The organism is Streptosporangium pseudovulgare (genome assembly GCF_014648055.1).
In the GTDB taxonomy this organism is placed as follows: Bacteria; Actinomycetota; Actinomycetes; order Streptosporangiales; family Streptosporangiaceae; genus Streptosporangium; species Streptosporangium pseudovulgare.
On record NZ_BMQJ01000008.1, the window covers coordinates 170639 to 216750 of the forward strand.

Below are 46112 nucleotides of genomic sequence, written 5' to 3' on the forward strand. Positions count from 1 at the left end.
GCGGCAGCGCGGCCGACCCGCTGCTGGCGGTGCTGGGCACGCCGTGGGCGCTGGTCAAGGCGGCGCTCGCCACCGTGATCACCGCCCCGCTGGCCGCGATGTTCGGCATGTGCGTGTGGGGCGCGCTGCGGTTCGGCGCGCATCTGGGACCCAACACGGCCGCCGCCTACGCGGCCGGCGGGTTCGTGGCCGGGCTGTTCGTGCTGCCCGGCGGGGGCAAGCCGCGCCGGGCCGTCGCCCGCACGCTCACCGCCTCCATCCGCAGCCCCGGGGCGGCGATGGTGACCACGATCATCCTGGGCACGCTGGCGTTCTTCGCGGTGATGGCCGTGTTCACCGTGCACCCGTCCTTCGCGCCCTGGAAGCCGCCGACCCAGGTCATCGACCAGCTCACCCTGGAATGGCAGAACCAGGTGAACCGCGGGAAGATGGGCGTGCTCGACCTGGTCGGCGGTCTCGTCGACGACCTGCTGAACAGTCTGGGGCTGGGTTTCGTCACCTTCTGGAAGTGATCGTCCCCCTGCGGCACGATGGGGGGACGCAGGGCCGGAGGGAGTTCGCATGGGAGCACCGGACGGCGAGAGCCTAGGCCCCTACCGCCTGCTGTCCACGCTCGGGGCGGGCGGCTTCGGGGAGGTCCACCTCGCGCTGGACCCCGAGGGGCGCACGGTCGCGGTCAAGATCCTGCACCCGCACGTCGCGGCCGACACGACGGCCCTGGCCCGGCTGGCCCGCGAGGTCGAGACCATGCGGCGCGTCCAGGGGCCGCACGTCGCCGAGGTGCTCGACGCCTCCATGACGGGCCCCCGCCCCTACCTCGTCACCCGTTACGTGCAGGGCCGCCCGCTCAGCGCGGTCATCGCGGACGGAGCCGTCGAGGGGGACGGCCTGGCGCGTCTGGCGTACGGCCTGGCCGAGGCGCTGGTGGCGATCCACGCCGCCGAGGTCGTCCACCGCGACCTCAAGCCCGCCAACGTGATCCTGACCGACGGCGAGCCGGTGGTGATCGACTTCGGTATCGCCTGCGCGCTCGACTCCGTCTCGGTCACGGCGTCCGGCGCGGTCCTGGGCACGCCCGGCTACCTCGCGCCCGAGGTGCTGGAGGGCGCCGACGCCGGTCCCGCGGCCGACCTGTTCTCGCTCGGCGCGACGCTGGCCCACGCCGCCACCGGCCGCCCGCCGTACGGCGTCGGCCCGCCCTCGGCGGTCGGCTACCGCGTCGTCCACCACGATCCCGACCTGGAGGGCGTGCCCGGCTGGCTCGCGCCGCTGCTCGCCGGGTGCCTGCGGCGCGACCCGTCCGCCCGGCCCTCGGCGTCCGAGCTGCTGGCCGTGCTGGAGGCCGAGCCGCGGGTGGCCGCACTGCCCGCACCGCCCGCCCGGCGGGTCCGCCCCGCGCTCGCCGCCGGGGTCGCCGAGGCGCGGGCGGCGGAGGCGCAGGCCACTGGGCTGCGGGGGGCGGAGGCGCAGGCCGCCGGGATGCGGGCGGCGGAGACCGGCGTCGCCGACGCCGCCTTCCGTGAGCCGGGGGGCGGCGCGGCCGGGGGCGGGCTGCACGGCCTGGTCACCCGCGAATGGCGTCCCGGGCGGAGACGGCCGCCCGGCCGGCCCTCGCCGGAGGAGCTGCGCGAGCGCCGCCGCGCCGTACTGCACCGCCGCTGGGTGATCGGCACCGGGCTGCTGGCCGCGCTGGCCGCGGCGACGGCGCGGAACCCGCTGCCCGAGGTGTCACTGCTGCTGCTGTCGGCGTACACGCTGGCGGTGACCGTCGACGCGGGGGTCGCGATGTTCGCCCGGAAGAACCGCGGGCGCGCGTTCCTCGACCTGGGCGGCATCGCCGGGACCCTCGCGCTGTGGGCCGCGCTCGGCGCGTTCTTCAGCACCCTGACCCTCGCGCTGGCCCTGGGAACCGTCGTCCTCGTCGTGGGGGCGATCCTCCTGGGCTCCTGACACCCCGGAGCCCGGGGAGCTTTTCGCCGCGGGCGAATCCCGGGTGAGGCTCCCGCGTCGGCGGAACATAGTTCGGTTAGGGTGGTGGGACACCGGTCGGAACGAAGGTCGATCGTCGGGTGAACAGCACACTGCCTGGCGGTTTGCACCTAAGCTACCGATGGGTAACATGATGTCGGGAGCCGGCGGGCGCGCGCCGGACCGGACATCCCACTGTCACGCCGCCCTCGGGCACCTGGCAGTCTTGGCATCACGTGCACGTGCCCCGCGTGTGCGTACCGCACATCCGGCGCCAACCGCAAGGACGCGGTGGCGTACGCGAACACGGGAGGTCGGCCACCGGCCATGAACATCGTCGTCTGCGTGAAGCAGGTCCCCGACACGGCGACCGAGCGCAAGCTGAGGTCCGATGACAAGACGCTCGACCGCGACGCCGCCGACGGCGTCATCAACGAGCTGTGTGAATACGCGGTCGAGGAGGCGCTGCGCCTGAAGGAGGCCCACGGCGGTGAGGTGACGGTCCTCACCATGGGTCCCGGCAAGGCCACCGACACCATCCGCAAGGCCCTGGCCATGGGCGCCGACAAGGCGGTCCACCTGGTGGACGACGCGCTGCACGGCTCCGACGCGCTGGGCACCTCCTACGCCCTGGCGCAGACCCTCAAGAAGATCGGCTTCGACCTGGTCGTGCTCGGCTCGGAGTCGACCGACGCCCGCACCGGCGTCCTCGCCGCCATGCTGGCCGAGCGCCTCGGCGTGCCGCAGCTCACCTTCTCCAACAAGGTCGAGGTGAACGGCGAGACCATCACCGCCCAGCGCGTCACCGACTACGGCTACGACCGGGTCGAGGCCTCGCTGCCCGCCGTCGTCTCCGTGGTCGAGAAGATCAACGAGCCGCGCTACCCCTCTTTCAAGGGCATCATGGCCGCCAAGAAGAAGCCGGTCACCACGCTCGGCATCGCCGACGCGGAGATCGACGCCTCCCAGGTGGGCCTGGCCAACTCCTGGAGCGAGGTCGTCGACTTCGCCGCCGCCCCGCCCCGCGCGGCCGGCACCATCGTCAAGGACGAGGGCGACGGCGGCGTGAAGACCGCCGACTTCCTCGCGTCGAAGAAGTTCGTCTGAGGACGGGGGTCAACCGAAATGTCTGAGATTCTCGTTCTCGTCGAGCACGTCGAGGGCCAGGTCAAGAAGGTCACGCTCGAACTGCTGACGCTCGCCCGCAAGCTGGGCGCGCCGTCGGCCGTCTGGGCCGGTCCCGGATACACCGCCGAGGCCCAGGCCCGGCTGGCCGAGCACGGCGCCGAGAAGGTCTACGTCGCCGACTCGGCCGACATCGCCGACCACGTCGTCGCGCCCAAGGCCGAGCTGCTGGCCCAGCTCGCCACGGAGAAGTCCGCCGCCGCGGTGCTCGTCGCCGCCACGGCCGAGGCCAAGGAGATCGCGGCCCGCCTGGCGATCAAGCTCGACGCCGGCATCCTCACCGACGTCGTCGGGATCCAGGACGGCATGGTCGCCGAGCACTCGATCTTCGGCGGTGGCGTCAACGTCCGGGCCCGGGTGACCAAGGGCCTCCCGATCATCGCCGTCCGTCCCAACTCCACGCCGGTCGAGCCCGCCGCGGGCGCGGGCGCCGAGGAGCGGGTCTCGGTGGCCGTCTCCGACGCCGCCAGGGCCGTCCGGGTCGTCGAGCGCGTCAAGGAGGAGAAGGGGGCCCGTCCGGAGCTCACCGAGGCCGCGATCGTGGTCTCCGGCGGGCGCGGCGTGGGCTCGGCCGAGAACTTCTCGATCATCGAGAAGCTCGCCGACTCCCTCGGCGCGGCGGTCGGCGCCTCCCGCGCCGCCACCGACGCCGGCTGGTACCCCCACCAGTTCCAGGTCGGCCAGACCGGCAAGACCGTCTCGCCGCAGCTCTACATCGCCGCGGGCATCTCCGGTGCCATCCAGCACCGGGCCGGCATGCAGACCGCCAAGACGATCGTCGCGATCAACAAGGACCCCGAGGCGCCGATCTTCGAGCTGGCCGACTTCGGTGTCGTGGGCGACCTGCACCAGGTCGTCCCGCAGCTGACCGAGGAGATCGCCAAGCGCAAGTGACGCGCGGCCCGCGAGGCGGGCACGGAACCCGGGAAGGCGCCGCACACGCGTGCGGCGCCTTCTCGCGTCCCCGGGGCCGCCACGTCCTCAGGCGACTCTGACGGAGTGCGGGCCGACGCTGATCGTCACGTCGACATGCCCGCCCAGCGCGGCCGCGTAGGCCCGGAGGGTCTCCAGCTCCATGGTGTCGATGTCGCCGTTCTCGATCTGGGATACCCGCGACTGGGAGATGCCGAGTGCGGCGGCGACCTCGGCCTGAGTCTTGCCCAGCGCTTTGCGCAGTTCCTTCAGGTGATGACCGGCCACGTACGCGTTCAGTGCGGCTTCGGCGGTCGCCTGCCGTTCCGGATCGGCCAGCTCGGGGTGCAGCCGGTGAGCCTCGGCCTTGACCTCCTGCCAGCGGCGTGCGGGGCTCATGGCGTCTCCTCCCTCTTCTCCGCGCGGTACTCCACATACCGGGACTTGGCCAGGGGGATCGCTTCGTCGTACCACCGCGACCACCTGCCCGCCTTGTCCCCGGCGACAAGGAAGATCGCCTCCCTGTCGGGATCGAAGACGAAGATGATTCTAATCTCCGACCGCCCTCGTGAGCCTGGGCGAAGCTCCTTGAGGTTGCTCAGATCGTCATCCACCAACGTGTCCACCAAAGGCCGCCCGAGGGTGGGGCCGATCTCCGCCAACCGGTCGATCGCCTTCTCGACGAGGGCTGCCGAGTCTGGATCGCTCTCACACAACTTGAGGAACCACGAATCCACCGGTTCCAGTAGGACGATCTCCCAGGTCATGCCAGGAATATAACTCTGAGCTCATATCTTGTCCGGAGCTTCGGCGATATGGAAGGGCCCTACCTGACTTTCCTGGGTTCCGGGGGCGCCGTCCCGTACGGCGAGGCGTGCGGGACGGCGGCCGGCGCGGTGGCCGGGTCAGGCGGCCATGGAGAGTTCGCGGTCGGGGGTGTCGGCCGGGGTGGCGGGGACCCGCGTGCCGGCGCGCGGCAGGAACCGCGCGGCCGCGGCGATCAGCAGGCCCAGCACCACGGCGATGCCGAGCGCGGTCCGCAGCGTGGCGACGTCGGAGATGAAGCCGATGACGACCGGGCCGAGCAGCAGCCCCGCGTACCCCATCGCGCCGGTCTGGGCGATGGCCGGGCCGGGGTTGGCGACGGCGCCGCCCGCCAGGGACAGGGCCATCGGGGAGATCGTCGCCACTCCGATGCCCACGAGGAACATGGTGGCGATGGCGACCATGGCCGTCGAGGCGGTGAGGACGACGGCGAACATCGCGGCGGTCACCAGCCCGGAGACCATGAGCATGCCGCGGGCGCCGAAGCGGGCCCGGACCCGGTCGCCGCCCAGGCGGCCGAACAGCATGCCGGCCTCCAGCACCGGGTAGCCCAGTGCGGCCAGCGCCTCGGGGGCGCCGACCACGTCGCGCAGGTACAGGCCGTTCCAGTCGGCGACCGTGCCCTCCACCATGAAGGCGCAGAACGCGATCGCGCCGAGCAGGTAGACCACCGGCGGCATCCGGTGACGCGTCCCGGCCTGGCCGTCCTCGACGACGACCGGGTCGGGCAGGTAGGTGCGGCTGATGACGACCAGCAGGGGCAGCGAGACCAGGGCGATGAGGGCCAGGTGCGCCGTGGACGACAGCCCCGCGGCGATGGCCGCGGTGCCGAGCAGGCCCGCGGAGATCGCCCCCACGCACCAGCCGGCGTGCATGCCGTTCATCAGCGGGCGGCCGTAGGCGCGCTCGACGGCCGAGCCCTGCGCGTTCATCGCGACGTCCACGGAGCCGAACGCCATGCCGAAGAGCCCGGCGGTCACCAGCAGCAGGGGGTACGTCGGCGCGAACGCCAGCAGGGCGAGGGTCGCCGCACAGAGGGGAGCGCCGATCCGCAGCACGCTCCGGCTGCCGAAGCGCGTCATCACCCGGCGCATGGACTGCATGGTGACGAGGGCGCCCAGCCCCCACACCAGCAGCGTCACGCCGACCGACGCCTCGGACAGGCCGAGTTTGTCGGACAGCGCGGGGATGCGCACGGTCATCGATCCGCACATCAGTCCGGCGAGCACGAAGGTGAGAACGGCACCGGTACGGGCCGTCCTCAGGGCGCGGGTCATCACGGGCTCCTTACATGAATGTCGTTGAACGTCGTCGTCGATCGGCACGCACGAGCGGGCCGCCTCCGCGCGGGCGGAGACGACCGCGGGCGCGATCGGTGGTGTGGGGGGTGTGCGCAGGGGCCGCGGGAGCGGGTCGCTCAGGCGGGCAGCAGCGCCAGCAGGCGCCGTTTCAGCTCGTCGTAGCGCTCGTCGTCGTACAGGGCCGGGTCGTGGCTGACCACGTCCCACAGCCCCTCGCAGGCGAGCCGTACGATCTGCGCGGCGACCGGGTCGGGCTCGTCGTCCAGCCCTTCGCGGTGCCATCTGGCCATCGCCTCGCGCAACGGGGCGAGGAGGAGGAGGTTGCCGGACGCGCCGGTGACCACGGCCCAGCGCCGCAGCCTGCCGGTCCGCACGGCCTCGAACGTGGCGGCCAGGTAGTTCTTGGTGTAGGTGTCGTGGCCCTGGGCGGCGACGAGCTGGTCGAAGTCCTCGATGAGGCGCTCGACCATGCCTTTGATCAGGGCTTCTTTGGAGTTGAAGTGGTAGAGCAGGCCGCCCTTGCTGCATCCGGCCCGCTCCGCGACGGCGGCCAGGGTCAGTGCCCCGGCGCCCTGGTCGCCGAGGAGGTCCTCCGCCGCGTCCAGTAGCTCTTCCCGTCGCATGACATCTACTGTACCGTCCGGACGGTTCAGCAAGCAAACGTGGCGGTTGTGACGCGCGTGACACTCGTGGCGGCCGTGGTGACCGCGATGGACACCGGGGGCCGCCGGCGGCCCCCGGGGAGCGGCGGGGACCGCCGAGACGGCGCTCGTCCGGGCGCGGATACGCTTGGGAGGGCCGGAGAACAGGGGCCGGGGAAGGGAGCGCGGTCGTGGAGTCTGCCTATCTCGATCACGCGGCGACCACGCCGATGCTGCCCGAGGCGATCGAGGCGATGACCGCCCAGCTCGGTGTGGTCGGCAACGCCTCGTCACTGCACGCCGCGGGCCGCCGGGCCCGCCGGGTCGTGGAGGAGGCGCGGGAGAACATCGCGGACGCGCTGGACGCCCGGCCGAGCGAGGTGGTCTTCACCTCCGGCGGCACCGAGGCCGACAACCTGGCCGTCAAGGGCCTGTACTGGGCCCGCCGCGCCAGGGGCGCGACCCGGATCCTGATGAGCGCGGCCGAGCACCACGCCGCCCTCGACCCCGCGCACTGGCTGGGCGACCACCAGGACGCGAAGGTGGAGCTGCTGGAGGTGGACGAGCTCGGCCGGGTGCACCCGCAGACCCTCCGCGACGCCGTCGAGCGCGACCCGGAGAGCGTCGCCCTGGTGAGCGTGATGTGGGCCAACAACGAGGTCGGCACCGTCCAGCCGGTCCGCGTGCTCGCCGCCATCGCCCACAACCACGGCATCCCCTTCCACACCGACGCGGTGCAGGCCGTCGGCCAGCTCCCGGTCGCGTTCGCCGCCTCCGGCGTGGACGCCATGGCTGTCTCCGGCCACAAGGTCGGCGGCCCGATCGGCGCCGGCGCGCTGCTGCTGGCCCGCGGCGTCGATCCGGTGCCGGTGCTGCACGGCGGCGGCCAGGAGCGCGACGTGCGCTCCGGCACGCTCGACGCCCCGGCGATCGCCGGGTTCGCCGCGGCCGTGCGGACCGCGGTGGACCGTCAGGCCGAGACCGCGGCCCGGCTGACCGCGCTCCGCGACGACCTGATCAGCCGGGTCCGCGAGGCCGTCCCCGACGTGATCCTCAACGGCGACCCGGTGAACCGGCTGCCCGGCAACGCGCACTTCTCCTTCCCCGGGTGCGAGGGCGACGCGCTGCTGATGCTCCTGGACGCCAAGGGCGTGGAGTGCTCGACCGGCTCGGCGTGCTCGGCCGGGGTGGCGCAGCCCTCCCACGTCCTGCTCGCCATGGGCGCCGACGCGGTCCGGGCGCGCGGCTCGCTCCGTTTCTCCCTGGGCCACACCTCGACCCGGGACGACGTGGACCGGGTGGCGGCCGTCATCGGCACGGTCGTCGAACGCGCCCGCCGGGCCGGTCTGAGCTGACCCGCGCCGCCTGCCGTACGGGGGGCGGAGCGCCGCGCGGCCGTACGGCGACCGCCCGAGCGCCGGGGAAGGGCACGGCCGGGCTGACGGCGTGCCCCGCCGCGCGGGTACGCTCAAGGGGTTATGACACTTCGCGTGCTTGCCGCCATGTCCGGCGGCGTCGACTCCGCCGTGGCCGCCGCCCGCATCGCCGAGGCCGGCCATGACGTCACCGGCGTGCATCTGGCGCTCTCGGCCAACCCGCAGTCCTACCGGACCGGCGCCCGCGGCTGCTGCACGATCGAGGACTCCCGTGACGCCCGCCGGGCCGCCGACGTCATCGGCATCCCGTTCTACGTCTGGGACATGGCCGAACGCTTCCACCGTGACGTGGTGGAGGACTTCGTCAGCGAGTACGCCGCCGGCCGCACGCCCAACCCGTGCCTGCGGTGCAACGAGAAGATCAAGTTCGAGGCGGTCCTCACCCGGGCCCTCGCCCTCGGCTTCGACGCGGTGGCCACCGGCCACCACGCCCGGCTCGTCGACGGCGTGCTGAGCCGCAGCCCCGACGCGGCCAAGGACCAGTCCTACGTCCTCGGGGTGCTCACCAGGGAGCAGCTCGGGCACGCGATCTTCCCGCTGGGCGACTCCACCAAGGCGCAGGTCCGCGAGGAGGCCGCCCGGCGCGGGCTCACCGTGGCCGACAAGCCCGACAGCCACGACATCTGCTTCATCGCCGACGGCGACACCCGGCGTTTCCTCGCCGACCGCCTCGGCGCGGCCCCCGGCCCGATCGTCGACGTCTCCGGCGAGGTCGTCGGCACCCACGAGGGGGCGTACGGCTTCACCGTCGGCCAGCGCAAGGGCCTGCGCGTCGACCGTCCGGCTCCCGACGGCCGACCGCGCTACGTGCTGTCCATCGAGCCGGTCTCCAACACCGTCACGGTCGGCCCCCGCTCCGCCCTGGAGGTCACCACCATCGTGGCCGCCCGGCCGGTGTGGAACGGCCCGGTGGCCGAGCCGCGCGAGCCGCTGGCCTGCACCGTCCAGCTCCGCGCGCACGGCGAGGTGTACGGCTGCCGCGCCCAGCTCTCCGGCGACGAGGTGCACATCACGCTCGACGCCCCGGCCACCGGGGTCGCGGCGGGCCAGGCCGCGGTGCTCTACCTGGACGACACCGTGATCGGCTCGGCCACCATCGTCACCGCCGCCTAGCCGTACGGCCGGTCGGCCGGTCGGCCGCCTGGGCGGTCAGCTATGCCCGGTCGGCCGGCCGGTCCCTCCCGCCCGGGGCGGGAGGGACCGGCGGCGCGACGGACCCATGTCTACGGCAGATCGACGGACTCGCCCGGCTTGAGACGGCGGATGTCGGCCTTCTGCTGCTCGCCCTCCCGCTCAAGCCAGCCGTCGATCAGGCCGAGCCCGGCGTCGTTGAGCAGGCCGTCGTGGGTGGAGAAGGCGCGGGCCGGGCGGACCCGGCGCAGATACTCCACCATCTCCGCCATCTTCATCCAAGGCGCGTTGGTCGGCACCAGGAGGGTGGGGACCTCCGTGCCGGGCGGGGTGAACGCGTCACCCGGGTAGAAGACCTCCTCGTCCACCAGGAACCCGGTGTTCCGCACGGCCGGGATGTCAGGGTGGTTGGGAGCGTGCCACTCGCCGACCACCTTCACCCCGAAACCGGCCGTGTCGAACGTGTCGCCGTGCCGTACGGTCCGGATCTCGGCGGGGAGGCCGGTCAGCGTGGCGGCCACCGCCTCGTTCGTCCAGATCTCCAGCGACGGGTCGGCCTCGACGGCCCGGCGCAGCCGTTCGACGTCGACGTGGTCGAAGTGCTCGTGGGTGATGAGCACGGTGCGCGCCCCCTCCAGTGCGGACTCCTCGCTGAAGGCGCCCGGGTCGATCACCAGGGCCGAGCCGTCCTTCTCCAGGCGGACGCACGCGTGCCCGAACTTCGTCAGCTTCATCGTCACAGCCTAGCCACGGGGGTCGGGACACGACCGGCCCGCCCGGCGGCCACCGGCTCCCGGACCCGCGCCGGGTGCCGGTGGCCGGGCGGAGCACCGGTCCGGGCGCGCCGGAGGCGGCGGGGTCAGTAGCCGACGTAGCCGCTGCCGGTCTTGCTGCCGACCACGCCGGGCACGTTGGAGACCGAACCGTACCGGCTGATGGCGTAGCGGACCCCGGCGATGATGTTGTCCACCGGGTTGTAGATGTCGCCGTGGCCCGGCAGCTTGTAAGAGTTGAAGGTCGGGTCGATGGTCTGCATCAGGCCCTTGGAGGGATGCCCCGCGGCCGCGTTGGAGTCCCAGTTGTTGATCGCGTGCGGGTTCCCGCCCGACTCGTGCTGGATGATCATCCAGATGTCGTTGGGGTTCATCTTCCCGACCGGGACACCCTGCTCCTTGAGAATCTCGATCGCCTGCTCGATCCACTCCTTGACCTTGCCGCTGGGGGCGGGGCCGCCGCCGGGCGGGGGCGGGCCGCTGGGCCCGTAACCGCCGAAACCGCCCCCCGATCCGTTGCCGCCGGGTGCGCCGCCTCCGGGGCCGCCGCCTCCGTTCGGCCCTCCCGCGGGGTGGTAGCCGATGGTCCGCTGCCAGTCCACGGTGTGGCCGGTCCCGGGCACGAACGGCTCGTCCCCGGGGTCGGCGATCCCGGTGAAGGTGAGATCCCGTTCACCGAGATACTTACCGATCTCCTTCATGGCCTTGGTCACGGCGGCGTCGGCCGCGTCGAAGTGGGGCTTCGCAGCGGTGGCGGCCGAGGAGGCCAGCTGCGAGATGCCCGCCGAGGTGTCCTGGGAGGTGTCCCCGCGGTTGGTCCTGCGGTAGGTGGCCACGTCGTTCAGGAGCGTGTCGGCGATTCTGCCGATCTTCGCCTTCGCGTCCTCCAGCGCCTTGGCGGCGGCGTCCAGGGAGTTCGCGCAGTTCGAGACGGCGAGCTCCAGCTCCTCACCCGCCCTGCCGTACTTGCTCATGTAGGTGGCGAAGTCGTCGGCGGAGTCGCCCTGCCAGGCGTCGTCCACGTTCTTCACGGCGGTGCCGAGGCCGCCGAAGTGCTCGTTCATCTTCCCGGCGGTACCGCGCCAGTGCTTGGCGACCGCGCGGATCGCCTCGGGGTTGCCGCTGACCTTGTCCAGGTAGTCGGCCAGCGGGCCGCCGCCGGGGAGCTGGCGGATCTGCTCGGAGCTCATCAGCTCCCACCCCCGGCCCGGTTCGCGCCGCGCACGTTGTCCTGCACCTGGTCGAGGGCCCGCTCCACGAGCCGGAGCTTCTTGCCGACGCGGCCGAGCTGGTCGTCGAGCGTCTTCTCGACCGTGTCGAGGGCCGCGGCGAGCCCGGAGGAGTCGGTCAGCCTGCCGAAGACGGAGGAGTCGGCCGTCTTGGCCGGGTACTGGCCGCCGAGCTCCTCGAACTTCCCGGCCAGTGTTTTCGCGGTCGTACGGCACTGATCGAGCATTTGGAAATGGATGTCGACACCCGCCACCGAGCCCGGCCTCCTCCCGTGTAGGCGCAAAGCCATCGAAGGCCGATCATAAGGGACATGGATCTTCGCGGGGCGGTGTCCCGGGAGGCACTGCCCGGCCGGACACCGCCGCCCGTGTTCCGGCAGGATGGATCCCGTCACGGTTTCGTTCCCGGTTCGTTGATGAGGACCCCGTATGAGTGAGAACGCGATCTCGATCGCGCGAGTGTTCGACGGTGTCGAGCCCGGCAGTGGGCGGCCGTTCTTCGACTCCGGTCACCCCCGGGCGGAGGATCCCGCCGAGCGGGAGCGGCTGGCGGCCTACCTCGACGGGGGCCGGGTGATCGCACACGAGCCGGGCCGCGACCCCGACCGGGTGGATTCCTCGCGCGGGGAGACGGTGCCGCGCGACGTCCGCACGGACGGGCGCTGGGTCTGGACGGACGCGGTCACCTACTACCTGCGGGAACACGGCCTGCTGCCCGACCCCGGGCTGTGCGGGCACGCCGCCGCCCACGGGTACCGCTGCCCCGAGGTCGGCGACGCCGAGGCGGACCGCGCGCTGCGTGCCCTGGGGCCTTCCTCGGTGCCCCTGCTCACGGTCGTCCCGGACGACACCGGGGCCGGCGCGCCCGAGCCCATCGTGCTGGAGACGTCCGCGGGGAGCCTGAGCGTCTCGCCCGACCTCACCCCCGAGGAGTTCGCCATCCTCGACGAGATGCGGCGGGCCACCGCCGAGCGGGACGGGGGCTCCTGACCGCTCTGCGGCCCCTCCGGCCCTGCCGGCGGTGTGTGCTCCGGCCCGGTCCCGCCCCGCGGTCCTGCTCCCCGGCCCCGTCCCGGTCCCGGCCGGCGTCCCCACCGTCCATGCGGCGGGCCGGGCCAGGGGTATGCCGGATTTATTGGATCTTGCCGGACTGTGAATAGTGTGTCTAGTTCTGTTGGGGTTCTTGTGGCGTATGGTTTTCCTGACTCCGGGAGGTGAAGACGGTGAGCGACGAGTTCCGCAGGACCATGGAAGAGCTGGCCGAGGAGTACAACCGGCAGGCGGCGCAGCTCCGCGAGACGTACGGCAGGCTCAACGAGCTGAACGTGACCGCGCAGTCCGACGACGGAATGGTGTCGGTGACGGTCGGACCGCGGGGCCAGGTCCAGGACCTCACGCTCGACCCCCGCGTCTACCGCAAGCTGTCCCCCTCCGAGCTGGCTCGGGCGATCATGGAGCAGATCGGCGCGGCGACGGGTGAGGTGGCCGATCAGACGAAGGAGCTGATGGCTCCGTTCCTGCCGGAGGGCCTGCCGTACGAGGAGGTCTTCGGCGAGGGCGCGAGCTTCGAGTCGTTCCTTCCCCAGCCGGTGGCGTTGCCGCCGATGGAGCCGGAGGGCCGTGAATGACGGCGTCCGGTGACGGCTACTACGCCGAGTGGGCGGACCTGCGCCGCAGATCGCTGCAGTACGGCGAGGAGCGCGACTTCCTGCGCGAGCGGCGCGACGAGCTGTGGCAGGCGTTCCTGCGGGAGAGCCCCCCGCTGGGTGACGACCAGTACGGCGCGGAGCTGGAGAAGCGGCTGCCCGGCATCAGGGACGCGCTCTTCGCGACGTTCGACGCGTACATCGACGAGGTCGGAGGCGTCCAGGAGCGGCTGAGGGTGAACGCCGCGACGTACGAGGGGGCCGAAGGAGCGGGAGTCATCCCCTCCTCGCGCAGCGTGTGATCCTCCGTGGGGTTCGACGGTTTCCTCGTGCCCGACTGGGCCAAGCCGTACGTCGGCTGGGCCGTCGGGATGGACTGGCCGGAGGGGGACGAGTCACGGTGCTTCCGGCTCGCCGACGCCTGCGCGGCCACCGCCCGGAGCGTCGCCGGGGAGGGGCCGCTGTCCTCCCAGGGCTCGCTGGGGGCCGCGGGTGGCGTGAAATGGGACGGCGAGGCCCTGAAACTCTTCGCCGAGCACGTAAAGCAGGTCTCCGGAGGTAAGCAGGCCGAGCTGGTCGACCGCCTGGTGTCGGCGGCGCTGGAGCTCAACCAGGCCGGGGTGCAGGTCGAGTACACCAAGAAGATGATCGAGGTGTCGGTCTGGTTCCTGATCTTCCAGATCGGCTGGCTGCTGGCGGCCTCGGCAGGCCCGTGGGGCGCGCTGTCACTGGCGCTGATCGGCCCGCGCGTGCAGCTCGCCCGGATGACGATCCGGCAGATCGCCCAACGGCTGCTGATCAACCTCGCCCTGTTCGGCGGGCTGGGCATCGCCATGGACGTGGGGGTGCAGCTGTCCCAGTCGCGGCGCGACGGCATCGACTGGGAGTCGGTCAAGGCGTCGGGAATGATGGGCGCGCTGAGCGGCGTGTTCCTCACCGCCCTGCCGGCCGGGCTGTCCGGGCTGTCGACCGCGGGGCTGCGGGCGGGGCTGAGCCGGGCCGAGATGACGGCCTTCGAGAAGTTCCTGGCGGCCTCCACCAGCTCCATGTGGGGCATGATGGCCCAGTCCGGGCTGGCCAACGGCGCGGCCACCGCGATCAGCCTGGGGATGAGCGGCCAGTTCGACTGGGAGATGGTGCTCAAGGGCACCACGGCCGGCGTGATCGGCGGCGCGGACGCGCACTGGGCTGGGCAGCCGACGGTGCGCGGCGCGGGCGGCGACGGAGGAGGGCCCGCCCACGGCGGTGACGGCGGCGGGCCCGCCGGCGGCCCGGCGGGCGGACACTCCGCCGGGGGTACGGTCCCGCACGACCCGGGAGGCCCGTCCGGTCCCGCCGGCGCGGTCACGCACGACCCGGGCGGTCCGTCCGGCCCCGGGGGGACTCCGCCCGATCCCGGTGGGCCGCCCGGACCCGGCGGCGCGGTCACGCACGACCCCGGCAGGCCGTCCGGCCCCGGCGCCGCGGGCGCTCACCAGGCCGGTTCCGGCCGTCCCGCCGACCCGGTCACCGCCTCCGGCGGCACCGGTCACGCCCCCGCGGACCCGGCCACCGTCCTGGCGCAGGCCGTTCCCCCGGCTGCCCTCGGACCGGACGGCACGGCCTCGCCGCACACCGCGCCGCAGGCCGTTTCCCCGGTCGCCCTCCGGCCGGACGGCACGGCCTCGCCGCACACCGCGCCCCTCGTGGACGCGGCGGCCCCGGCGCGCGTGCCGGCCCACGCCGAGACGACCGCCCCGGCCTTCACCTCCAGGAACGGGGGCGGGCCCGCCGGGTCCGCCGTACGGACGGAGAACCCCGGTCCGGGGACCGCGGCCGGGCGGGTGGAGAGCACCGGTCCGGCGTCCGCCGTCACACGGACGGAAGGCGGGAGCCAGACACATCCGGCCGCCGGGCCGGGCCGGGCGCACGTGACGGCGGACGGCACGGCACGTCCGGGTCCGGGCGGCACCGCGCACTCCGGGCCCGGTACGGCCGCGCATCCCGCGCCCGACACCGCGCGGCCCGGTTCCGGCGATGCCGCGCACTCCGGCACCGCGCGGCCTGGTTCCGGTGATGCCGCGCACTCCGGCGCCGGGGGCGCCGCGCGTCCCGGGCCCGAGGCCGCCGTTCCCACCGTGCCCGCCCCGCGGGACCCGGTCACCACCGGGGAGAGCGCCCCGGCCGCGCGGCCGGGGGCGGGGAGCATCGACTCGCTGATCAACCACGGGGACGGGCGGGGAACCGCCACCGTCCTCACCGAGCAGCCGGGCGCGCTCGCGCCACAGCCGTTCCCGGCCGCCGACCCGGACGCGGTGCGGCCGCCGCGCCCCATCACCCTGCGCGACCACGAGAGCTTCGCCCAGAGCGTGGCCACGGGGATCACCGGCCCCCGGGAGCCGCTCAGGACCGGCGCGGAGAGCATGCGGGCCGACCGGGTCACCCTGGGCGACGGAACGCGGGCGGTGGACAAGGAACTGGCCGGCCGGGACGCCCGGGACCGCGAGTACCTCACCTCACGCCTGGGGCAGGCCGTCGGGGCCGACGTGGCCGCCGTGCACATCACCGGCGAGCGGCGCGTCCTCGTCGACTGGGTCGGCGGGGAGCGGGCGGAGGTCCGCCTGAACCCCGACGGGAGCTGGGAGGCGCCGGGCCACCACGGCACGGCGGACGGCGTCCTGCTGGGCCTCCTCGACACGCTCACCAGCCACTACGACCGCTTCCGGTTCCCCGACGCCGACCTCGATCTACGGGCGGCGGACATCGACCTGCGGGTCGGGGAGAACGGCTCGCTGAGGGCGTTCGACCACGAGAAGGCGTTCCAGGGCATCCTCCCCGACACCCGCAACCCCTTCGTCCGGCACTTCTTCCGGGAGACGGCCCCGATGAGGGTCGAGTGGGCGGGGAACCCGCTCAGCCGGAGCGACATCGAGGTCCTCCGCGCGCGGATCGACGCGCTGGAGGGCGAGTTCCGGGTGCTGGGCCGGGACGACTGGTACGCCAACGCCAAATTCGCCTTCGACCGGATCGCCGAGCACGCCGAGGGCACGACGTCGCTCCTCGACGCCGCCCGGGAGCCCGCCGATCCCCGTCCCGGCCGGGCACCGAGCCGCGCGAACGGCCCGGACGCCCTACCGGGAAGCGAGGAACCGGCGTCCTCCGGCGGGACGCGGGACGGGACGTCCGAGGGCGAGATGCGGGACGGGACGTCCGAGGGCGAGTCGCGGGACAGGGCGTCCGAGGGTGGGACGCGGGACGCGGCGTCCGCGGACGGGGCGCGCGGCGTGCCGCCCCGGAACGAGGCGCCGTCGCCGGGCGAGGTCGCGGCGCGGTTGATGGACCCCGGTGGGGAACTGGGCCGGAGTGCGGCGGGCGGGGTGCGCCACTCCCGGCTTCTGGACGTCGGTGGTGTGCGGGCGGAGATCGTCACGTTCGGTGACGGGCGTACGGCGATGCGGCTGACCGGGCGGGACGCGGAGGCGGCGGAGGCGGCGGCGCTGACCCGGGTCGCGCTGGGGCTGGACGGTCCGGCGGTGCACCGTTCCGGTGACGTCGTCTACCGGGAGTACGGCGATGACGCGTTGCGCAGGAGCATCAAGACGGGCGTCCGCGAAACCCGGCTCATCCCCGACGGGAACAAGTTCCGGGAGCTCGTCACCTTCAACGACGGGAGACAGGCGTTCCGCGTAGAGCGCAGGACGATCGACGCCGCGGACGCCATCGAGAGGGCGGCGCTGCCCCCCCTGTCCACGGCGGACGCGAGCGGGGGGATCCACCGCGCGAGTGAGACGGTCGTCTACGAGACCCGTGTCAGGGCGGCCGACGATCCGGACGTGAAGCCACTGGTGTGGAGCGAGTCACCGGGCCACGAGGCCAAGCGGGGCCTGTACGACGTCCTGACGCTGGGCGAGACCTTCAACATGCACACGATGGAGACGAACGCGCACGGCGAGTCCTTGCTGCGCATCGAGCGGGGCTTCGCCGACATATGGGACAAGAAGCTCCTCGACGGCCTCCTCGACGAGGGCGTCGTCTCCCGGCTCGGCGCCGTCGATTTCAGGTTCCGCCGCAACGGTCTCACCGGGGAGGACGCCGCGGCCGTCGCGGCGCGGCTGGAGGCGCTGCGGCCGGAGTTCGAGCGGCGCGGGTGGCATCGCTGGCACGAAGAGATGACGGAGCGGTTCGAGTACCTCGGGCGACAGGCCCGGGGGGATCAGCCGTTGCTGACCGGCCCGGACGCCGTCCCGCACGGCCCGCTCCTGCCGGACGCGACGCCGCACGACGGCGCCGTGTCCCCGGTCGCCCGCTCGGCGGACGCGGAGTGGCCGCACGACCCCGCGACCACGCGGCCCGACGAGGCGCTTGAGCGGGTGCTGCGGGACGGTGACCTCGGACGGCTGAACGAGGCGCTGGCCGATCCCGCGGCCCACCCCGACGACGCGGCCCGGGCGCGGGCGTACGCGGAGCTGGTCGACGCGGGGCTGGCCGAGCTGCCGCGCAGCCGGGGGACCGTGCAGGTGCGGGTGCCCGTCGACCGGCTTCCCGAGGGGTTGGCGGCCGGTCAGGAGTTCACCGCGCGAGGGTTCCTGGAGGGGGTGGACGACCCCAGGTTCCTGCCGGACATGGATCGCAGCGCGCGGCTGATCGTCTACGGCGAGCACACGCGGGTGGGGGACCTGTCGGGCCGGCCGCACCAGGTGGTGTTCGAGGGGAACAGCCGGTTCAAGGTGCTGGGGGTCCACGAGACCTCCTACGGCGTCAAGGAGTACTTCGTGGCCCGCGTCTCCGACGTGGAGGGGGTTCTTCCCGACACCCGGACAGGCGGACTTCCGAAGGCCCCGCCCGAGCTGTCCCCACTGCTCCAGCGGCATTTCGACGAGCACCGCGAGACGACCGAAGCCGGCGTGTGGTACCGCGACCTGAGCGACCCCGAGGACCGGGACCTGGCGGAGAGCGCGCGCGCCGTACGGAAGATGGACGGCCTGTTCTACGTGGACGCCCACGGCGACTCGGACGGGATCTACATCGGCGAGGACGGGCTGAGTGCCCAGGAACTCGCGATGTTGCTGCTCAACGAGCCCGGCCTGCGGCCGGACGACGTCATCTACCTCGGCAACTGTGAGGTCGGCCAGAGGGCCTTCGCCCAGGAGCTGGCCAGGGAGACCGGCCATGTGGTGATCGCCGCCGACTCGATGATGTCCGTCAACCGGTTCGGCGACATGAACCCCGTGACCGATGGGAAGGCCCGCACGACCATGACCGCCCGCGGGCGGCTGATGATCTTCCTGCCCGACGTTCCGGTCCCCCCGGTGGCATGGGAGCGGGTCCGGTCCGGTCTCACCGACCTGCCGTTCTTCTCCGACGGTCCCGGAGCGTATGGGGGCCCGCAGCCCGGGATCAGGGCGGCGGAACCCGCGACCCGCGCGGAGTCCGTGACCCGTGTGGACTCCGTGACCTCTGCGGAGCTCACGACCCGCGTGGAGCCCGTGCCTCGTGCGGAGCCCGCGCCTCGTGCGGAGCCCGTGACCCGCGTGGAGCCCGTCGGTCGGGCGGAACCGTCGCGTCCGGCGTCTTCGGACGTGCCGCCGCCGGCCCGGACGGAGCCGTCTTCCGGCCGCCCGGACCCCGTGGACACGGCGCGGCCGGTCCGGGACGCAGGGGAGGACGCGACGTCCTCCGGCGAAGCGCGGGACAGGGCGTCCGAGGGCGAGATGCGCAACAGGGCGTCCGAGGACGAGGCGCGGGACGCGGCGTCCGCGGACGAGGCGGACGGCGCGCCGTTCCGGAGCGGTGCGCCGTCGCCGGACGAGGTCGCGGCGCGGTTGATGGATCCCGGTGGAAAGCTCGGCGGGAGCGTGGCGAGCGGGGTGCGCCATTCCCGTTTCCTGGACGCCGGTGATGCGCGGGCGGAGATCGTCACGTTCGGTGACGGGCGTACGGCGATGCGGCTGACCGGCAGGGACGCGGAGGCCGCCGAGGCCGCGGCGCTGACCCGGGTCGCGCTGGGGCTGGACGGTCCGGCGGTGCACCGCTCCGGTGACGTCGTCTACCGGGAGCACGGTGACGACGCGCTGCGCAGGAGCATCGAGACGGGCATCCGCGAAACCCGGCTCATACCCGTGGGGGACGACTTCCGGGAGCTCGTCACCTTCAACGACGGGAAACAGGCGTTCCGCGTGGACCACAAAACGATCGCCGCCGCGGACGACGCGGAGGTGGCGGCGCTGCCGCACCGGTCCGCCGCGGAGGTGAACGGAGGGCTCCACCGCGCGAGCGAGACGGTCGTCTACCGGACCCGGGTCAGGACGACCGACCCTCCGGTCGTGACAGGGGATCCGGGGGTGAAGCCGCTGGTGTGGAGCGAGTCGTACGGCCACGCGGTCAAGCGGGCCGTGTACGACGTCCTGACGCTGGGCGAGAGCTTCACCGCGCACGTGACGGACACGAACGCGCGCGGCGACACCGTTCTCGGCATCGAGCAGGGCTTCGCCGACATGTGGGACAAGACGCTCCTCGACAACCTCGTCGTATGGGACGACCACTACCAGTCCAACATCGAGTACTACAGGTTCCGCCGCAACGGTCTCGCCGATGAGGACGCCGCGGCCATGGCGGCGCGGCTGGAGGCGCTGTGGCCGGAGTTCGAGCGCCGCGGATGGCAGCGCTGGCACGACGGCATGGTGGAGCGGCTGGAGCTCATCGGGTGGCACACCGGGGGAGAGAAGGCGGTGCTGACCGGCCCGGACGCGGTTCCGCACGGCCCGGTCCTGCCGGACGTGGTGCCGCACGACGGGGCCGGTGCCTCGGCCGCGCATGACGGGGTGACCGCTCCGGCTTCTGTCGTGCGTCCGGCCGATGCGGCATGGCCGAATGATGCGGCCGGTGTGCGGCCGGATGAGGCGCTGGCCCGGGTGCTGCGGGACGGCGACCTGGGACGGTTGAACGAGGCGCTGGCCGATCCCGCGGCCCACCCCGGCGGCGCGGCGCGGGCTCGGGCGTACGCGGAGCTGGTCGGTGCGGGGCTGGCGGAGTTGCCGCGTGAGCGGGGGACCGTGCAGGCGCGGATTCCCGTAGACCGGTTGCCGGAGGGGTTGGCGGCCGGCCAGGAGTTCACCGCCAAGGGGTTCCTGGAGGGGGTGGATGACCCCCGGTTCCTGCCGGACATGGACCACAGCGCGCGGCTGGTCGTCTACGGCGAGCACACGCGGGTGGGGGATCTGTCCGGCAGGCCGCACCAGGTGGTGTTCGAGGAGGGCGCCCGGTTCAAGGTGCTGGGGGTCCACGAGACCTCCTACGGGGTCAAGGAGTACTTCGTGGCCCGCGTCTCCGACGTGGAGGGGGTCCTTCCCGACACCCGGACGGACGGCGGGCTTCGGGAGGCCCCGCCCAAGCTGACCGGAAGGCTCCGGAAGCACTTCGACGAGCACCGCGAGACGACCGACGCCGGAGTGTGGTACCGCGACCTGAACAATTCCAATGATCTGCGCATAGCGGAGAGCGCGCGCGCCGTACGGAAGATGGACGGCCTGTTTTACGTGGACGCGCACGGGAACTCGGACGGGTTCTACATCGGCTACGACAAGTTGAGCCCTCGGGAACTCGCGACGTTGCTGCTCAACGAGCCCGGCCTGCGTCCGGACGACGTCATCTACCTCGGCAACTGCGATATCGGCCAGAAGTCCTACGCCCAGGAGCTGGCCAGGGAGACCGGTCACGTGGTGGTCGCCGCCGACTCGACGATGACCGTCAGCCATCGTGGCGACATGGTCCCCGTGATCGGTGGCCAGCCTTCCTACTCCATGACCGGCCGCGGGCGACTGCTGATCTTCCTGCCCGACGCTCCCATCCCCCCTTCGGCATGGCAGCGGATCCGGTCCTGGATCACCGGCTTGCCGTTCCTGTCCCACGACTCCGGAGAGCATGGGAGCCCGCAGCCCGGGGCCAGGATGGCGGAGCCCGCCGGCCGGGTGGACCTGGCTCGTTCGACGCCTTCGGACACGACACCGCCTGCCCGGACGGAGCCGTCTTCCGGCCGTCCGGATTCGGCGGGCGCGGCGCCGCAGGCCCGGGACGCCGTACCCGCGGGGGAGGACATGCCCCCCTCCGGCGGTACGCGGGACAGGGGATCCGAAGCGCGGGACGCGGCGCCCGCGGGTAGGGCGCCGGAGGGGGCGCCCGCCGGGGAAGGCGCGGCGCCGCGGGACGGAGCGCCGCCGGCCGGACCGCGGACGCCGGACGAGGCCGTGGCGCGGCTGATGGACCCCGGTGGGGAGCTCGGCGGGAGCGCGGCGAGCGGGGTGCGCCATTCCCGTTTCCTGGGCGTCGGTGATGCGCGGGCGGAGATCGTCACGTTCGGTGACGGGCGTACGGCGATGCGGCTGACCGGCAGGGACGCGGAGGCCGCCGAGGCCGCGGCGCTGACCCGGGCCGTGCTGGGCCTGGACGGCCCGGCGGTGCACCGCTCCGGTGACGTCGTCTACCGGGAGTACGGCGACGACGCGCTGCGCAGGAGCATCGAGACCGGAGTCCGCGACACCCGGATGGTACACACCGGTTCCGGCCGGTCCGTGGAGCTCGTCACCTTCAACGACGGGGTGCAGGCGAGACGGGTGGACTGCGGAAGCATCGCCCAGGCGGACCGGGTGGAGGCGGGTGTCCTGCCGCCCCGGACGGTGGCCGACCCGAACGGGGGCCTCCACCGCGCGAGCGAGACCGTCATCTACCGGAGCCACCTTTCGCAGACCAACGTCCCGGAGCTGCGGCCGCTGGTGCGGGACGAGTCGCCCGGCCACGCGGCCAAGCGGGGCCTGTACGACGTCCTGACGCTGGGCGAGACCTTCGACCTGCACCGGACGGGAACGAACGCGTCGGGGGAGCACCTGATCGGCGTCGATCGGGACTTCGCCGGCAGGTGGGGCAAGCCCGTCCTCGACGGCTTCCTCCGCCGGCCCACTTCCGCGGGACCCGGAGACTTCGTGTTCCGTCACAACGGCCTGTACTGGACGGACGTCGTGGCCGCCCACGCCCGGTTGGAGGAGCTGCGGCCGGAGTTCGAGCGTCGCGGGTGGGGCGCCTGGCACGACGGCATGGTGGAGCGGCTGGAGCTTCTCGGGCGGCACGCCGGGGGAGAGAAGGCGTTGCTGACCGGTCCGGACGCGGTTCCGCACGGTCCGGTCCTGCCGGACGCGGTGCCGCGTGACGGGGCCGTCACCCCGGCCGCGCGGCCGGCGGATGCGGCGTGGCCGCGTGATCCGGCCGGTATGCGACCCCGTCAGGCACTGGTCGAGCTGCTGTGGGAGGGTGATCTTGGACGGCTGAACGAGGCGCTGGCCGATCCGGCGGCGCGTCCCGACGACGTGGCTCGGGCGCGGGCGTACGCGGAACTGGTCGGCGAGGCGCTGGTGGAGCTGCCGCGCAGCCAGGGGACCGTGCAGATGCGGGTGCCCGCCGACCGGCTTCCCGAAGGACTGGCCGCCGGTCGGGAGTTCACCGCCAGGGGGATCCTGGAGGGGGTCGACGACCCCCGATTCCTGCCGGACATGCCGCACAGCGCGCGGCTGATCATTCACGGTGAACACACGCGGGTGGCGGAGATGTCCGGCAGGCCCGGTCACGTGATGATCGAGGGGGACGCCCGGTTCAAGGTGCTGGGGGTCCACGAGACCTCCTACGGCGTCAAGGAATACTTCGTGATGCGGGTCACGGAGGGCACGGAGGGCGGCACGGCCGTCCCACACCGGGACGTCCGGCCCAAGGAGCGTCCCGAGCTGCCGGACAGGCTCCGGCGGCACACCACGATGAACCGTGAGGTGACCGATGCCGGCGTGTGGTACCGCACGCCCGCGGAGGTCCTGAAGACGGACTTCGCCGCCAGCGTGCGCGCCGTGCGCAAGATGGACGGCGTGTTCTACGTGGACGGTCACGGGAACTCCAGGGGGCTTTTCATCGGCGGTGAGCACATCCCCGCCGCGGATCTCGCGGCCATGCTGCTCAACGAGCCCGGCCTGCGTCCGGACGACGTCATCTATCTCGGCAACTGCAAGGTCGGCGCGGAGCGGTACGCCCAGGAGGTAGCCAACAGGACCGGCCATGTGGTGGTCGCATCCGAAACGCTGATGCACGTCGACGACAAGTCGGGTGACATGGTCGCCCTCCGTCCGGATCACCGGCCCGGCACCATGGCGGGCCGCGGACGGCTGCTGATCTTCCTGCCCGAAGGCCCGGTTCCCCCGGCGGCGTGGGAGCGGGTCCGGTCCATGGTCGAGGCCCCGCCGCCGCTCTCCCCCGACGGCCCCGGCGACCTCGGCGGCCCAGGTGGTCCAGGAGGGCTCGACGGCACACGACCCGGACCCGGCGGTGAGCACGGCGACCCGCTGAGCCGATCCGCCGACGAGCACGGCGCCCTGCGGCACCGGCCGGACGAAGCGCGGGAAACGCCGGGCACGGATTCATCGGGCACACCGGATCCGTCCCACTCGCCGGACGCGCCGGGCCCGTCCCGCGTGCCCGATGAGCCCGCGCCCGGCACGCCGGACCCGTCCCGCTCGCCGGACGCGCCCGCCGTACCGGTCCGGGACGACGGGCTGGCCGCGAGTGCGGCGGGCGGCGTCCGTGAGACCCGCGTCGTCGAGCGCGGCGGCACCCGCGTGGAGGTCGTCACCTTCGAGGACGGCAGGCAGGCGATCCGCCTCACCGGCCGGGACGCGGACGCGGCGGAGATGGCGGCCATGGTCCGCGGGGCCATGGGGATGGACGGTCCCGCGACGCACCGCGCCGGTGACGTCGTGTACCGGGACTACGGCAACGAGGCGCTGCGCAGGAGCCTCGCGACCGGGATCCGCCGCTCGGAGCTGTTCGAGAACGCCCAGGGCCGGATGGAGGAGCTGGTCACCTTCAACGACGGCCGGCAGGCCGTCCGCACCGAGTACATCCGCGCCATCGACGCGGACGCGGACGAGCTGACCGGCCTGCCTCCCCGGTTCGTCGGCGCCGCCGACAGCGGGATCCTCCGCGCGGGTGAGACGGTCGTCTACTCCGAGCACCGCGTCTCCCGGGGGGACCCGAGACCGGAGGGGGCCGCCTGGCACGAGTCCCCCGCCGAGCGGACCCGGCGCGGCATGTACACCGTGCTGACCATGGGGGACGGCTTCTCCCGGCATGAGGTGACCGTGGACGCGCACGGCGTGCACCACCTGCGGATCGGTGAGGAACTGCCCGTGCGGTGGGGCGGTCCGGCCATCCGGGAGTTCCTCGTCGCGCACCGGTCCCCGGAGGCGGCGGAGTCTCCCCAGGTCACGTTCCGGCAGAACAGGTTGAGCCCGGAGGATGCCGCGGCCGTCTCGGCGCGGCTGGAGGCGCTGCGGCCGGAGTTCGCGCGCCGGGGCCGGCTCGACTGGCACGACGGGCTCATGGACCGGCTCGGGCACCTCGCCCGGCACGCGGACGGTGAGCGTCCCGTGCTGGACGGCCTGGACGGCCGCACCGGGACCGGCGCGGACGGCGGGCATGCCCCGGAGGCCGGGGACTGGCGTTCGCGCGACCCCCGCGCGGCGCTCTCGGAGCTGCTGACGCACGGCGACCTGCCGCAGGTGCACGACGCGCTGGCCGGCCGTACCGGAGACCCCGGCGACGCCGCGCGGGCCGGCGCCTACCTCGACCTGGCGAACGCGGAGCTGGCCGTGCTGCCGCACCGCGCGGGACAGGTCGAGGTGCGCGTCCCGGCCGACTGGCTCCCCGGGGACCTCGCCCCCGGCCGTGAGGTCGCGTTCCGCGGCCTCCTGGAGGGGGTCGACGATCCGCGGTTCCTGGCGGACGCGCCCGGGAGCGTACGGCTGACCGTCCATGGCCGCTACGCGAACGTGGGCGACATCTCCGGAAAGCCCCATCACGCGATGTTCGACGCGAACGCGCGGTTCAAGGTGCTCGCCGTTCAGGAGTCCTCCTCGGGGGCGAAGAACTACTTCCTGGCGCAGGTCGGGGAGGTGGCGGACGCGCCCGCGGCGCAGGCCGGCGGCGTCCCGCGGCCGGAGCTGACCGGGGAGGCGCTGCGGCACTTCACCGAGCACCGCGAGGAGACCCGGGCGGGGGTGTGGTACCGCGACCCGGACAGCCCGCACGACATGGTGAACGCGGCGACGTCCCGCGGCGCGCTCCCGGTCGACGGGGCCTTCACCGTGTCCGCCCACGGCGGCCCGGAGGGCGTGTACATCGGGGGCAGGCTGCTGTCGGCGGAGGAGTTCGCGGCGCTGATGCTGAACGAGCCCGGCCTCCGCGGTGACGTGCTGCTGCTGGCCGACTGCGAGGTGGGCCACGCGACGTCGTCCTTCGCCCAGGAGGTGGCCGACCGCACCGGCCGGGCGGTGCTCGCCCCGGACGCGCTCTACGGCGTCACCAGGTACGGCGACGGGTTCGTCGGCTCCATCCAGGAGGCCCCGCACTCCCTCCTCGGACGCGGCCGGCTCCGCATCTTCCTGCCCGAGGGCCCGGTGCCCCTCACGACGTGGGAGAAGGTCCGGGCGTGGGCCGGGTCGGGGCGGCCGGCGCACCCCGGTCCCCCCGGTCACGACCGTGTCCCCGCCGTCCCCGCCGTCCCCGCCGTCCCCGCCGCGCTCCCGGACGGGCACGAGCCGGGGGCCGCGACCCGCGGCCTGCCGCGCGAGGCCCCCGGTCCCGGACGTGACGTCCCAGACCCCGGGCGTGAGGCCTCCGGGGATGACATCGCCTACTTCGGGCGTGACGCCACCGGCCCGGAGCACGGGGCGCCGGCCCCGGGGCCCGAGACCGGGCCCCGGGTCCCCGACGGGCCCGCGGCGCACCACGCCGGCGAGCACGGCGAGCCGGTCTCCTACATCCGGGACATGGAGGCGTTCGACCGGGTCTACGACGACGCCGCCACCCGCTTCGCCGAGGGGGAGCCGGTGGACGCCATCGTCCCCTACATGACGGAGAACGCCACCGACGGCGTCGGCGCGCCCGGGGGCGGGCGCGGCTTCGGCGTCGAGCTGGAGTTCGCCCTGCCCCGCATCCCCTGGAAGGACTGGCCGCCGGTGGTCGAGTCGATCGCCCGGGAACTGCACGAGGCGGGTCTGGCGGAGGACCCGGTCGTGTACGACTACCACGACTCCGGCAAGGGGTACGACCGCGGGTGGCGGCTGGAACTGGAGGCCGACGGCGGCATCGCCGGCGAGGTCATCTCCCCGATCCTGCACGACGACCCCGCCTCCTGGCGCGACCTGGAGCGGGTCGCCGAGATCATCCGGTCGCACGGGGGCGAGGCCACGGCGCTGACCGGCGGTCACGTCCACGTCGGGATCCCCGACTACGGCACGTCCGTCGCCAAGCACGTCCGGCTGCTGAAGATCTACCACGCCTTCGAGGACGTGCTGTTCCGGATCGCCCAGAACCCCGTCGACGAGCTGGGCATGCACCGCGGCTACGACAACTGCCTGCCCAACGCGGATCCCAGCCACTACCGGGCGAGTTTCGACAACGTCCGCCTGTACAACCTGGGCGTCTCGGCGGTGAGCATGACGGACGCCCGCGGGCTGCCCAGCGACCACCTGGAGTTCCGGATGTGGGACGGCCACGTCGATCCCGGGATCATCCAGACGCGGATCAAGCTCTCCCTGGCCCTGGCCGAGCTGGCGTCCCGCGAGCTCGGCGACATCCCCCCGCCCGAGCGGCTGGGCCATCACGAGGAGCGGCTGCGGAGCGGCGAGCGGATCTCGCGGGAGGAGGAGACCGCGTCCTTCCGCGCCCTGGCGGACCTGGCCTTCTCCCGCACCGCCGACAAGGAGCAGCTCACCGCGCTGTTCGCGCTGAACAGCTGGCAGCCCACGTTGGAGAGGTACATGGAGCTGATGGAGGATTGACCCCGTGAGCATCCGGATCCGCAACACCTCGGCGGCCCAGGCCCCGCCGTCCGAGCCGCTGAAAGACGACGGCACCCCGTACGCCTACGAGATGATCGACGGCTGGTGGCGGGTCTACGCCGACGACCCGGCGGAGCTGGTGGCGGAACTGATCCCCGGCTACGCCGCGCCGGCCGGTGAGGAGGAGCGCGCCGCCGCCCGGCTCCGCCTGGCCGTGGACTTCCAGGTACGGCTGCAGGCGCGGCTCGCCGTGGACGGGAACCTCGACGCCTGCACCCCGGAGGAGCAGGAGGTCATCCTCGCCGACCGCGCCGAGCCGCCCGCCCCGCCCGCCTGGAACGCCGCCGTGCCGCTGGTGCTGGTCACCTCCCACTACGAGCCGCACGCCCCCCGGCTCCGGCCGAGGGCGCCCGCGGGGGCGGTGATCTGGCTCGACCCCGCCGACGAGCTGAGCCTGCTGACCAGCCTCGCCGGGGCGGGCCTCATCCGGCTGGGGCGGGCGGCGTGACGCCGGCCGGGTCCGGCCCGGGCGCCGGCCACCGCCGTCCCCGCCGGGCCGCCTCCCAAGCCCGGGGAGGCGGCCCGGCGCCGGTCGGGCGGCCGGGTGTCACTCCTCCGCCGGCTCCTGCGGTGGCAGGAACGCCGTCTGGACCAGCCGTGCGCCGTACCTGCGGTCGACGTAGTAGCCGCGGCCCGGCGGCAGCGGGTGCGGCCGGACGTTGCCGAACAGGAAGCCCTCGTCCTTGTTGCCCGACAGGATGACCGCGGGGCTGGCCATGTCCTTGAGCCGCTGGATGTTCGAGTCGAACATCGCCCGCCCCATGCCGCCCATCGCGCGGGACACGATCAGGTGCAACCCGATGTCGCGGGCCTGGGGCAGCAGCTCCGCCAGCGGCTGCAGCGGGTTGGACGAGGTCGCGACGAGATCGTAGTCGTCGACGACGATGTACAGGTCCGAACCCTGCCACCAGCTCCTGCTGCGGAGCTGCTCGGGCGTCAGGTCGGCCGGGGGGAGCCGCTTGAGCAGGGCGGCGCGCGCGTCGCCGATCAGGCCGGCCGCCGCCGCGCTGGAGGCGGCGTAGCCGATGCGGTGCTCGGTGGCGGCCGAGTCCAGCAGGGTCCGCCGGTAGTCGATCACGATCATCATGGCCTCGCGCGGCGTGCGCCGGGCGACCAGGCCCTCGGTGATCAGGCGCAGCAGGTTGGACTTCCCGCTCTCGGTGTCGCCGACCACGATGAAGTGCGGGTCGGCGTCGAAGTCGAGCATGACGGGCGACAGGGTCGCCTCGTCGATGCCGATCGGGATCCGGCCGGGGCCGGTCTCCTCGACGCCGGGCAGGGTCTCGGCCGGCAGCACCGGCGGCAGGAGCCGCACGCCGGGGGCCGGGGGCCCCTGCCAGGCCTCACGGACCGCGTCGACGAGGGCGCGTACGCCGACCGTGAGGTCGTCGGCCTTGCTAACGCCGTCGATCCGCGGCAGCGCCCCCAGGAAGTGCAGGCCCTCCCGGGTGAGGCCGCGTCCCGGGGTGCCCTCGGGCACGGCCAGCGACGCCTTGCGGTTGACCTCCGACTCGTAGGCGTCGCCCAGTTTCAGCTCCACCCGGGTGCCGAACAGGTCGCGGATGCCGGGCCGGAACTCCGACCACTTGTTGGTGGCGGCCACGATGTGGATGCCGTACCCGAGGCCGCGCGCGGCCAGGTCGGTGATGACCGGCTCCAGCGACTCGAAGTCCTGCCGGACGGTCAGCCAGCCGTCCACCACCAGGAAGACGTCGCCGAACCGGTCGCCCTCGATCGCGCCGTCGGCCACCTGCCGCCGGTAGGTGGTGATCGAGTCGATGCCCTGCTCGGCGAAGTCGCGTTCCCGCTGCTCCAGCAGGGTGGCGACCTCGGCCACCGTACGGCGGACCCGGTCGGTGTCCAGGCGGGCGGCGACGCCGCCCACGTGGGGCAGGCCCTCCAGCGAGGCGAGCGAGCCGCCGCCGAAGTCCAGGCAGTAGAACTGCACCTCGCGGGGGGTGTGGGTGAGCGCCATGCTGGTGATGAACGTGCGCAGGATCGTGCTCTTGCCGCTCTGGGTGCCGCCGGCGACGCCGACGTGCCCGGCCGCGCCGGAGACGTCCAGCCAGAACGGGTCGCTGCGCTGCTCGAACGGTTTGTCGATGATGCCGATGACCGCGTGCAGCCGTCCCCGGCCCGCCCACCCGGTGGTGGTCAGGCCCAGCTCGGGCGTGACCGACAGCGGCGGCAGCAGGTGGGTGAGGGTCGGCGCGTCGGCCAGCGGCGGGAGCCAGATGCGGTGGGCGGGCGGTCCCTGGCCCTTCAGCCGGTCGACGACGATGTCCAGCAGGCTGAGGGAGTTGCCCTTGGCGGGGGTGCTCTCCGCCGGGGTCAGCTCCTTCCTGGGGGGTTCGGCCACGACCGGCACCGGCGCGAACTCCGGCCCGTACTCCACGATCTCCCGCACCGGCGCATCGCCGTCCGCGGAGGCCGCGCGGTGGGGGTCGGCCTGGTAGGCGCCCGACACGTAGGCGGCCTTGAACCGGGTCATCCCGGTGGTGTCGAACTTCAGGTAGCCGTTGCCCGGCGCGGGCGGCAGCTCGTAGGCGTCGGCGACGCCCAGCACGACCCGGCTCTCCATCGCGGAGAAGGTCCGCAGGCCCACCCGGTAGGACAGGTGGGTGTCCAGGCCGCGCAGCCGGCCCTCCTCCAGGCGCTGGGAGGCCAGCAGCAGGTGCACGCCGAGCGAGCGGCCGAGCCGGCCGATCATCACGAACAGCTCGATGAACTCCGGTTTGGCCGTCAGCAGCTCGCTGAACTCGTCGATCACGACGAACAGCGTGGGCATCGGGCGCAGGTCGGCGCCCTGCTCGCGGGCGCGCTCGTAGTCGCGCAGGGAGGCGTAGTTGCCGGCTGCGCGCAGCAGCTCCTGGCGGCGGATCATCTCGCCGTGCAGGGCGTCGTACATGCGGTCGACGAGGGGGAGCTCGTCCTCCAGGTTGGTGATGACCGCCGAGACGTGGGAGAGCGTCTCCAGGCCCAGGAAGGTCGCGCCGCCCTTGAAGTCGACCAGGACGAAGTTCAGGATCTCCGAGGAGTGGGTGATCGCCAGGCCGAGGACCAGGGTGCGCAGCAGCTCGCTCTTGCCCGAGCCGGTGGCGCCGATGACCAGGCCGTGCGGCCCCATCCCGCCCTGCGCGGACTCCTTGATGTCCAGCTCGACCAGCCGGCCGTCCACGCCGAGGCCGATCGGCACCCGCAGCCGGTTGCGTCCGGCCCTGGGACGCCAGGTCACTCCCGCGTCGAGGCGCGTCGGGTCGCCGACGCCGAGCAGGTCGGTCAGCGAGGTGTTGACCGACAGGACGTCCTGGGCCTCGCCGCCTCCCGCGGTGGTGGACGCGCGCAGCGGCGCGAGCTGCCGGGCCAGGCCCTCGGCCCGCAGGAAGTCCAGCCGGTCGGGGTCGCCGAGCCGGGTCGAGCTGCGCTTGCCCGCGTGGTCCACCTTGACCATGTGGAAGCCGTCCGGCTGGACCTCCAGCCGCAGCGTGCTCTTCTCCTCGATCGCCCCCGCCGACCCCGACAGGTCGATCACGGTGACGCCCTGGATGGCGTCGGTGCCGAGCTGGGAGTCGTGCGGCACGTGCCCGCCGTCCAGGATCAGCACATGGTACGGCAGGGCGTCGGTGGAGGCGCCGGGCCGGAACCTCGCCCGCTCCTTCAGCTCCCCGCCGACGAGCCGGTCGAGCTCGGAGAGGTTCTCGGCCATGAGCCGCACCGGGCCGGCGGCGTCGGTCTCCTCGGGGTGCAGGGCGTGCGGCAGCCACTTGACCCAGTCCCACTGGGCCATCCACTCCTTGCTCGCGCACACCATGATCCGCATGTCGTCGGGGGAGTGGAACACGGTGATCTGCGCGATCATCGCCCGCACCAGCTCCCGCACGGCCACCGGGTCGCCGGTGAGGTTGATCCGGGCGAAGGAGTGCAGGGCCACCGCGACGGGCAGCCCGGCGACCGTCGAGTGCGCCCGGACGAACCTGCGCAGCGCGCCGGAGGTCAGCGCGTCCAGGTCCTCGACCGGCCGGGAGTCCGGCGGGACGAGCTGGACGGCGAGTTTCTGCACGCCGGTGCCGAGCCGTACGGTGCCGAAGTCGTCGTCGCGGGGGCGGCGCTCCCACAGCCGCTGGCTCATCGCGACCCACCACAGCGAGTCGGGGGCGGGGCCGCTCCACTCCAGCGCCTCGCGCTGCTGGACCGCCGCCCGCCGCGCCCGCTTGCGGATCTGCGACAGGTAGCGGAAGTAGTCGCGGCGCAGGCCGTTCAGCCGCTGCCGGCGCTCCCCGGACTGGCGGCCGAGCTGGCCCAGCGTCATGCCGAGCATGGAGACGCCGAACAGGCCGCTGGCCACGTACATGATCGGGTTGGCGTTGCCGCCCGCGGTGAACATCAGGCCCATCGCGGCCGCGCCCGCCACCATCGGCAGGTAGGTCAGCACGGCCGTCATGCCCTGCGACTGCACCTCGGGGATCTCCGGCGGGGATTCGAGCAGGATCTCGCCGCGTGGGGGCTTGGGCGGGGGCCGGCGCTCGGGACGCCGTACGACGACGATGCTCACCCTGCGGATGCCTTCCTGGTCGTTCCTCGCCGTCCGCGACGCCGTCCGTCCGGCGCCGTTCGGGTACGGCTCTCGCACATGATCCCTCTTCTCACCGCTACGGTATCCGGCATATCCCTGATGTCCGTGATGGATATGGGAAAAGGAGGACAACCGTGAGGTCGCTGGCCCAGCCGCCCGTCCCGGTCCCGGCGCCGCAGGGCGCGCTCGCCCAGTTCGCCGCGCCGCTGCCCGCCCTGTGCCACGTCACGATCGTCGGACCCCGCAAGAAGGCCGACCTGGCGCTGCCCGCCGACATCCCGCTCCCGCACGTGCTGCCCGGCCTGCTGCGCGCGATGGGCGAGATCGGGGGAGAGGCGGCGACGGCCCCCGGGTGGGTGCTGCAGCGCCCCGGCGGGCCGCCCCTCGACATCGCCCAGAGCCTGGGGGCGCTGGGCGTGCTCGACGGCGAGGTGCTCTACCTGCGGCCGCGCGAGGCCGCCGCGCCCCCCGCCATGTTCGACGACGTGGCCGACGTGGTCGCCACCGGCGTCAAGGAGAGCGCCGGCAACTGGACCTCCTCGCACACCCGCCTGGTCGGCGTGGGCTCGGCCATGGCCGTGCTGGCCGCCGGGGCGGTGACGCTGGTGTTCGCCGGGCCGCCGTGGACGGCCTCCGCCGTGGTCGCCGGGGTGATCGCCCTGCTGCTGGTCGTGGCCGGGGCCCTGGTGTCACGGGTGGTGGGCGACTCCTTCGCGGGCGCGCTGGTCGGCCACGCGGCCCTGCCGTACGGCTTCATCGCCGGGCTGCTGGCGCCCGCCGGGAACGGCGGGCTGACCGGGCTGGGGGCGGCGCACCTGCTCGCCGCGTTCGCCACCGTCGGCCTCGTGGCGACGATCGCCGTGATCGCCATCGCCGACGGCGTGCAGGGGTTCCTCGGCACGGCGATCGCCGCGATGGCCGGAGCGGTGAGCTCCGGCGTCGTGATGGTGTCGGGCGCCTCCCCGGCCGGGGTCGCCGCGGTCACGCTCACGGTCCTGCTGGCGTTCAGCTCCCTGATCCCGACGGTGTCGTTCCGGGCCGCCGGGATGCCGATGCCCTCGATGCCCACCAACGCCGAGGAGCTGCGCGGCGACAACCAGCGGGTCGACGGGCCGTCGGTCCGGGAGCGCACGCTCCGGGCGCAGGCCTACGCCACCGGGATGGTCGCCGGGCTCGGGATGGTCGCCCTGGGGACGGAGCTCTACCTGGCGCTGGAGGACGACTGGGTCGCCATGGCGGCGACGGTGACGCTGGCGCTGACCCTGCTGCTGCGCTCGCGCGTCTTCCGCGGGTTCGGCCAGCGGCTCTGGCTGGTCGCGGCGGGCCTCGCCGGGCTCGTCCTCTTCGCGCTCGCCCGGGTGGCCGGCGCGGGCGGGGTGGCGGCGATCATCGCGGTGATGGGGCTGATGTGCGCGGCGGCGGTCGCCGCGGGGATGGGGCTGTGGCTGCGCCACGGCAAGCCGTCCCCGTTCTGGGGCCGGGCCGGGGACATCCTGGAGATCCTGCTGATCATCACGCTGTTCCCCCTGGCCCTCGGCGTGCTGGACGTCTACTCCTGGGTGCGCGGCCTGGCCGGCTGAACCGGAATCGGGTCCGACGGAATGTCACCGAGTGGATTGCGGAGGTGTGATCGGGTGCGGTTAGCTTTCCGCGGAAACCGACCTTTGTGGCGGTCCGGGATGAGTGAGTGCTGGGTAAGAGGGAGCTACCGATGACGGCGGAGTTCGGGGATTTCGCGAACATTGATGTTGACAAGCTCCTGAACGGGGCCGACGGCCAGTTCGCCAAGATGGAAGAGCTCCAGAAGTCCCTGGCGACGCTGGTCGGGCACGCCCAGGACGACGACGGCCTGGTCATCGTGGAGTACGCCGCCGAGGGACTGCGGGAGCTTCAGCTCCACCCCAAGGCGATGCGGCTCAGCTCCGGCGAGCTGGCCGAGCGGATCAAGGATGTCCTGCACGCCGCCACGCAGGACCTCCAGGACCAGGTCAACGCCGCCATGGCCGAGGCGTTCGGCGAGGAGGACAACCCGATGCGGTTCGTCCAGGACCCGGACGCGGCGCTGCAGCAGCTCAAGAGCGCCGAGGCGGCCTACAACCGGACGTTCGAGGACGTCATGGGCGAGCTCGACCGCATCCGCCGCCGCCTGGACCTGTAGCCGTCACCCGGACCTTCAGCCGGTCCGGGGACCGCGCGGTCCTGCGGCCGGCCGGGGACCGTCCCGGACCGGTCCGGGACGGCCGTCCCGGACCGCGTTCCGGCACGGACCGCTCCGGGGCGCGACCGGTCCGGCACCGCCACGGGGCGACGGGGCGCGGACACGGGCGTGGGTCAGCTCCCCGGCAACCCCGGCATTCCCGACGCACCCGGCAGCCCTTTGGTGGACACGGGCAGGCCCTCGATCATCACCTGCTCGAAGGCTGGCATGTCGCCGTTGGTCGGGGTCGTCGCCGTGGACAGCTTCTGCTGGGTGGACTGGGAGAAGAACTGGCCGGCCATCCCGGCGATCATGGCGGCGGCTGCCAGGACCTTGAGGTTCTTCGTCGCCATGCTCTTCAGGCCCGTCTGGAAGATGTTGGCGTACGTTATCCCGGCGCTCTGGATGGCCAGGGAGGCGGCCTGGCCGATGCCGGGGACGACCTTGCCGGCCAGCGCCGCCATGGCGAACCCGAACAGGATGCCGGACCCGGTCGTCGAGACGAGCGCGCCGGCGAACGACATCTTCGCGGCCCCGTCCATGCAGCTCCCGACGGCGTCGTTCATGCCCTTGCACTTGTCCAGCTCGTCGCAGAACTGCTTGTAGGCCGCGTCGAACTCCTCGCGGCCCATCTTCTTCCACTCCTCGTCGGTCACCGACTTCGCCGCGTCATTGATGGCGGTCTTCGTGTTTTCGATGTGGGGGTTCAGGCCCTTCCACCCGTCTCCGCACCCTTTGATGTCGCTCGGGCTGGAGTACAGGACGCCGATCGATGCCGCGGCCATCCGGCAGGCGTAGGAGAACATCGGGCTGCCGGGGATCGCGGCGCTGGCCACGCACATGGCGAGCGAGGTCGTGTAGAGGCCCGTCCCCGAGCTGTAGACGTCCATGCCCGCTCATACCCCCTTGAGTGTGTTGGCGTCCTCGGCGGCCTTGATGACCGTCGCGCCCTCTTTCAGCTGTCCGCTCATCGTGGTGTTCAGATGCGCCCTGGCCGACTCCAGGTATCTGACCATGTTGTCGCGGGTCCCGTCGTGCGCGGAGTTGAGCCCCATCAGGCCGAGCACGCCCAGGCCGGGGAAGCCGCCCAGATTGATGCCGTTGGCGTTGGAGTGGGCGGTGGCGGCCTCCCCGCCCTCGTCGCCGATGGCCTTGATCTTGCCGCTGAGCTTGGTCAGCGCGGTGGTGTCGGCCTTGCGCCAGTGGTCGCCCATCCCGTTCGTGGTGAGGTACTGCTCACGCTGCTGGGCGGCCTGTTTCTTCTGCTGCTCCTCGGCGGCTTTCTGCTGCTCCTCGGCCGCCTTCTTCTGTTCCTCGGCCTGCTTCTTCTGCTGCTCCGCCAGGTCCGGGACGCCGGCGCCGCCTCCGAGCCCACCCGGTCCGGAGCCGCCTCCGGTACCGCCTCCGGTGTCGCCGAGGCCGCCGGGCAGCCCGCCGCCGCCCGTGTCCCCGCCGCCGGACGACCCGCCCGGCACCGCGGGGGTCTCCAGGCCCGGCGTCTCGGCGCCGGGGGTCTCCGAGCCGGGGGCCCCGGTGCCCGGGGTGCCCGTGCCGGGCAGCTCGGTGCCCGGCATCTCCGCGCCCGGGGTCTCCGGCTGGCCCGGCGACGTGGGGTCGGTGCCGCCTCCGGGGGTGTTCGGGTCGGACGGATTCGAGGGGTCGGCCGGGGCGTTCGGATCGGACGGGTTCGAGGGATCGGTCGGGTTACCGGAGCCGCCGGAGCCGCCGGGCTCGATGGGAACGGTCGGGTCGCCGGTTCCCGGACCGCCCGCGTCACCGGTGCCCGAACCGCCGGTGTCACCGGTCCCGGGGCCGTTCGCGTCACCCGTTCCGGAGCCGTCGGAGCCGCCGGGGTTCCCCTGGTCGCCCGGGTTCCCGGAGTCTCCGGGGTTCCCCTGGTCACCAGGGTCACCGGGGCCGCCTCCGTCACCGGAGTCCGCCGGGCCGTCGGCGCCCGGCGGGTTCGGGTCCTCGGTCACGTCGCCGTTCGGGTCGTCGGGGTAGATCTCGTCGTCCGGCCCGGTCGCGTCGCCGGTCCCGGCGGCGTCGTCGTCCGGTCCGCTCGGCTCGACGTACCCGGGCTCGTCGGAATCGGCGTCCCCGGTCTCCCCCGGGTCGTGCGCCTCTCCCTCGGGGACCCCCGCGTCGTCGTCCGGGTCGCCGGACCCGTCGGCGCCGGACCCGCCGTCAGGGTCCCGGGAGGCGTCGGTGGCCGGGTCGTCGCCGGAGCCGCGCGAGCCGTCGCCCGGGTTCCGGGAGTCGTCGAAGGGAGAGCCGTCGCCGGAGCCGCGCGGGCCGTCCGCGGCCGCCCCGCCGTCGTTCGCCGTTCCTCCGGCTGGGCCGGCCTCGCCGTACGGGTCGGTGATGATCTCCTGCTTGGGGCCGTCGTCGGGGGACCCCCCGGGCGCGGCGCCGCCCGTTCCCGGGACCGCGGCGGAGGCGTCGGCGCCGAGGGCGGACGACGCGGGCGACGTGGCCAGGTCGATCGGGCCCTCGTAGCCGGTGAGGCCGGAGAAGTCGGACGCCGCGGACGCCTGTGCCCTGGACGCCGCCTCCGCGCCGTCTTCGGCGGGGCGGATGATCTCCACCGGGCCGGTGGTGGGCGGGGCCTGAGTCTCGCCCCAGTTGAGCAGGCGTTCGATGTTGAGGCTCTCGGCCAACTCCACCCTCCCCGTCACGTCACGCAGTGATCGCCAACAGTAGCTCAACCACGTTTGGCCGGTACAGAAATGGATGAAGTATCAACTATCACGCACTCGATGGCCATTGCCGTCAGGCGGTCATTAGGAAGGCCACACTTCACTGACCTGGGCGTTTGCTTCGAAGGCGTTGAAACGTTATAAGTCCGTAATATATATGCGTGTTATTCATGTGGGTCTAGATCGCTAACATGCCGTTCGATGATGTTCGCGGGGGTAGTTCCTTTTGTCGCTCTGTGTGACCCATGAGCCACTGAGCGGGCGCAAGGACGTGGCGCCGTGACGAAGAGATAACCCCATGTCACGGAGGTGACCGGTGGCAGCTGATCTCAACACCTCAGGGTGGGACAAAGACAAGCTCCAGAAAGTTCGGAACGAAGTCGTCAACACCGCGCAGTACGTCGAAGGCATGCGCAAAGGCGTCAACACCACGACCCTCGAGCTCACGGCCTCGGGCTGGCTCGGCTCGGCGTCGGCCAGGTTCCAGCAGGCGATGACCAAGTGGGATCAGGCGATGTTGCGGGTCCGTCAGGACCTCGAGACGATCGCCGAGAAGGTCGGCCAGAACACCATCACGTACGCCGCGGCCGACGATGACGTTCAATCCGGGATGAACCGGGTCGACGCGCTGATCAACACGGGCAGCGTCGACGGTTCGATCAACAGGTAAGGGGAGCGCAATGCCGCAGTCGTCCGACTACACCCAGGGTGGCTTCCAGTCCGACTACACGAAGGTCAACTTCGTGGAGATGGAGCGGGTCGAGCAAGAGCTCCTCAAGGTCGTCACCGATATGGACAAGGCTACCGACGACCTGCTCACAAAGGTTCACAACATCTTGGGCGACAAGGCCTGGGAGGGCGGCGCGCGAGGCTTCTTCGAGGAGCACCGGCAGAAGTGGGACGCGGAGGAGCGGGAGATGGGGCAGCAGCTCAACGAGGCCGCCAAGGCTCTCGGCATCGCGACCGAGAACTACCGCGCGGCCGAGGCGCGGAACAGGGCCATCTGGTCCTCCTGACACGACCGGTACTTCTCGGTCACCGCGGCGGCGGTGACCGGGACAGTCCGTCTCAGGTCGCGGGCCCGCGGCCCGCGACCCGGCCTCTCCACAAGGGGTGATCATGACCAGTAAGGACGCCATCGACGGCGCCGGTGACCGCGCGCTCTGGGTCGACCCCAACTGGCCCGGTCTGGACGGCTCCCCCGGCGCCGAGTTCAGCGCCTCCAAGATGCGGGCGATCGCCACCGAGCTGGAGGAGTACGCCGGGATGCTCAAGGGCCCGGCCTACTCCGAGGGCTACACCACCGGGACGGTGGAGAGCGTCGGTGAGAGCGCCGGACTGACCGCCAAGGAGATCGGCTCCTGGAGTGCGGCGCAGGCGTTCGCCCACACGGTCGGCCAGTCCAGCGGTGACGAGGGCGCCCAGGCGCTGTGGAAGGTGTACGGCCTCTTCGCCCAGAGACTGGACGAGGCCGTCAAGGCGATCAGAGCGAACGCCGACGAGTACGACGGGGCCCGCCAGGCCAACGGCGGCTGAGGCGCGGCGCAGGGCAGAAGCGGGCAGGGGGAGGTGCTGTGGGAAGCGAAGCCAAGGTTCTGCTGATCCGGTCATATAGCGCGGTTCCGGAGGCGGGCGCGCCCGCCGCCGGCAAGAGCGAGATCGAGAGGCTGCTGCGCGACACCTCTCCGGCCGCCGTCAACGACGCGGGGTTCGCCTACGGCAACGCCGCCGGGACCATCGACATCGTCCTCGGCGCACTGCAGCGCAACGCGGCCGAGCTGTCGCGGGTGTGGGGCGGCGACGCGGCGAAGGAGGTGCAGAAGGCGCTGCAGATGCTGCACGCCACGGGCTCCGAGCTGGTCTCGAAGATGAACCAGATGTCCACCACCCTGCGGCTCTACGGCGGCGAGTACCTCCCCCAGGCCATCGAGAAGATCGAGAAGATCCCGGACCCGCCGGCGACCCCGCCAGGCTCGCCCACGCCGAACCTCTTCACCCCGCCGACCGGCACGACCGCCCTGACCCCCCAGGGCACGCCCCTCTACCAGCCGCCGCTCCGGCCCGGCCTGCTCCAGACGAAGGAGGGCGCCGACCAGGCGGCGCGCGAGGTGCTGAAGGAGCTCAACGAGAAGATCGTCGAGCTCTACACCTCGTACGTCCCCCCGCACGTGTCGTACGAGCTGCCGGTCGTGGCGCTGCCGGGCGGCCCCGGCGACTACCGGGACACCCGCTACCCGGACGGCTCGCCGAACAGCGGCTCGATCTTCTCCGGGAACGGTTCGGGAGGCGCGTACAACCCGAGCGGCTCCTCGTGGCCGAGCGGGTCCGGCGGCTCGGACTTCTCCGGCTCGGGTTCCGGTTCCCACGGCTCCGGTTCCGGCGGTTCGGGCTCGCACGGCTCAGGATCGGGCGGCTCGGGATCGGGCGGCGGTGGGGCGAACGGCTCCGGCGGCGGCTCCGGTTCGGGTTCCGGCGGTTCGGGCTCGCACGGCTCAGACTCCGGCTCCGGCTCCGGCTCCGGTGACACCGGCGCGAACGGGCCGGGCTCCCACGCGCCCGGCGACACGGGGACGGGCCTGCCAGGGGCGAACGACCCCGGGGCGAACGGTCCCGGCGCGAACGGTTCCGGGGCGAACGGCACCGGCCGGAACGGCGACGGCACCGTGCCGCCCGTGATCGGCGGAGACGAGGGATCCCGGTACGACCCCCGCGCCACCGAGACGTCGAGCTTCAACCCGCAGACGCCCACGACCACCGTCTCGCCGTACAACTCGCTCGGGCATCCCAATCCGGTGATCGGCAACACCGCCGTGACCCCGAACCCGAACGTGACCGCCTTCCCCAACGTCACGACCAGCGTCCCGCCGATCCTCGGCGGTCCCGGCACCGGGAACGGCCCGGGGAGCGGGTACGGCTTCGGGAGCGGCTCCGGCTGGGGCTCGGCGAACGCGAACGGCGTGACCTCCGCCGTGCTGTCGCGGGGCACGACGGGCGGCCCCGGGATGATCCCGCCCCTCATGGGAGGCGGGGCCGCGGAGGGGCAGCAGGAGGAGCGGAGCCCCGGCATCCCCGTCTCGGAGGTCGACGACGTCTGGGGCTCCGCCGAAGGCGGGGGACCCTCGCTGCTCTGCTGAGGGACCGCCGTCCACCGGGGGCCGGCCCGCCGGGGACCGACGCTCCGGCGGCGGCCGCGGACACCTCCGGCGTCCGTCCGGCGACCCCGCGGGCGGCGCGCCGTACGGCGGGCACCGAAGATCCGATACGGGTAGGGTGATCGCTTACCCGGAGGTTTCGGGGAGACCATCCGGAAAGCCGTACGGAAGAGGGCGGTGGTCATGTCCGACAACGGGGGGAAGCCCGCGCACGGCGGCGCCTCCCAGGAGGTGGGCTTCACCGAGGGCGAGGTGAAGGGGCTGGGCGGCTCCATGGGACAGTACGTCCCGCACCTCAGGGACCTCTCCACCAGGACCAAGGGCTTCGCCTTCGACTGGCCCGACTGCGGCGTGCTGGGCATGGGCATCAACAGCGCCCACTCGCGGGCGTGCGACGAGGGCGCCTCGGCGCTCGACGCCGCCGCGGCGGCGCTGGAGTCGTGGCAGCACTCCCTGGCCGACGCGGACAAGTTCTACAAGGACGCCGACGACCACAGCAAGGTCAAGGACTCCGACGACCACGGCAAGCCCAAGGACTCCGGCCGGGACGACAGGACGACTCCCGTCTCCGGCCCGGGGTCGCCCTCCGGCGGACCCGACATCGACTCCCTGCTGAACGGCCCGTCCGCGGGGGGCGGTCCCGCCGGTCCCGGGCCGGGCGGCGGTGTGCCGGGCGGCGGCCTGCCGTCCGCGCCGAACCCGAACGGCGGCCTGCCGGGCCTCGGCTCCGGCCCGAACGGAGGGCTGCCCGGAACGGACCCGTCCAGGATCGGCCTGCCGGGGGCCGACACCCCCCGGCCGAACATGTCCGGCGCCGACATCCCCCGCCCGAACATCCCCGACCCGAACACGGCCGCCCCGAACGTGCCCGTGCCGAACGTGCCCACCCCGAACGTGCCCGTCCCGAATACGGCCACCCCGGACGTGCCCGTCCCGAACACGCCGGACCTCAACGGCGCGCTCCCCGATCCCTCCCGCTACGACCCGAACACCACGCACCTGGCGGGCTACAACCCCGACGACCTGCTCGCCCAGCAGGCCCGGCAGGCCCAGCAACTCCAGAACGCGGTGCCGCCGAACTGGCCGGGCGACCCGGCGGGGCAGAGCCAGCCCCCCGGCAGCCCACAGGAGAACCAGGGCAACCAGGGCAACCAGGGCAACCAGGGCAACCAGGGGAGCCAGAACCGCGGGAGCCAGAGCGGCGGCGGCTTCGGCGCGAGCTCCCCGTCACAGGCGGTACGTCCCATCACGTCCGGCGCGGCCGGCACGCCGGGCATGGGCGGCATGCCGATGATCCCTCCCATGGGCGGCGGCGCCCCCGGCGGCGGCCAGGAGGGGGAGAGGGAGCCCTCGGCGCTGCTGCGCGGAAGCGAGCAGGACTGGGAGGACGACGTGGACATCGCCCCCTCGGTCATCAGCCACGAGGTGTGACGGTGAGAGACGGCAGGGCGGAAGGAGCGCCTCGTGGCGTATGAGAACGACGTCCGGTTGTTCACGGCGTCCGTGGCGGCGACGGTCGTCGCCGCCGGGCTGCTCAGGAGCAAGCAGGCATTGGCGATCCCCGTCGCGCTCGGCCTACTGGTCTCGAACCCCGCCAGCATGAAGAAGGCGGCCGAGGGCTGGTGCGACCAGGGCAAGGAGGACTCCCCGGAGAACCTCGACCGGATCGCGGACGGCATCAACAACCTGAAGAAGCAGGTCAAGGAGAACAAGCACTGGGAGGGCGAGGCGGCGGAGACCTTCAACACCGCCGCGGACGCCTTCCTCACGGCGCTGAGCGACAACAAGAGGTACCGCCAGGCCGCGGGCGAGTGCGCCGGACAGACCGGGGACGCCTACCACGCCGCGGCCGGGTTCTCCTGCTGGGTCGGCGCGACGATGCTGGGGCTCGGAGCGGCCTTCCAGGGCGCCAGGCTCCTTCCCCCGACCTTGAGGGTGCCCGTGCAGTTCGCGATCCTCCAGGTCGTCAACAAGATCAACACCGTGGTCAACGCCGTCGTCAAGCGGAAGATGGTGCTCGCGGCCGCCGCCGCCACCATCTTCTCCGCGGTCAACTCCCTGCAGAGCAGTCACCGGGCGCTGTTCTTCGGCATGAAGACCCTCCCCGGCCGGGCGCCGGACTTCACCCAGGCGGGCCTGCGGTACCAGCAGGGGGCGGGCATCACCCCGAAGTCGGCGTAGGGGGCCTTCCCGGCGGGACGCCCGCCCGGAGACCCGGACGGGCGCCACGCTCACCGCTGAGGCGGGGTCACCGCCGCCGGGGCGGTCTGGATCGGGTTCCTGGCCGCCTCCGGGTCGAGCGCCGGTCCCTCGGGGATGAGGTGCAGCAGGTGGGCCGGCAGCGGCGCGACGTTCTGCTCGCCGTAGCCGAGGGCGGGCAGCAGCTCGGCGGACGGGATCGCGTGCCGGCGCCCCTGGTCGCCGATGAGGTAGAGCGGCCCGACGGCGTCGAGCCGCCCCTCCCCGGGCAGGACGCCCACCAGGGCGGCCGAGCCCGGGGTGAGCAGCACCTGGTCGGCCATCTCCTGGTTGAACCAGCCCTTCGGCGGCGGCGGGATGGGATTGGCGGCGCCCACCGTCAGCACCGCCCGGGCCGATCCCCGTTCGGTGGCGGAGTAGACGGCGCAGAGCGGGGTCGCGCCGGACACCGTGATGACCTTCGGCATGGCCGACGGCAGGTCAGGGGCGCCGAGGTCGGTGGCGGACGCCTTCGTCGCGTTCACCGTCGCGGCGTCCAGCTCGACCGGCTGGGCGGACGCGCCGCGGTACGCCTTCTGCTTGATGACCGGGCTCTGCAGCAGCAGGGCGGCCTGCGCCGGGGTGAGGGGCGCCAGGCCGTCGGGGAGCAGGACGTACCAGCGGGCGGGCATGCCGGCCACCGGCGACACCGTGAACACCGTGCCGGCCCGGTAGCGGTCGCCGTCGGGCCCGGCCACGGCGCGGCCGAGGCCGGGGATGTCCGGGCCGCGGAAGGCGGGTCCCTCGGGCAGCGCGTTGAGCCAGGCCGCCGGGACCTGCCGGGGCCGCCCGGCGGTCATCGTCCGCACCGCCTCGGCCGGGACCCGCATCCGCCGGTTCGACCAGAGCATCCAGGTCTGGCCCCCCTCCTCCACGACCACGGCCGAGCCCTGCTCGATCGGGGCGCCGCCGACGTCGATGCCGCCGAGCAGCGTGGTGTACGGCCTGCGCTCGTTGCCGGTGTCCACGCCGTCGACCACGCACGCCGTCCAGGGGGTGCGGACCAGGCGGTCGGGGGCGGGCAGCGACTTCGGGGCGCCGGGGATGCCCACCATCGCGTCGCGCCGGAACTTCGCGAGCGAGGCCGCGCTGACCGCGCGGACCTTCACCTGCTGGTCGCCGAGCAGCAGCCGGGCGGAGGTCACGTTGTCGACCGGGATCAGCCTCTCCTTGGGGGCGCTGTAGACGAAGACCGCGCCCGACTCCTCCTCGATGAGCACCGTCCCGGGAGCGGTGAGCGCGGTCGCGCTGCCGGGGCGGAGCAGCCCCAGGATGCCGAAGATCGCCGCCACGACCACAGCGACCAGCGCGGAGCCGAACATGGCCACGTTGTGCCGGCGCGTGGGCGACTCCGGCAGGTCCGGCTCGCCCTGGAGCAGCGCCATGCTCAGGCGCTGGGTCATCAGCTTGTACGCCTGGTAGAGATCCCGACGGGTCTGCATTCCACCTCCGCGTCGCGGTGTGAGCGGTAGCCGACAGCATAGAAGCGCGATCAAGGGGACGGCTCACCGGTGGGGTCGGTGAACGGCCCCTGACCGCGGGGTTTCGGGGCGTCGAAAGCCTCCTGAACAGGCCGCCGGAACCCCCGGAGGGGCGCTGAGCGGATGGTAGAGATGTCCCGGAACGGTGTTGATCACGGAGGGGTCATGGCGCAGGAGATACACGTCACGTCGGCGGCGATCCGAAGCGTCCGCACCGAGATCGGCGACGACGTGATCCCCGAGATCAGGGAACTGCGGGACATGGTGCGCAGCACCGACCTGGGGGAGACCGGCCCGGATCTCCTGCGGCCCCTCGGATGGGGCGCCGCCGGGGAGCTGATCATCGGGATCCGCTACCGGGAGATCCAGCGGGACGTCGTCCACAAGTTCGACGAGGCCCTGGAGGTGCTGGACACGTGGCTGGAACTGCTGGAGAGGGCCGAGCGGAACTGGCGGACCGCCGAGTCGCGCAGCGTCGTCGTCTACCGGTGACGGGGCCCGCGAGATGAACGACTTCACACCGCCGGCGCGCGCCGCGGGCGTCCCGCCGCTGCCGCCGGGCTGGCAGCCGGCCACGCCGCCGCCGACGCCCTGGACACCGCCGCAGCCGCAGCCGGCCTGGGCGCCGCCACAGCCCTCGCCGACGACCTGGGCACCGCCACAGACGGCTCAGACGTCCTGGGCACCCCAGGGCTCCCAACCGTCCCGGACGTCCGGCGGAGGCGCTCACCGGTGGTCCTCCGGGGGCGGGCGGCACCGGGCCCCGTCGCCCCACCGGCCGTCCCCCGGCGTGGCGGCCAGGAGCGCCAAGGGCGTGCTGACCGACGCCTCGAAGATCCTCAGCAACCTGCAGAAGGGGGCGCGGCTGGCGCCGACCCTGTACGCGGGCGTGGCGATCGCGGCGACCGCGGCGGCGAACGTGCCCGGGATGGCCGACGTCTACAACAACTGGGAGTCCCTGCACTCGCGGCTGGACACCGCCGTCAAGAGCTACTCGGCCGCCCTGCTCACCGCGGGCGCCGGGGGTTGGATCGCGGAGGACCGCGACGCGTACGAGGACGCCGTACGGCGCTTCCAGGAGGGCCTGGAGAGCATGCGCGGCTACGTCAAGACGATCGCGGGCATCGTCGACGAGGTCGGCGACGCCTACCGCGCCTACTGGGTGGCGATCGCCCGGCTGGCCGCGACGTTCCTGCTGCTCGCGACGATCGCCGCCGCCATGCTCCTGACGCCCTGGGCCGGGTCCGCGGCGCTCAACCTCCGGATGCTCGGCACCCTGGCCACCCAGATCATCAGCGTCTCCACCGGCGCGCTGTGGAAGCTCATCGAGATGGTGGCCGGCGGCTTCGCGGTCTACTTCGGCGGCAAGGCGATCTTCCAGATGTACAACCTCGAACCCACCGGCGCGGCGCGGATCGACTTCACCCAGGCCGAGATCAGGATCGGCGACCTCCCGTCCTTCCGGGAGCCGCCGTCGTCCTCCGGGAACGTGCCCCAGCCCCCGCCGCCGTCGGCCGGGGGCGTGCCCGGTCTTCCCGCGCCGCCGGGTGGGGCCGTACCCGGGGGCGCGCCCCAGTCCCCGCCGGCCGGGAACGTGCCCGGCCTCCCGCCGAGCGCGGGTTTCCAGTGGCTTTCCCCCAGACAAGAGATTCCGGAGCCGGCCAGATGACGAGATTCGACCCCGAGAACCCGCGCGTGGAGAGCATGGAGGACCTCGACGAGGTCGTACGGCACAGCGAGCGGGTGATGGCCGGGCTGGCGGAGGCCCAGCGGGAGCTCGCGGCCGTGACGGGCGAGGGGACCGCCGCCGACGGCATGGTCCGCGCGGAGGTGGACGGCGCCGGCCGGATCCGGCGGATCGCCTTCGACCCGCGTGCGGCGCGGATGGACACCGCGGCGCTGGCCGAGGCGGCGACCGAGGCGGTCCGGGCGGCGCAGGAGGAGGCGGCGCGCCGCAACGACGAGCTGCTCAGGGCGGCGACGGGCGGCGCGCCGGTCACCCTGGACATGGAGCGGGCCCGCCGGGAGTTCGAGGAGATCGGCGCGGACCTGGCCCGCACCCTGCGCGACCTGACGGAGAAGTGTTGACTGCCCCCCTCCCTGAAGGGAGGGGATTCCCGGCTCAGGCCGCCTGACGGGCCGGCGGCCCGTCAGGTCTTACGCCCTCGACGCCGGCCGGGTCCAGACCAGCCCGGAGGAGCATCACGCGGGCGGAGTTCTTGTCCCTCGGGGAGACGGCTCCGCACGCGGTGCAGGTGTAGGTGCGTTCCGACAGCGGCAGGGCGTGCTTGGTTCTCGCTCCGCAGCCCGCGCAGTCCATGGTGGTGTGCGCGGGGTTGACCAGATGAACGGCCCGGCCGTGTTTGCGGGCCATCTCGATCAGGGCGTTCTTGGTGGCGCCGATCGCGCCGTCGGCGGCCTTGCGCGCCATCGTGGAGCGTGCCAGGAACTTCGGCGTGAAGTCCTCCACCGCCAGGACGTCGTGGTCGCGCACGACCTTCCTGGCCCACTTGCGGGCGGCGTCCTGCCGCTGCCGGGCGACCTTGCGATGCAGCTTCGCGGCCTGGCGGGCGGCCTGGCGATAACCCTTCGAGGCGGCCTGCCCGCGCTCCGGCTTTCGCCGCGCCATCGTCTTCTGATACCGCGCCGGTTTCGCCGCCGCGTTCCGCCCGTGCTGGGGGTGCGGCAGGTCGTGGGCGTCGCTGGTGGTGGTGGCGATCTCCCTGACGCCCCAGTCGACGCCGATCGCCCGCCCGGTGGCAGGCAACGCCTCGACACGCGCGGGCACGACGAAGGAGGCGTACCAGTGCCCGAC

Annotated in this window: 34 protein-coding genes (1 of these 34 cut by a window edge); 22 read left to right on the forward strand and 12 right to left on the reverse strand. The window is 73.1% G+C overall.

Going from position 1 to position 46112, the window contains the following annotated elements:
• The 4 genes from IEZ10_RS17680 to IEZ10_RS17695 all read left to right on the forward strand — a co-directional run.
• Window positions 1-512 carry the 3' portion of a serine/threonine-protein kinase gene (locus IEZ10_RS17680; RefSeq protein ID WP_189247607.1) on the forward strand. 1432 nt of this gene lie to the left of the window's left edge, so only the last 512 of its 1944 coding nucleotides appear in the window; its start codon lies beyond the left edge, outside the window; the stop codon is at window positions 510-512.
• A gap of 49 nt (window positions 513-561) precedes the next feature.
• Window positions 562-1950, forward strand: a complete 1389-nt coding sequence (locus tag IEZ10_RS17685; RefSeq protein WP_189247608.1) for a serine/threonine-protein kinase — start codon at window positions 562-564, stop codon at window positions 1948-1950.
• Window positions 1951-2295: 345 nt separating this feature from the next.
• Complete coding sequence (locus tag IEZ10_RS17690; RefSeq protein ID WP_189247609.1) at window positions 2296-3075, forward strand: electron transfer flavoprotein subunit beta/FixA family protein; 780 nt, start codon at window positions 2296-2298, stop codon at window positions 3073-3075.
• An 18-nt stretch (window positions 3076-3093) separates the two neighbouring features.
• Window positions 3094-4047, forward strand: a complete 954-nt coding sequence (locus IEZ10_RS17695) for an electron transfer flavoprotein subunit alpha/FixB family protein (RefSeq protein WP_189247610.1) — start codon at window positions 3094-3096, stop codon at window positions 4045-4047.
• 87 nt (window positions 4048-4134) lie between these two features.
• On the opposite strand, the gene IEZ10_RS17700 is transcribed toward IEZ10_RS17695, so the two are convergent.
• The 4 genes from IEZ10_RS17700 to IEZ10_RS17715 all read right to left on the reverse strand — a co-directional run bounded on the left by IEZ10_RS17700 (window position 4135) and on the right by IEZ10_RS17715 (window position 6814).
• Window positions 4135-4464: a helix-turn-helix domain-containing protein gene (locus tag IEZ10_RS17700; protein ID WP_189247611.1), complete on the reverse strand. Its 330-nt coding sequence runs from the start codon at window positions 4462-4464 to the stop codon at window positions 4135-4137.
• Window positions 4461-4832, reverse strand: coding sequence for a type II toxin-antitoxin system RelE/ParE family toxin (locus tag IEZ10_RS17705; protein WP_189247612.1), 372 nt, complete (start codon window positions 4830-4832; stop codon window positions 4461-4463). The genes IEZ10_RS17700 and IEZ10_RS17705 overlap by 4 nt, the downstream gene beginning before the upstream one ends.
• Window positions 4833-4970: 138 nt before the next feature.
• Window positions 4971-6167: an MFS transporter gene (locus tag IEZ10_RS17710; RefSeq protein WP_189247613.1), complete on the reverse strand. Its 1197-nt coding sequence runs from the start codon at window positions 6165-6167 to the stop codon at window positions 4971-4973.
• 140 nt (window positions 6168-6307) lie between these two features.
• Window positions 6308-6814, reverse strand: coding sequence for a TetR/AcrR family transcriptional regulator (locus tag IEZ10_RS17715; protein ID WP_179824983.1), 507 nt, complete (start codon window positions 6812-6814; stop codon window positions 6308-6310).
• 209 nt (window positions 6815-7023) lie between these two features.
• Here IEZ10_RS17715 and IEZ10_RS17720 point away from each other — a divergent pair, with 209 nt between their 5' ends.
• Both IEZ10_RS17720 and mnmA read left to right on the forward strand, forming a co-directional pair.
• Entirely contained in the window at window positions 7024-8187 is a 1164-nt protein-coding gene (locus IEZ10_RS17720) for a cysteine desulfurase family protein (protein WP_189247614.1), read from the forward strand.
• 123 nt (window positions 8188-8310) lie between these two features.
• Window positions 8311-9381 carry a tRNA 2-thiouridine(34) synthase MnmA gene (gene mnmA / locus IEZ10_RS17725; RefSeq protein WP_189247615.1) on the forward strand — a complete coding sequence of 357 codons (1071 nt, stop codon included), beginning with the start codon at window positions 8311-8313 and terminating at the stop codon, window positions 9379-9381.
• A gap of 110 nt (window positions 9382-9491) precedes the next feature.
• Here the strand turns inward: mnmA and IEZ10_RS17730 are convergent, their stop codons facing one another.
• The 3 genes from IEZ10_RS17730 to IEZ10_RS17740 all read right to left on the reverse strand — a co-directional run bounded on the left by IEZ10_RS17730 (window position 9492) and on the right by IEZ10_RS17740 (window position 11628).
• Window positions 9492-10133 (reverse strand): MBL fold metallo-hydrolase, encoded by a 642-nt coding sequence (locus IEZ10_RS17730; protein ID WP_189247616.1) that lies wholly within the window; start codon window positions 10131-10133, stop codon window positions 9492-9494.
• A 125-nt stretch (window positions 10134-10258) separates the two neighbouring features.
• A complete protein-coding gene (locus IEZ10_RS17735) occupies window positions 10259-11362 on the reverse strand; it encodes a transglycosylase SLT domain-containing protein (RefSeq protein ID WP_229811375.1) in 1104 nt (367 codons plus the stop codon).
• Window positions 11362-11628: a hypothetical protein gene (locus tag IEZ10_RS17740; protein WP_229811376.1), complete on the reverse strand. Its 267-nt coding sequence runs from the start codon at window positions 11626-11628 to the stop codon at window positions 11362-11364. The genes IEZ10_RS17735 and IEZ10_RS17740 overlap by 1 nt, the downstream gene beginning before the upstream one ends.
• A 202-nt stretch (window positions 11629-11830) precedes the next feature.
• Here IEZ10_RS17740 and IEZ10_RS17745 point away from each other — a divergent pair, with 202 nt between their 5' ends.
• The 5 genes from IEZ10_RS17745 (at window position 11831) to IEZ10_RS17765 (ending at window position 27405) form a co-directional block, all read left to right on the forward strand.
• Entirely contained in the window at window positions 11831-12391 is a 561-nt protein-coding gene (locus IEZ10_RS17745) for a hypothetical protein (RefSeq protein WP_189247618.1), read from the forward strand.
• A 233-nt stretch (window positions 12392-12624) separates the two neighbouring features.
• The gene (locus IEZ10_RS17750) at window positions 12625-13029 is read left to right on the forward strand and encodes a YbaB/EbfC family nucleoid-associated protein (RefSeq protein ID WP_189247619.1); all 405 of its coding nucleotides are present in this window, start codon (window positions 12625-12627) and stop codon (window positions 13027-13029) included.
• Window positions 13026-13349 (forward strand): hypothetical protein, encoded by a 324-nt coding sequence (locus IEZ10_RS17755; RefSeq protein ID WP_189247620.1) that lies wholly within the window; start codon window positions 13026-13028, stop codon window positions 13347-13349. Before IEZ10_RS17750 ends, IEZ10_RS17755 begins: the two co-directional genes overlap by 4 nt.
• A gap of 6 nt (window positions 13350-13355) precedes the next feature.
• Window positions 13356-26897, forward strand: a complete 13542-nt coding sequence (locus IEZ10_RS17760) for a DUF8616 domain-containing protein (RefSeq protein WP_189247621.1) — start codon at window positions 13356-13358, stop codon at window positions 26895-26897.
• 4 nt (window positions 26898-26901) lie between these two features.
• A complete protein-coding gene (locus IEZ10_RS17765; RefSeq protein WP_189247622.1) occupies window positions 26902-27405 on the forward strand; it encodes a hypothetical protein in 504 nt (167 codons plus the stop codon).
• A 99-nt stretch (window positions 27406-27504) separates the two neighbouring features.
• On the opposite strand, the gene eccCa is transcribed toward IEZ10_RS17765, so the two are convergent.
• Window positions 27505-31509 (reverse strand): type VII secretion protein EccCa, encoded by a 4005-nt coding sequence (eccCa, locus tag IEZ10_RS17770; protein ID WP_189247623.1) that lies wholly within the window; start codon window positions 31507-31509, stop codon window positions 27505-27507.
• Between the two features lie 155 nt (window positions 31510-31664).
• Between eccCa and eccD the strand changes: the two genes are divergently transcribed.
• A complete protein-coding gene (gene eccD, locus IEZ10_RS17775; RefSeq protein WP_189247624.1) occupies window positions 31665-33110 on the forward strand; it encodes a type VII secretion integral membrane protein EccD in 1446 nt (481 codons plus the stop codon).
• A 131-nt stretch (window positions 33111-33241) separates the two neighbouring features.
• Entirely contained in the window at window positions 33242-33688 is a 447-nt protein-coding gene (locus IEZ10_RS17780) for a YbaB/EbfC family nucleoid-associated protein (protein WP_189247625.1), read from the forward strand.
• 173 nt (window positions 33689-33861) lie between these two features.
• Here the strand turns inward: IEZ10_RS17780 and IEZ10_RS17785 are convergent, their stop codons facing one another.
• Both IEZ10_RS17785 and IEZ10_RS17790 read right to left on the reverse strand, forming a co-directional pair.
• A complete protein-coding gene (locus IEZ10_RS17785) occupies window positions 33862-34617 on the reverse strand; it encodes a hypothetical protein (protein WP_189247626.1) in 756 nt (251 codons plus the stop codon).
• 6 nt (window positions 34618-34623) lie between these two features.
• A complete protein-coding gene (locus tag IEZ10_RS17790) occupies window positions 34624-36387 on the reverse strand; it encodes a hypothetical protein (protein WP_189247627.1) in 1764 nt (587 codons plus the stop codon).
• Window positions 36388-36742: 355 nt separating this feature from the next.
• Between IEZ10_RS17790 and IEZ10_RS17795 the strand changes: the two genes are divergently transcribed.
• From IEZ10_RS17795 to IEZ10_RS17820, 6 genes are all read left to right on the forward strand, one after another.
• Entirely contained in the window at window positions 36743-37096 is a 354-nt protein-coding gene (locus tag IEZ10_RS17795) for a WXG100 family type VII secretion target (protein ID WP_189247628.1), read from the forward strand.
• 10 nt (window positions 37097-37106) lie between these two features.
• Window positions 37107-37442, forward strand: coding sequence for a WXG100 family type VII secretion target (locus IEZ10_RS17800; RefSeq protein ID WP_189247629.1), 336 nt, complete (start codon window positions 37107-37109; stop codon window positions 37440-37442).
• A 103-nt stretch (window positions 37443-37545) separates the two neighbouring features.
• A complete protein-coding gene (locus tag IEZ10_RS17805; protein WP_189247630.1) occupies window positions 37546-37962 on the forward strand; it encodes a hypothetical protein in 417 nt (138 codons plus the stop codon).
• 38 nt (window positions 37963-38000) lie between these two features.
• Window positions 38001-39560, forward strand: coding sequence for a WXG100 family type VII secretion target (locus IEZ10_RS17810; RefSeq protein WP_189247631.1), 1560 nt, complete (start codon window positions 38001-38003; stop codon window positions 39558-39560).
• Between the two features lie 201 nt (window positions 39561-39761).
• A complete protein-coding gene (locus IEZ10_RS17815; protein ID WP_189247632.1) occupies window positions 39762-41009 on the forward strand; it encodes a hypothetical protein in 1248 nt (415 codons plus the stop codon).
• Window positions 41010-41042: 33 nt separating this feature from the next.
• Complete coding sequence (locus tag IEZ10_RS17820; protein ID WP_189247633.1) at window positions 41043-41759, forward strand: hypothetical protein; 717 nt, start codon at window positions 41043-41045, stop codon at window positions 41757-41759.
• Window positions 41760-41809: 50 nt separating this feature from the next.
• Here the strand turns inward: IEZ10_RS17820 and eccB are convergent, their stop codons facing one another.
• A complete protein-coding gene (gene eccB / locus IEZ10_RS17825; protein ID WP_189247634.1) occupies window positions 41810-43258 on the reverse strand; it encodes a type VII secretion protein EccB in 1449 nt (482 codons plus the stop codon).
• Between the two features lie 204 nt (window positions 43259-43462).
• On the opposite strand from eccB, the gene IEZ10_RS17830 reads away from it, so the two are divergent.
• The 3 genes from IEZ10_RS17830 (at window position 43463) to IEZ10_RS17840 (ending at window position 45385) form a co-directional block, all read left to right on the forward strand.
• On the forward strand, window positions 43463-43789 hold the full coding sequence (locus tag IEZ10_RS17830) for a hypothetical protein (RefSeq protein WP_189247635.1): 327 nt from the start codon (window positions 43463-43465) through the stop codon (window positions 43787-43789).
• 298 nt (window positions 43790-44087) lie between these two features.
• Window positions 44088-44966 (forward strand): proline-rich domain-containing protein, encoded by an 879-nt coding sequence (locus tag IEZ10_RS17835; RefSeq protein ID WP_189247749.1) that lies wholly within the window; start codon window positions 44088-44090, stop codon window positions 44964-44966.
• A complete protein-coding gene (locus IEZ10_RS17840) occupies window positions 44963-45385 on the forward strand; it encodes a YbaB/EbfC family nucleoid-associated protein (RefSeq protein WP_189247636.1) in 423 nt (140 codons plus the stop codon). The genes IEZ10_RS17835 and IEZ10_RS17840 overlap by 4 nt, the downstream gene beginning before the upstream one ends.
• A 34-nt stretch (window positions 45386-45419) precedes the next feature.
• Here the strand turns inward: IEZ10_RS17840 and IEZ10_RS39020 are convergent.
• The coding region (locus tag IEZ10_RS39020) for an RNA-guided endonuclease InsQ/TnpB family protein (RefSeq protein WP_229811377.1) at window positions 45420-46112 on the reverse strand (693 nt) is incomplete at its 5' end.

Bases quoted from the DNA above. Each gene is read 5' to 3' on its own strand.
- IEZ10_RS17685 (WP_189247608.1), top strand. From the start codon at position 562: ATGGGAGCACCGGACGGCGAGAGCCTAGGCCCCTACCGCCTGCTGTCC.
- IEZ10_RS17690 (WP_189247609.1), top strand. From the start codon at position 2,296: ATGAACATCGTCGTCTGCGTGAAGCAGGTCCCCGACACGGCGACCGAG.
- IEZ10_RS17695 (WP_189247610.1), top strand. From the start codon at position 3,094: ATGTCTGAGATTCTCGTTCTCGTCGAGCACGTCGAGGGCCAGGTCAAG.
- IEZ10_RS17700 (WP_189247611.1), bottom strand. From the start codon at position 4,464: ATGAGCCCCGCACGCCGCTGGCAGGAGGTCAAGGCCGAGGCTCACCGG.
- IEZ10_RS17705 (WP_189247612.1), bottom strand. From the start codon at position 4,832: ATGACCTGGGAGATCGTCCTACTGGAACCGGTGGATTCGTGGTTCCTC.
- IEZ10_RS17710 (WP_189247613.1), bottom strand. From the start codon at position 6,167: ATGACCCGCGCCCTGAGGACGGCCCGTACCGGTGCCGTTCTCACCTTC.
- IEZ10_RS17715 (WP_179824983.1), bottom strand. From the start codon at position 6,814: ATGCGACGGGAAGAGCTACTGGACGCGGCGGAGGACCTCCTCGGCGAC.
- mnmA (WP_189247615.1), top strand. From the start codon at position 8,311: ATGACACTTCGCGTGCTTGCCGCCATGTCCGGCGGCGTCGACTCCGCC.
- IEZ10_RS17730 (WP_189247616.1), bottom strand. From the start codon at position 10,133: ATGAAGCTGACGAAGTTCGGGCACGCGTGCGTCCGCCTGGAGAAGGAC.
- IEZ10_RS17735 (WP_229811375.1), bottom strand. From the start codon at position 11,362: ATGAGCTCCGAGCAGATCCGCCAGCTCCCCGGCGGCGGCCCGCTGGCC.
- IEZ10_RS17740 (WP_229811376.1), bottom strand. From the start codon at position 11,628: ATGCTCGATCAGTGCCGTACGACCGCGAAAACACTGGCCGGGAAGTTC.
- IEZ10_RS17745 (WP_189247618.1), top strand. From the start codon at position 11,831: ATGAGTGAGAACGCGATCTCGATCGCGCGAGTGTTCGACGGTGTCGAG.
- IEZ10_RS17755 (WP_189247620.1), top strand. From the start codon at position 13,026: ATGACGGCGTCCGGTGACGGCTACTACGCCGAGTGGGCGGACCTGCGC.
- IEZ10_RS17780 (WP_189247625.1), top strand. From the start codon at position 33,242: ATGACGGCGGAGTTCGGGGATTTCGCGAACATTGATGTTGACAAGCTC.
- IEZ10_RS17785 (WP_189247626.1), bottom strand. From the start codon at position 34,617: ATGGACGTCTACAGCTCGGGGACGGGCCTCTACACGACCTCGCTCGCC.
- IEZ10_RS17800 (WP_189247629.1), top strand. From the start codon at position 37,107: ATGCCGCAGTCGTCCGACTACACCCAGGGTGGCTTCCAGTCCGACTAC.
- IEZ10_RS17805 (WP_189247630.1), top strand. From the start codon at position 37,546: ATGACCAGTAAGGACGCCATCGACGGCGCCGGTGACCGCGCGCTCTGG.
- IEZ10_RS17815 (WP_189247632.1), top strand. From the start codon at position 39,762: ATGTCCGACAACGGGGGGAAGCCCGCGCACGGCGGCGCCTCCCAGGAG.
- eccB (WP_189247634.1), bottom strand. From the start codon at position 43,258: ATGCAGACCCGTCGGGATCTCTACCAGGCGTACAAGCTGATGACCCAG.
- IEZ10_RS17830 (WP_189247635.1), top strand. From the start codon at position 43,463: ATGGCGCAGGAGATACACGTCACGTCGGCGGCGATCCGAAGCGTCCGC.
- IEZ10_RS17840 (WP_189247636.1), top strand. From the start codon at position 44,963: ATGACGAGATTCGACCCCGAGAACCCGCGCGTGGAGAGCATGGAGGAC.